Raw genomic sequence first — 56,309 nt, 5'->3', positions numbered from 1 at the left:
AATTGCCATGAAAAAGCGTATGAAATCACTGCAGCAAGAATGGCACAACCAAGGCATTAAAAAACCGTTACAAATTCGCATGGGCATCAATACCGGATATTGCACCGTGGGCACCTTTGGTACATCCAGCCATCTTGATTACACAGTGCTGGGCACCCACGTTAACTTAGCCAGCCGTTTAGAATCGGCCGCAGATCCGGACGAGGTATTGATATCCCACGAGACCTGGTCGCTGGTGAAAGACTCGGTATTGTGCCGCGATAAAGGCGAAATTACGGTAAAAGGCTTTAGTGCGCCGGTTAAAGTGTACCAAGTAGCCGGATTGCGCAAAGATTTAGGCCGTAATCAGACCTACTTTGAGGATCGCGCCGAAGGCTTTTCGATGTACCTTGATCTGGAAAAAGTACGTAATTACGACAAAGAGCAAGTGTTAACGGCGCTAAACAAAGCCGCCGAAAAACTCAAAGACAAAGTTATTATGTAACGCCGCGTTTAAACTATTGGCGCAACAACCGCACCGAGCCAGGCAAACTGCCAGCAACGCTGCTACGGTAAGGGTTAATATCCAATCCACCGCGGCGCGTATAACGGGCATACACCTCTAACGTAAGCGGCGCACAGCGCGCCGTTATGTCACAAAATATTCTCTCTACGCAGTGCTCATGAAAATCTTGATGCTCACGAAACGACACGAGATAACGCAATAGACCGGCCGGGTCTATCTCTGCCCCCTCATAAGCAATAAACACACTCGCCCAATCTGGCTGCCCCGTTACCGGGCAATTGGTTTTTAATAAATCGCTGTGCCACGCACGCGTCACAACCGCTCCCGCCGCTACGGTTAAATACTCGGGTCGCGGGTGATAGCAATCAACCGCAATATCTTGCTGATCCAAGCTTTTAGCCAAAAAAGGCGCGGCGGCAAAGCTTGCTTGTAAGGCAGTATCCATACGATCGGCAAGTGGTGTTATCACCACATCGACCAAGCTGCCCGCAGCGGCACTTAAATCTTGAGCAATAATCGCCTGAACGGCTCCAGCGCTAGCCACCCGGTGCTGATTAAACGAATTAAGATAAAGCTTAATAGACTTGGACTCGACGATATTGGGGCTATCGCACGGCAGCGTGAACTCGATCATGGCGACTTGAGGCAAACCGTTATCGTTTAACCAGGACAACTCGTAACCCGTCCATACGTCCACGCCATGAAATGGCAACGTATCGCCTGACAGACCCAGCACACGGCGCGAATCACCCCTTGCAATGGCGTACAGCAGGCTCGGGGCGTACTGGCTAATATAGGCCGATGTCTTACCCAGCGGGCTGTCGGCTATCGTGTGCTGCATGTCAGCTCCTCTCGGCTACGCGCGCAAACGCGAGCCGTTTTTCAATAAATACAAACTCACCGCAAATAACACGGCGGCAAACAATAATATGCCAGCAAAGGCGTAACCAATATGCTCGCCACCGGTACCCAGTAGTCCATAGCGAAAAGCACCCACCATGTGCAAGATGGGGTTTAACTGTGACACCCACTGCCAAAATTCGGGCAATACACTCACCGAATAAAATACACCACCCAAATAGGTCAGCGGCGTTAGCACAAAGGTTGGGACAATAGAAATATCATCGTAAGAATTCGCGTACACGGCATTAATAAACCCTGCCAGCGAGAAAATCAATGAGGTTAATACCACGATAATAATCGTAAGCGGCCAGCTGTGCACATGGATATCGGTAAACAGCAGTGATACGGCGGTAACCAACGCCCCAACACATAAACCACGCGCCATACCGCCCAGACAATAGCCGATTAAAATAATTACATTGGGCGTTGGGCTGACCAAAATCTCTTCTATCGAGCGTTGAAACTTGGCGCTAAAGAAAGATGAGGTTACGTTGGAATAAGAGTTGGTTAACACCGCCATCATAATCAAACCCGGCACCACAAACTGCATATAGGGAATACCATCCATGGTGCCCACACGGCTGCCTATCAGCTTGCCAAAAATCACAAAATACAGTGACATGGTAATAACCGGCGGCAACAATGTTTGCAACCAAATGCGTGAAAAGCGTCTAATCTCTTTTCGGACGATAGTGGACAGAGCCACCCACTGCTGTGCTAAACGCATTACTCTGCCTCCTTCCCATCGAGCTGACCATTAATTAACGACACAAACAGCTCCTCTAGCCGGTTAGCCTTATTGCGCATACTAACCACCTGTACACCTTGAGCGGTAAGCTGTGCAAACAATTGGTTAAGCGACTGACCTTTTTCAACTTCGACCTCAAAGCAGTGCTCATCGTCTTCGACAAGCCCAACCACGTGCCCGGCAATAACCGGAGCAGCTGTGAGTGTGTTGGCGCAATCAAACACAAACACCTCTTTGTTTAAGCGTTGCAACAAAGCGCGCATGCTGGTGTTTTGCACGATCTCGCCGCGATCAATAATCGCCACGTTGCGGCACAGACTCTCGGCCTCCTCTAAATAGTGAGTGGTTAAAATAATCGTGGTGCCCTGTGCGTTAATTTCGCGCAAAAACTCCCACATAGAGCGGCGCAGCTCGATGTCCACTCCCGCCGTTGGCTCATCTAAAATCAGTACCCGCGGTTCGTGCACCAGTGCGCGGGCAATCATTAAGCGGCGCTTCATACCGCCCGATAAGGTTCGCGCGGGCTCGCTGCGCTTATCCCACAAACCTAGTTTTTTAAGGTACTTATCGGCCTGCACCTCGGCGCGAGCACGGGGCAACCCGTAATAGCCCGCCTGCTGTAGTATAATATCGCGCACTTTTTCAAACTGACTAAAGTTAAACTCTTGCGGCACAATGCCTAACTCTTGCTTGGCCTCAGAAAAGTGCGTATCGATGTTGTGGCCAAACACGCTCACCTCACCGGCACTTTTACGCACCAACGAGCTAATAATACCGATGGTGGTCGATTTGCCAGCGCCGTTGGGGCCCAGCACCGCAAAAAAATCGCCGGCCTGAACTTCAAGCGAGATGCCTTTGAGCGCTTCAAATTGGTTGCCGTATACTTTGCGTAAATTTTTAATTGAGAGTGCAGCTGTCATAATTGCCTACTTTCGCCGGCTCTAAGAGCCATCCGATCAATGTATTGAGGAGTTTGCCGTGAGCCAGCCCAGTGCCGATGCACAGTATCTTGCGTTCATCCATAAGCTGATTGTTCAGTTTACGTTTGCCATTCAACAACAATTGCCATTTATTGCCGATGATTGCGACGACCAGCATCTGCAGTTTTTACAGCGCTTAGAGGCGCTACCAAAGCACCAGGGGCTTCATTACGCGGAAGAGGGCCAAGCCCTAATGTGTCAGAGTATCGCCGCCTATCCACACCTAACGCCCCTGCTACCGCGAGATTTACTCTGGCACTTTGGTGGCGACTGCTTGCACTTTATGCCCGACGAAGAGATCGAACGCTTTCAGCGGCTAGAGGAGCAACGCTACGACGCCGAGCAGGCGGGACAAGAGTTTGACTACGAGGGCGAACGTGCAAGAGCATTCGGGCTCCATTAGATGCGCGTATTGTAACAGAGCGGCGCCTAGCGCGGGTATTAGCTGAGGTTATGGCTTTAGAAATCTTAACCTCAGTGCCACCCAACTCGTAGGCGAAAACAAACACCACGGCAAAACAGTGTCCACAGCATGAGACTAGCTTACTCACTAAGGGCAACAGAGCGCCCGCTGGGACAATCACAAATCTAACAGGCACAAAAAAAGCCAGCAAGGCTGACTTTTTTTGTTAAATATGGAGCGGGAAAGGAGGCTCGAACTCCCGACCCCAACCTTGGCAAGGTTGTGCTCTACCACTGAGCTATTCCCGCATGTGGCGTCCCCAAGGGGAGTCGAACCCCTGTTACCGCCGTGAAAGGGCGGTGTCCTAGGCCTCTAGACGATGGGGACCCAGTATCTTTTAGCTTTGATGCGCCATCCCTAAAAGAAGGAAATGGAGCGGGAAAGGAGGCTCGAACTCCCGACCCCAACCTTGGCAAGGTTGTGCTCTACCACTGAGCTATTCCCGCATGGCGTCCCCAAGGGGAGTCGAACCCCTGTTACCGCCGTGAAAGGGCGGTGTCCTAGGCCTCTAGACGATGGGGACATACGTCTTCGCTAAAAGAGGGGCGCATTCTATGTACAGCTCGGTCCGCTGTCAACTGTTTAAAGCGGCTTTTTTTTAATGAAGTTAAACAACGACTTAGCTTCACCCAAAAGCTGAGCATAAAGCGATCAAATGAGCAGCAGATGAGTAGAAAATGTTATACTTAGCGCCAATCGCCCAAATCGCGTGGGCACACTAAAAAAACAGGGAAACACCAAACAGGCACCCTAATGTCGTCCATTTATATCATGATTGCGTTTGCAGCACTGCTAACCGCGCTGGTGTGTTACGCGTTTATCAACCAGCAGCTGGCCAAAAAACGTAAGCAGCGTTTACGCTTAATGCATGCGTTAAATCAACGCCTCGATCTGTTTAAACATATCGCCGGGGGAATGCCGGCCGGCTATTTGCCGCCCGAACTTAATGCGTTCACACACCAAATACTGATCAACACGTTAGAGCAACTCGCTAAACTCGCCCCAAAAAAGAACCACAGCGCCGAAGCGACAGAGTACCAGCAACGATTTGAGGCCAGCAAAGAAGTATCTGAGCGCGCACGCTTAAATGCCACACAAGCTGCCCAAGTGCAGCCGTTATTGCAAGAACTGTCACGCTATATCAGCACCCAAGCCGAGAGCGGCCGGCTCGCCAAACCACAAGCAAGCCGTTTGCTCGGTTTATGCCGCAAACTATTGCTGCAAAGCACGATCGAGGGCTACGTTCAGCAAGCCAAGCAGGCACAAACTGACAACAAACTGCGCCTAGCAATCCACCACTACAGCACCGCACGTAAGCTGCTTTTAAAAGAGGCCGGCCAGCAAGATGTCAGCAAGCAAGTTGCGCAACTGAGCGCTGTGATTACCAAACTGGAGCATGAACACGCCGCCCAAAATCAATCCACTGCCGATGACACCGATGACGCGGAGGCAAACAAAAAATGGAATGAGTTTGAAGACAACGGTGACGACTGGAAAAAGAAACAAATATACGATTAACCGATTAGGGTGCGGACCCACCCTAACATTGCACAGTCAGCGTTTTATTCAGTTAATTTGATTGATGCGGAATTAATACAATAGCGCAATCCACTAGGCGCAGGACCATCGGGGAATACATGACCAAGGTGGCTGCCACAATTGTGACATAACACCTCAGTACGTCTCATACCCAGGCTACCATCAAACTCCTCAGCAATTGCAGCGCTATTGGCCGGGGCCGAAAAGCTTGGCCAGCCGCAACCGGCATCGAATTTTGTTGCCGATTCAAACAATAACTCGCCACAGCCACGACAATGATAACTGCCATCGGCAAACACATCCCAATACTCGCCGGTAAAAGGCGCTTCGGTACCCTTTTCGCGGCACACACGGTATTGCTCCGGCGTTAACGTCGCACGCCAGTACTGCTCGGTGAACTTTTCTGGATCTGCCATAACGATCTCCTTGACACGCAGGGCTGTGAAACCGGATCATTGATGACCGGCACACAGAAGACTTAAGGCATTTTAACGCAAATGGATACGATTCAGAAATCCGCCAAACTCAATGGCGTTTGCTACGATATTCGCGGCCCCGTTCTCGAGCATGCTTATCGGCTCGAAGAAGAAGGCCATCGCATCATGAAACTCAACATCGGCAACCCGGCGTCGTTTGGCTTTGCCGCGCCCGATGAAATTATTCAAGATGTAATCTACAACCTACCCAATGCCGAGGGTTATGTTGCCTCGCGCGGTCTGTTTGCCGCGCGCAAAGCGATTATGCAAGAGTGCCAAAAACTACGTATCCCCAATATCGATATCGACGATATCTACCTGGGCAACGGCGTTAGCGAGCTGATTGTTATGTCAATGCAGGCACTGCTAAACAACGGCGATGAAATGCTGATTCCGGCACCCGATTACCCGTTATGGACCGCTGCGGTAAATCTGGCGGGGGGGAATGCCGTGCATTACTTGTGCGACGAGCAGGCCGATTGGTATCCAGATATTGACGACATCAAGGCAAAAATTACCGATAAAACGCGCGGCATTGTGGTGATCAACCCCAACAATCCGACGGGCGCGGTATACAGCCAAGAGCTACTAGAGCAAATTGTTGCGCTCGCCGAAGAAAAAAACCTGATTATTTTTGCCGATGAGATCTACAGCAAAATTCTCTACGATGATGCCGAATTCGTACCTCTGGGACGATTGGTAAACGACACGTTATGCATCAGTTTTAACGGCCTGTCTAAGTCCTATCGTTTAGCTGGATTTCGCTCGGGCTGGATGATCGTCAGCGGCGCCAAACACAGAGCTAAAAATTACCTAGAGGGCATCGAGATGCTGGCCTCTATGCGCCTGTGCGCCAATGTCCCGGCGATGTACGCTGTGCAAACCGCACTGGGGGGCTATCAGAGCATCAACGAGCTGATTCTGCCCGGCGGCCGACTGTGTGATCAGCGCGACGCGGCATTAACCGCGCTAAACGATATTCCCGGTGTCAGCTGCGTAAAACCCAAAGGCGCGCTTTACCTGTTCCCCAAGATCGACTTAGATATGCATAAGATCCAAGACGACCAGCAAATGGTGCTGGATTTTTTGATTCAAGAAAAAGTTCTTTTGGTGCAGGGCACCGCGTTTAATTGGCCCGAACGCGACCACTTACGGATTGTGTTTTTACCGCGTGAAGATGAGCTCACCAACGCTATTGGACGCTTTGGTCAATTTATTCAACGCTACCGCCAGTAACCGTTATGGCCGATTTACATATTACTGATTTTTATCGCGACGCGGCCAAGGCTCTCAACCTAATTTACGGGAGCTTTCCACGCTTGGTGACGGTGTTTATTGAGGATATTGCAGGGCCAGATTCGCCCGATGAATTTGGCCTGCACAGCCCACGGCATCAAGCGTGCTTTGCCACGTTATTATGGCTCGCCGCCGAAGGCTATATTCGCTACCAAGACACCATTCGCCAAGAGGCCATCGATCAGGTCACCCTAACCCACAAAGGTTTCACCTTGCTTAGCGCGCAGCTTAGTTGCCACTCGGCCTTAAGCGAGAAGATCACTCACATTAACACTCGGCTCGGCGGCCAAGAACCACCCAGCGCCTTAGTGGGTGACTTTAGCCCTGCCATCGACTTACTGCGCGCGGCGCTACAAACTCGCGCCTCCAGTGCCATCGACACCATCATGCAGATTTTACTTAACCGCTAGGTTAAAGTTTCATCTGTATTAACGCGCGGAAACTCAAAATGCAGCAGCTTAAGCCGCTGCTCGGGATTGGCATCTGGGAATTCCGGTGCGCTGGCCAGTCGCGCGACAAACTGCGCTGTCGGACAGTGTTCGGCAAAACACTCGAGTAAAAAATCGGTGGCCAGTTCTGGGGCGTTTAAACAGGCGAGTACACGGCCGCCCTCCGGCATTAACTCGGGCAAGCGACGCACCAGTTTGGCGTAATCTTTACTGGCCACAAAACTGCCGCGCTGAAAACTCGGCGGATCGAAAATAACAATATCGTAAGGCCCCTGACGCCGGATCCGGCTCCAAGATTTTAAAATTTGCTCGGGCAAAAACGCACTGCGTTGTTTATCTAGGCCATTAATATGGTGATTCTCACGGCCCTGAGCCAGTGCTTTTTTGCTCATATCGACATTCACCACTCGCTCGGCGCCGGCCGCTACCGCCACCACCGAAAACGCACAAGTATAGGCAAATAAATTTAGCACTCGCTTGCCCGGCGCTACCGCCTCTAGCCACTGACGACCGGGCTCCATATCCAAAAAATAGCCAACGTTTTGCTGGGTTAACGGATTAAGTAAAAACCGCAGAGGCCCGCGCGCGGCAAGCCAGCGCTCGGGCATATTACCCTCTACCACCTCAGATGGCGCCCCCTCTAAATAACGTCGCTGCACCACTATCGTCCAGCCAACTTTTACCGCCACTGGGGTTAACTCAGCAATTAACTCTGCCAACCAAGTATTTGGCGGTTCGGCAAATAGCGTTATCAATAATACCGGCTGGAAAAAATCTAAGCAGACAAACTCAAGCCCGGGATAGCACTGCCCTCGCCCATGAAACAAGCGGCAACTGTCTTGTATTTGTGCGGGGTTTTTTAAGCACTCGCGCGCTAAAGAATGGAGTGACTGCAGGTCTATTTTTGCCAAATTGGTGGAGTGCATAGTGACGCTCAAAATGTTATCTCATTACCCGAGACGGTGCCCACGGGATACAATAATTGTTGCTGATAGCCGGTAATAACAGGGAAAAAACCCGCCAATTGTCGATCCAGCTGCGGATCGTTGGTGTCGAGCTGTAATGCCCGACCATTAAGAGCCTGCAGCTTTTCAGTGGTGGCAATCACCATGATCCCCTCGCGCCCAACACGGCGAATAATGTCGGCGGCCAGCTGTTGATTACCGCGACCAAAAATATGTCCTTGGCCACCAATCGCGGTGACAATAATACTCGCCGGCCCATCGTGCTCACCCATGACGTGACGAATATCATCGGCGCTAACATCGCGGTTAATTAGCTCACCCGCGCGCAATAAATCCACCCCCAAAAGTGTACCCGTCAGGCCTAATTGCTCGAGCAAAACTTGGGTGGTAGAGCCTGGCCCCACAAGATACAGCGTGTTCTCGTCTAACTTTTCGATCACACTCGCCGCCACCTCCAGCTGCATCAATTCATCCACCACAGCACCGGCGTTTTTTACCTCTTGCAGCCACTGCGGCTCCTCGGGCACGAGTAATTCGCTATAGTGTTTGGCCCGTACGAAACCTGCGCGAAACGCTTGTTCGTCAATGTCGCGCACCTCACGCTCCACCAGTGGGGCCCATTGCTGCTGCGCCAAACGGCGCAGAATTTGCCCCGCCGCTTCTGGCGTATTGGCATATACGCCAGAATGAATTTTAACCCCGGCGGGCACCCCCACTACGGGTACAGTAAGGCCTATGGCATCGGCGATATTACGAGCAGTACCATCACCGCCGGCAAACACAATCACATCGACACCAGCTGCCACAATAAGCTGTGCCGCACGCTGTGTGTCTGCATCGTCACTCAAAGCCGCCAACGGTGCGCCCACAGATTCAAACGGTAAACCCAATGCTCGCGCAGTATCGCCCCCCATTGCGCCCGCAAAACCGACTAGCTTTAGCGCCGCAGGCTCGGCGTCAGCGACAAGGCTAGCCAACGCACGGGCCATGCGCTCGGCCGCCCGTAACGGCGCACCACGGGCCAGCGCAAGCGAGCGAGTCGCTATACCATCGCTGCCTTTTAACGCCACGCTACCGCCAATACCGGCGTATGGGTTGATGATGATTCCGAGTTTGAGCATTTACCACCATACGGTTTGATTAACAGGTAATCATATTTGCTTAAAAAAATTTACTGAACGATAAAACCCATGGCCTTTAGGGTAATAGCCAGCGGCGTATTAGCGGCTACGCCAGTCACTTGGTAATTGTTAAACTCGCGTCGCACTGGATAGTCTTTGCGCAGCTGATCAAAACCCTGCGATAGCGCCTCGCCCTGCCCACCGGCATCAGACGCCACGGTCCTCAAACGCTTATCATCGGCGGCAATAGCGTACACCTGGTCTATCAACTCGCGTACGGCTTGCCAATCATCCGCCCCTAGTGGCGCCTCAATACGATTGTGCTCGACCGCTGGCAGTACGTCTGTGAGCGTTACACTCGGCGCCAAGCCAAAGCTCTCACAAAAAGCGTCGTAAATCATCGCGGTGCCTTTTAGCTTGCCATCAAAGCTGTAACCGGCAATATGCGGTGAGCCAAGCGCTACCCGCGCCAGTAACGACAAGTCGATATTGGGTTCCCACTCCCAGACATCCAGTACAACTTGTAAATCGCTGCGCTCATGCATCACTTGCAACAACGCTTTGTTGTCGATAACCGCACCGCGGCCACAATTTAATAAAATACCTCCGCGGGGCAGCTGTAACAGTTGCTGTTCCGTCAGTAGATGGCGGCTGGGGTGCATTCCGGTGGTGGTTAACGGCGTATGCAAACTTACGATATCGCATTGCAGTACGTCTTCCAGCTCGCACAAGTCTGGGTTTTGCTCAAGCGACAATAGCGGGTCATAGCAGCGGCAATTAACGCCTTGTGCCGTTAAGGCGCGATAAAGCGCCCCGCCTACATTGCCGCAGCCAATAATGCCCACTGTTTTACCGCGCCAATCGATATTTAAGTGCGCCAGCGCTGCGTACACATACTCCACCACCGAGTTGGCGTTACAACCCGGGGCGTTAATGTAGCGAATACCTTGCTGGTCGAGCCAAGGTTGATCGAGGTGATCCATACCTATGGTGCAGGTACCGACAAATTTAACTTGGCTACCGCCTAACAACGCTTCATCCACACGGGTTACCGATCGCACCAATAATGCATCGGCATCGGCTACATCGGCAGCGCTCAATTGCCGTCCGGGTAAGCGCACGATCTCGCCGTGTGCGCTAAAAAAATCTTCCGCTAATGGAATATTCTCATCTATTACTATTTTCATTTAGCGTTAATCCTGTTGAGGGTTTATTTTACGCGCTCGCTGAGCCAGCGCATCGGTCCAGCCCATAGCACGGCTAAACGCGGAAAATTGATCCAACTTTACGGCACTGCGCTGCAATTGTTTCGGATGCTCAAGCAATGGAATATCTTGCACGATAGTCGCCAACTGCTGCGCTAGTTTAATTTGTTCTTGCGCGGCCAATATTTTGGCCGCAAGCGTACGAGCACCGCGCACCGGCACTTGTGCCACCTCGTCCAGCCGCGCAAACAGCGCATCAAGCGAGCCAAAGTAACGCAGCAAAGCAATCGCCGTCTTAGCGCCAATACCCGGCACACCGGGAATATCATCGCCAGCATCGCCCACCAACGCGAGGTAATCGACTATCTGCGCCGGCATCACGCCGTATTTAATGGTTATATCGTCGTGCTGATAGCGCACATCGGCACTGTAATCCCAAAAGCAGTCCTGCTCGCGCGCCAGTAACTGAGCTAAATCTTTATCGCGACTCAATATGGCAATAGCCGTGGGCTCGGCGCAACAACTTAAATACAAACTGCCAATTAAGTCATCGGCCTCGTAGCGGGTACTGGCAAAAGTCGCCAAGCCCAAGAGCTGCGCCGCCTCAGCACAGGCTTTTAATTGAAACTCCAGCGCCGCGTCGGGCAGAGCCCGAGAGCTTTTGTAGAGTGGGTACAGCTGGTGGCGAAACCCCGTTTCTAGGCTTTCATCAAAACACACGGCTAAACGTTCGGGGCGATGACGTTCTAGTAATTGCAGTAAAAAACCGGTAAAGCCATACACCGCATCAGTCGAATGCCCTTCCCGCTCGCTAAAGCGGCTTTCGGGCAACGCAAAATAGTAACGGAATATATAAATCGACGCATCGATAAGACAAACAGCAGGTGCGGTCAAAGACTGGACCTCACAAAATGACGGTCATCCAAAAGCGCCTCAAGGGTCATATCAGGGTGGTAAAAACTCAGTAAACCACGGCAAAAACTCGCAACTCGGTCGCTCACACCCGCGCGGCAAAGGCGTACGACCTCGGTATGTACTGCGTTTTTAAAGGTCTCGGACGGCCCCAGCCCTTGGTCGAGGTTATCGGCACTGACGCGAAAGTGAACACCGGCTGCGACCGAAAACAACCATTCCAGCGCCTGAGGTTTTACCTCAACCCGTTCAAATTCGGCCTGTTGCTCGCGGCTGCGGCCGTCGGGTGCATACCAATAACCGTAATCCTCCTGTAAGCGTCGCTCGGGGCCAGCCACACACCAATGGGCTACCTCGTGCAAAGCGCTGGAGACGTAGTCGTGACTAAACTCAATCATATGGAGATCGTACTCATCACTGGCGGGCCGGTAGAGCGGCTCTTGGGCGCCAGCCACCAAGCAGGTGCGCTCAGCAAGACGAAAACAACGGTCAAAAATAGCAACCAACTGCTGGCAATTGGGCGAGGTATTTACCGTGGCGATATTAAAAGATGGTGCAATCAAAGTTGTCGGCTCGTGTTAAATCTGGGCATTTACTGCGTGCATCAACATTAAAACTAAGCCAACGACTGTTAGGCTATAGCGGTGAGCAAACAAGGCAGTATTTACGAAGCGGGTATTGTACTAAAGCTGTTAAGCATATACCTTGTACTGTGATGACCCTGTTATCGTATATATCGGTGTCGCAATTGTGTTTTCGCACCGTATTTTGGCATTGTACCTCGACATTGTACTTCAGAGCCTCATCCGGCCCCCGGCCTCATCTAGGAGGTGTGTATTATGAAGACCCCCGTCAAAAGCGACAACTCAGATAACGTTGTTGATTTCTTTTCTGGCAAATCTTTCAACGAACTCCACGATCAGCGCTTTATACGCCTATCGGCCGAGCTCGACGGACTGGAGATGCTGTATTCCAACGAAACTAATCCCGACAAGCTGTTTAGCCTAAAGATATTATGCTGGGGCCTTAGGGCCAATGGCGATGTGGTAGGTTTAGTGCCATGGCTTAATGACATTGTTGCCTGCGAGGATGTATTTGACCCCTTAAACGGGCAGTGGGAAGGTTATTACGATGTGGGTATCGACGAAGTGTTTTTTGACGCGCCTATGCACAAAATCATCGAGTTGGAAACGGCCGCCGAATACTACGAGCTTGAGTGCGAAAACGATGACGATGTCGTTCAAGAGCTACCCGACACCATTGGCACTCACGCAGTATTGGCCAACCCAGCCAACCACCAGCTAACACTGGTAGAAGTGGTGAGCTGGCGATTGCTACACGATGGCAGTATTTTTGGCATGCTTACCGACGCCGACAAAGTCAGCAGCACACCCGTATTGCCTGGTGATGAGTGCCTGTACTCTGCGCAATTGCACGATGAATTTCGCTACTTTTTTCAGCACCAAATTGCCAATAAAATTAAAGCCGAAGATCCAGAGGCACTGGCTGCGATTTCGATGTTAGTAGAAGAACAACCCTAGCTGCGCGGTAACGCTACTCACGCTCCAATAAACGGATGGTGTAATAAAAGACACCATCCGTTTCAGTATGACTCAACAGCTCGTGTCCCAAAAACAAACAAAACTTAGGGATATCACGGCTCGTCGATGGGTCTGTCGCTTGCACTTCGACCACATCACCCGCCGCCATTTTTTTTACCATTTGATGCAACATCATCACCGGCTCTGGGCACAACAAGCCTTTTACATCCAAAACATTATCAATTCTCTTATTCATAGCGTTATATCATCTTAAAACCGCCGCACAGCGGCTTGGGTAGTTGCTAAACTTGATATTAGTAACCCACCTGCTTAAAGCATTAGCAGCAACTTTAAGCAATGGGCCTGTCCATAATCGTTGCATATAGACTTTTCCATTTAAGCGTTTACGCATTGTTTTTTGCACTATTTTTTATGCATAGCATATAAAAACAGCAAAAGCCTGCCACGTAAGCCTTACTTAACCATCCCACAACGGGAGTTTGTTGTTATGGCGTTTTTGTATCGCGGCGTTTCTATTCTCGACAACCCCACACCCGCCTCATCGCACATGTTCAGCTGCCATAATTTACGGCTTACGCAAAACTTACTGCACGATAAAGACCCAGCTCTGGCAGAGCAGCTGGTCTTTTTATTACACAAGTACTGTAGCGAAAAACCAGCTAATGAGCGTCGTCAAATTGAGTTTTTACTGTTGATCAAGGAGTTGGGTGCGGCATCAGTTGCTCGCATTATTGCGGATCTTACCGCTATAGGCGCCCAACGACTCGAACAGCCAACAGCACAGCCCAGCGGCACACGACCTTTTAAACAGCTACTAGACGACTGGATTGCCCTTGGCGACTGGTTAGTTCACGCCGCGGTGGTAGATGGACTGTCCAATCATTAAAAATTTGCGTTACAATAAAACAAAAGTGCTACCGGCGACAAAAAGCAAAATAAACCAGCTATTTAATTTATCGTCGGTTGCCAACCAAAAGGCTGAAAAGCCGCGCAGAAAAGGCAAACCATGATTTACGTTTTAGTCGAAAGGCACATCGCCGACGCAATGGAAACCACCTACGATGTGATCGCCCAAACAGCACTTGAGGCAGCACATCGAGCACCAGGATTTATTTCTGGTGAAACACTGAACGACATCCAGCGCAGTAACCATCGCTACTTGCTGTCTAAATGGCGCTCTTTACACGACTGGCAACTGTGGTATTACAGCGATGAGCGCCATCAGGTGATTAATCAGCTCAACCCGACGCTGGCCGATTTTGAAAAAATCACACTGCTAGAGCGTTAGCGAATACGAATGTGCCCTGTGACCTCTTCGCGATCGTGATACAACTGCTTAAATGCAATATCTGCCTTAATCCCTGCTGCAGCCATAGTTTCGGCCAATCGATCAGCTAATTTGGTAACCTCGGCGTAGCGCTGTTTCATTGGTAGTTTTAAGTTAAACACCGCTTCGCGAAATAAACGCCGTTCGGCCCAGCGCCCCATTAAGCTGGCGGTTCGTGCAGGCTTATCAGCAATATCACACACCAGCCAATCTACCGCTTTTTTCGGCTCGTAAACAAAACCGTCCATTTGGTGATGCGTCACCTGCCCGGTGTCCATCAGCGATTCGGCCATAGGGCCGTTATCCACCGCATCGACAAACATGCCGCGCTTGACCAGCTGCCAGGTCCAACCGCCGGGGGCAGCCCCTAAATCGACCCCTCGCATACCACCGGCTAAACGCTCCTCCCATTCATCTGCGGGAATAAAGTGATGCCAGGCCTCTTCTAGCTTTAACGTCGCACGACTAGGGGCCGCCGATGGCTGACGCAAACGCGGAATCCCCATAGCAAAACGTGCACTATTATTAGGGGGCGTGACCCCTACCACGGCACTGCTGCCGGATAAAAACAATAAATGCATACGCCACTTGCCCGACGACTGCGCTAGCCTCTGGTGCTTTTTTAGCGCCTGAATAAAGGGCTTACTAAATTTACGAGCCAATGCCGTTAACGACTTTCCCTCATTGGTATCGGTAGTTTCAGGCCACAGATCGCACACCACAGGTAATTCTTGAGCAACTGCCAGCAGCGGCGTCAAACGATCATCGGTAGGTAAGTTTTGCAGGATTGGGCCGCCGGCAAACCACTGCCGAGTGAACATCAAACTCATAAAGTCCAACTGCTGCATAAGTCGTAAAGCACCATCTGACTCGTGCGTTACGTACATCACCAGCGCGGTGGTAGCCTCGGTTTTACTGTAACCGTAAATGCCTTTAGCCGCCGCTAAATCGTTTATCTCGGCGGCACACTCTTTTTCAAAGCCACTGCGACAGTGTAAGTAAAGGTGGTTCACGTTAATCTCCAGCGTTAATAATAAAGCCCGCCGCCGCTTGTGCTGCCGTGACGATGTGTTGATCTTGGGTATAGCCCGAGCGCACTCGGGGCTTAAAGTCGTGATCGCCGTCGGCCAGCCAGTGCAGAGCAATATTGGCCGGTAAATCATAGCTTTCTACGTCGTGCCGATCTCCCAGCTTGTCGCGAGTACCTTGAACAATCAAAGTTTGAACGCGCAGCTGCTGCAATGTATCAACCCGTAATTTATCGGGTTTGCCCGGCGGGTGAAAAGGATAACCAAAACAAATTAAACCACGCACCTCGACGCTGGCCGCCACAACCGCCGCCATTCGCCCCCCCATCGATTTACCGCCAATAAACACTGGGCCGTCAAATCTCTGGGTGACTTGCTCTAACGCTAGCATCCAGGATTCAATCAGTTCAGGCTGGCGGTTTGGCGGACGCTTTTTACCGTTTAGGCGGCGCTCAGCCATATAGGGAAACTCAAAACGACACACCGTAACACCGCATGCCACCAATTGCGCGCTCAGGTGCTGTAAAAAATCACTGTCCATTGGTGCACCTGCGCCGTGGGCCAAAACTAGTGTTGGACCATCGCCCACTGCTCGGTCAACCAGTAACTCCACAGCTAGCTTCCAGCAGAGTCATAGTCGGCAAAGCCCTGATCTGTTTGATCGTAATCCTCAGGTTCACGATCGGTTGATGCATAGCCCGCCGTTATACTGTCTGCCGGCATTAACGAGGTGCTGGCAATAGCGGGATCAAACACGATCACGACTTTACCGCGCTCCAATTGCCGACGCACCTGCTCGACTTTAACGTCAAGCGATATATCTTGTTCACCGTATTCGGTGCCCTCGCGGGTTACAAATTCTTCGATCAACGCATCGAGAGTCTCGCGCGCCAACTGTTGATGAGGAATAATCATGTTTGCCTGTGTTATCTTAGGGTAAGTCGCGATCGAGTCCCGAAGGGCCCGCACTGTAACCAACTCACAACTATAAAAGGACATCCCGTGAACCAGCACCTTGTACTCACTGTTATCAGCGCCGACCGTCCTGGGGTTGTGCAATTGTTAGCCAAAACCATTCACGCCCATCAAGGCAGCTGGTTAGAAAGCCGAATGGCTCACCTGGCCGGTAAGTTTGCAGGCATTCTACAGGTAGCTGTGCCGGATGAAAATCACTCAAATTTGCTCAATGCTCTAAAAGCATTGGCAGACGAAGGGCTGCAGGTGGTCGCAGAGCTTGCCGATAGCAATATCGATAGCGGTGATAATCATTTTTCATTTAGCGTAGTCGGCCCAGATCGCACAGGTATTGTCGCCGAAATCGCAGAAGCGTTTGCCGGACGCGGCATTAGCGTAGAAGAGTTAGAAACCGATTGCTCGAGCATGCCTTGGTCGGGTGACCCAATGTTTGAAGCAACCGGATTTATACGAGTGCCCACGGAGGTCAATATGGATGACTTATACGATCAACTGGATGTAATCGCCGATGAGTTAGCCGTAGATATTCGCATAGAGCAACCAGAGGCGCCCGAGCTGACACATTAAGCATTAAAACCTGTAGGCAGAATATCTCGGTGTTCTGAGACGAACCTCTAGAGAATAAACACACCCAGCTACGCGACCAGTCCGTTTAGCGCGTAGCCAATACCATAGGCCAATAGCGCGGCGGCGCCGCCCATTAAAAGCGTCTCAAGCGCCGCCATCGAGCGCGAGCTGCCCACTTGTGCCCCCTTGGCAGCTCCCACCAAGATAAAGCTTACCGCAGTTAGCGCACAACTCACCATATACGGTTGAGCCACCGCATCAACACTGGCAGCATTAATTAAAAACGGCAGCAACGGCAGCGCCCCCAAACTGATAAAAGCCACAAACGTCACAGCGGCCGCGGCGATTGCATTGGCCGACTCCAGCGTTAGTCCGTGCTCATCTTGTAGCATGGTGTCCACCCAAAGTCGTTCATCACCGGTAATGGTTTCGACAATCGTCGAAAGCGCCACGCCCTCAAAGCCTTTGGCTCTAAATATTTGTCGTATCTCTTCGCGCTCGCCCTCGGGATATAGTGCAATTTCACGAACTTCTTGACGGCGAGTTTTATCGCGCAACTGATTTTCTGCGCGCACCCCTAAATAATTACTGACCGCCATACTAAAACCATCGGCGAGTAAATTGGCAAGCCCAAGTATCACGACAACTGTGGCGGACAAGCCCGCGCCGGCAACCCCCGCAACAATAGCAAAGGTCGTAATCGCACCATCAATAGCGCCATAAATAAAATCACGTAAAAAATTTTGTGAGGGGCCTCGAGCCAATCGGGCGGCGATTCGAGCCGGTGCGTGGCAAGCAATGATCTGCTCGCGTTCGGCCTGTACTCTATGTGGAGGCATAGTTTAAATCCTTAACAAATGGGCCATTAAAAGCCGGCTCAATATTGTCGAGCCACCCCCATGGGCCGCAATTATTCTAAAACTTCGCGCCAATAAATAATGCGATCGTGACCACGGTAAGAGCCAAATTGGTACTCACCCGTAATTATTCCATCGTCAACGCCGTCAACATCCCAATCAAAAGTCAGCCACGGGTAAAGACTCATAGCAATATTAACTTCAAACGTACCCGCATTACCTGCTCCGGGGGCCGAGAAATAATGCTCTAATTGACCTTGCGAAAAAATAATATCACCGGCATCAATACCACCGTTAGGATACTCACCGCGAGCGATGCCCGCAGCTACTGTTACATCTCGATTGGCATCTACAGTAATGCTGCCATCAGGATAGCCAACCTCGCTACGGGCAATACGCGTACAACTATCGTCTTGGTTGCGCTGCCAGCGCGTGCCATTGTAGTACTCGGTGACAAACTTTACTGGTAAGTCCAGAATTTCTGGGCCGTAAGCACTGCCCAAAAAGAGGCGGCCATAACGTAAGTTAAGTGGCCCACCCAGTGCCACCGCCGAGCAACTATTATCGGCGGTGCAGTCCCCTGTCGTCATAGGGTTCACACTCTTTCCATTAAGCGGTCTACCATCCAAGTTATCGTTTAGGTTGAGCGCTAATTGCAACTGCATTAATGGCGCCTCGGGGACAGAGTCGCGCAAAAAACTCACATCTGTTAACGAGACATCCATTCTCCCCGCTTGCCATGGCTCTACGCCAGCAATTAGCCGACCATAACTACAATTGCCGGAGCTGCGTAAGCACTCGTCATTGTTTTCATAAACATATTCAACGCTAGCAGCACCTAAATAGTTTAACGACTGATCGTAATTAGTGACTACACTTCCACCCAGATTATTAGCCTGCAGCTGATAATCTAAGGCAATAGCCGGCTCACTCATGTAGCTAAATGACAGAGCCCCTGCCCCGCAAGCATTATTCGAGGACGACGAGTTAAGCACGTACTCGTAAGGGTAAAAGCGCCCAATTGTTGCACTGCTAGTTAACGCAATAATATCACCGGCATTCAAGTAATCATCCCCATTGAGTCGCGGCTCAATCGTAAAACTACCCACTTCACTCCAGCTCAGCGAAGTATTGTTAAACTGACCACTATTGCCACTCACCTTGGTAAAAGCACTGGTGCCACTTAAAGTGCCGAGTGAACCACCTAAAGGATACTGCAAGGTTAAACTTGATGGGTCTAACCGCGGCCTCTGGGGCGTAGATTCATTGCCAAAGTTGGGCGTGATATTACCCGCACTATTACGTGCCTCGACCGTCACAGTAAACGCCTCACCGGCCGCCACAAAGCCTGCACCGGCCGATTGTGTCTCGGGGTTTGCCGTTGCATCGGCTCGGTTTACGCTGCTAACGGCCAAAGTGTACGGCTTAACCACAAACGAATTGCTCGCGCCGGTCACGGTGATCGCAGGGTTATTGCCTTCCTCGGGCAGTGTTAATGCGCCATGCAAACGCACTGCGCCAACATCCGTATACATCAATGGAATAGCAGCAAAACCGTTCGCATTAAAATTAAGATTAACCGCTGTTAAGTTACTACTAGCACCTTGGTTGTTAGCACCAACACTCGTGTCAGCAAGGGTAAGCGTTTGTCCGGCGACACAATTAACAGGGTTAATACATTCAAACCCCAAAGCGACATCCAAGGAGGGATTTTGTACCCGGGCAACACAAGCGCCAGTCTCATCATCAGCCTGTACTATGCGCAACACTGGGCTCGAATCTTCAGTTCCGGCCACTTGATTGGCAATAGGCTCTAGCGTTTGGCTTTGATAAAACTTTAAGCCCACATCGGCAAATACAATACTAGGGTCTGCTGTTGCTGACTCACTGACCTGACCATCATAAACATTAATATTTAACGTCGCCGGTTGGCTCTGACGTAAATAACGATCAATTTGCGACTCGGTACCGGTAAAGGTATAGACACTACCTTCAGGCCAAACACCAGTCGCTGGAGACGTCCCCAAGCTTAAATTTGTGCCGGCCGGTGGCGCGATCGGCATACCGGTACTATCGAACGCCGTAATTCTTATAGGCTCTGCCTCGCAGGTAAGGCCAGCGCCAGCATGGCTGATTTCATAATAAGCCACCTGATCGGTACCACAGTAATAAAGGCCTGAGGTTAGATTGGGACCATCCGTACCTGCGGGTATCGCCACATAATTAGCAGATGACGGAGTACGCCAACGCAAACGTATTTCTGCCAAGCCGCCATTTTCATAAAATTGCATTCGCACTGGATACACATTGCCGGCCTCAAGGCTCACCGAAGTACTGGTATCAGTAGTCACTGCGTGATCGTTCCAGCGATTAATCAGCAATTGATTATCGACCCACAATCTAACCCCATCATCTGAGGCGGTTTGAAAACGATAAGTACCCGTTTCTGTGGCTCGAATAAAACCATTCCACTCCACCGAAAACTGGTTTTGTGTCACACCATTTATACCTGGAGCTCCACTTGCCCAATTAAAATTTATCGGCCCATCCACTCGACGCCCAGCCACTGCACCAGAAAGATCACGGGTATTATAATAGTCACCCCATATCCCCCCTCGTGGCTCACCGGCATCAGTCGGACAAATTTCACCGGGACACGGATGCGTGCGATTTTTTAAATCACTCACCTCAGTATCGGTAAGCACGCCACTGTATAAATACACCTCGTCCAGTTGACCGGAAAAATCTTCCGGCGTCCCCCCAGTATCTTCAATACGCCCCAACCGATTGTAAACTGCACCTACAACACCAGCAGGACCTGTCCCACTAGCATCTAATACACCATCGATATAAATTTTATAATCACCCGATACCGCGTTACGCGTCAGGGCGACATGACGCCAAGTACCGCTACTGATCGACTGGCTTGATTTGGTTGTATAGACATCGCCGACCGATATTCCAATATGACCGGATCCATCTAACCAACCCCAGAAAATATCATCATCATCACCAGAAATTTCCATCCCTGTTATTCCTGGCGCCCGCCAACCAACATTGTCACCGGTCTGAAGCGTTTTGATCCAAAATGCCAAACTAGCGGTATCATTTAGAATACCTGATAAACCTGTCACCGTGAGATAATCACCAGAACCGTCTAACTCGCCATAACGGCAGGTCCCTGGATCACCACTGATGGCGCGATCATCCTGTAATGTCGTTGCATCACCCGAGCTAGTGCCATGGCGATTATTACCACTGCTGTCTAGCACCTCACCGGCATTACCTTGCCAACTAAACTCATCAAATCGCCAGTTTGCCTCAAGTACGGCCGCAGGGTTTGAATCGCCACAGAAAGGGGAGAAATCAACACTATTTAACACGCCCCCAGCAAAATCCACCCGATGCTCTTGGCCTACAACTAAAGTTGAGCCCGACATGGCACCTGTTATTAACCCTTGATAACTATTGGTTTGTACCGCGCCAACGGCATAAACAAATGCTGGAACATTTAAACGTGTTTGAAGGCTAATGTTTCCCGTTGCGTATATCAGTAAATCACCTGCCGAGAAATTCGAAAAGTTGGCAAGATGATTAATAACAACATTGCCATTAACAAACAAAAGAACTGGACCCGACCCACCTTGACGATTAATCGTAACCTCATTAGCGAACGATAGATTACCGTCGACCCAATAACTTCCCGGTGCAAAATTAACTGTTGATTGGTAATTGGCTAAGAAGGTTTTAGTCAAGTAAGTGCCATTATCGGTACTCAATGTTAACTCGGATTCATTAGCCAAGATAACATTGCCATAGTCGCCCGCTGCGCGTGAATCACTACCTTGATAACCCAGAATAATATCGCCATTACTGCTAGCCCCAGTTATAAAGCTCACAGGCGCTGCGGCTGCTGGACTACCGCTGACGGCGCAAGCCGAGCCGCCACAACTCGCAGGGCCAGATGGGAGCTCTATTATTGTGTTAACCGAGTCGATAACATTACTGCCGCCGGTAACCAGTGCCTGATAACCCGCGCTAATTTGGCCGCTATTGGTATTAGTTTGCCAGCCATTGGTAAAAACCGCAGAGCAAGAGACTGCCCAACCAGGCAACGACACTAACGACAAAAACAAAGTGCAAAACAACAAGTAGGTTGAACGACAAGAAAAGATCATATTTATTCCTCCTCGCTCAAAAAAGCATCAACCCGCACTGTGCGCTCGGCGGTTACACTGGTGCCGCAGCTGCCCACACTATCGATTATGTATACGCTACTCGTATCATCCGGGCTTGTAGTAACACTACAACTCACCTGTGCCGAGCACTGCTGTAAACCTGTAACAGAATAATTTAACGTTAGATTTAATACATCGCATTGAGTATTAACGGCAGCGCGATCGATGCCGGTAAATATTTGCCCCACCCCAGCTTGCGCACCACTTTCGGCGGCGTATAACGCTTGAGTACTAATAAGCTCTTGGACGATAGAGTGACTGGACTGAATGGTCGAGCGCCACATAGCAATTGCCGCAACGCTCATGACCACTAAAATAAAAACCGCCACCGGCAATAAAAAACCACGCTGGGCGTTAGGCAATGAATGATAGCGATTAAGGAACATTACGTAATGCGACCTCTTGCTTTAACGCGACTGACTCACCGCGCAACGAAAACCTAACGCTAAGTGTTACCAACGAGCGGTTAGTAACGGTATCTAGCCCGACATTAAAACCCGTGCCCTCGCTCACGACGTTTTGAGCAATTAACGTAGAGCTGCCAGCAGGTGGCACGGTTTGTTCATCAACGCCCACATTATTAAAATACCTAAGCTCGCCAGCCAGCAGGCAAAAAGCTCGCGGGGCATCGAGTAAATAAAAACGTTGGTTAGCAGAGTTTCTAAGCCACGCATGTGTGCCAGCCAAAGCTAATTCACCACTACCACTCGCCGCGGATGGCGTCATAGTCACCGCTAATGCCGCAAGAGACGACGATGCACTTAAGGTTAACTCTGTGCTATTTAATGCCGCGATTGATATATAACGCGCGTGATTGGCGTCAGTTCGATAATAACTGGTATCAATTTTTGCTTCGCCAACACCAGCGACAATAGGAGTTTGATAGTGCCCATCACCCGCAATAGGCATAAATTTAATACACTCAGAAGTGCCACTGGTTAAATGTACCAAGCTATACGGCAACGCAACGCGCAGCTCGCGCGACACTCGCTCTAACGCTTGGCGACCAGTATTTACCAACAGTGCGCGCTTTTGGGTGGTGTCGTAAGATTCGGCACTACTAACAATAAACTGCGTACCAATAACCGCCAATATGCCCACAATGACAATAACGGTTATCAACTCGATAAGAGTAAAGCCTTTTGCCACCGGTGAATGTCGCATTAAAAATTCACCCGGTAACCGGCTAACGTTAGTGATTCGCCATCGGTGGTGGTAACCGTTACTTGTATTAATTTAGCCGGCAAGCCATTTAAGCTGGTTAACTCTACCGCTACGGTACGACTATAAAATGTTGAGTTTGTGTCAGGCGAATCTGTTACACCATCGTAATCGTCAACATCGTCATAATCGGTTTCGGTTGTATTATTGCAAGGCAGTGCACCCGCCGAATCGCAGGCAGGCACGCCACCGGCAGGCGTGTTCTCGTCGTATCGCAAAGCCATAACAGCGTCTAGCCGCGCTTGGGCGTATTGCAGCATACGTAAACGCTTTACTGGGTCGGCACTGTTAACCACCGAAAACTGATACACACCCAGTAAGCCGCCTAAGGCGAGAGAGATAACAACAATAAAAACAATTAACTCAACAAGCGATATGCCACGACTAGCGCGCCGGCTAAGTGAATCAAATGATGAGAGGTTAGTACGCATAGCCACTAGGCTCGATGGTAACCACCGCCGAGGCTCCGGCTTTTTGGACGGTTAACTGGGCGGTTGCCGCCAAGTTGGTAATTTGGCCAAGTTTATTGTAAGTATAGCTTTGACTTGGAGAGACACTCACACCATTAACAAACGTTAGTGGGTAGGCATCTTGGTGTAATCTAATTGAACTACCATTTTTAAGCACATTAACACTATTGGCGTTAATCACTAAGGTGATACCCGATTGCGCCATGGCTTTTTGTTGAGCAAAAAATAAAGCCGCGACTAGATCGTCGCGGCTTGTTTGTACCGAGGCAACTGCGCTATCGGTAAAGCGCGAGCCAACAGTAATCCCGATCACGCCAAGAATAACGATAACGGCGATCAGCTCGATTAACGTGAAGCCCTTCGAGCGCTGATTCATACCAATTATGGTGCGGTAACACCGTAAGCCGTAAAGGTTTGTGTCGCTTCTGCAGTGCCATCAGAATTAGTATCTAACGTAAGGGTACACGTTGAAGATCCACCCTCAGTGCCAACACCACCGCCATCGAGCGCGGTACCAGTACCTGCAGTTATTGTGTAATTAGCGGGTAAACCGCCATCGAGTAAACCAGCAACCGCAGGACAAGTAGCAACCGTAGTAATGGTTGTTGTCGTCGCTAAACCTGCATCATTCGCAATATTATTTGCATGATTCAAAGCTGATGCACTAGATAAACCGCCTGCAACGCCCCTTGCTGCTGCCTGCTCTGCTGCTGTAGACAGATCCACAAAACGTGGAACTGCCACGGCCGCCAAAATACCCAAAATAACAATAACGGCAATCAGCTCGATCAGGGTAAAACCACTTTGTTGGTTTTTCATAATGTCTCTCCAGTTATGCTAACCGACTTGAGGCCGGTTGTTTAAATTTAGTCCGTTTGGGGGCTTCCCGCGTCAAACGCACCAAGAGTATTAGGGTCTTCCGTGCTTATTTTTAAGCCGCCAAACTATTGACAGAGTGGAACATAGTTATAACAGTACTCAAGTATCATGCCAATCACTTCAACTCCCTATTAGCCGAGCGGTAACACTTCACTCACAAATGGTATCGACTAATCTACAGCGACTGCTGTCACACGACCGTCGCGAGCGTGATAATCAAAGTATAGAGCGCTACCTGTGTCTGTGCCATAAAAGCGACAGCCGCCATCAGCAAGAGCTTTAGGTTTTGCATTACGCTTAGTCGTTGTATTTACTGTCGCAGATACTGGCGCAATAATCAACGAAAATAACAACCTTTCACAACGTTTATCACTATTACGTATTACCACGCCTGCGGCGATAGGCTCGCCATCCAACGGCCAGCCGCCGCTATTAACTCGGTATACAAACCCGTTTAACTCTAGACTATCGGCAGGCTTGGCTCGCAACTGCCAAAAGGCTCGTATTACCGTGGCAGCTTGACTAAAATTGCGCGCCTGTAGCTGTAACGCAAAACGCTGCGAGTCGTGAACTAAGCGTTGATAATAGCCAAGAGCAAACACCAACAGTAACGACAGTACAATGCTTACCCACAGAAGCCTGTAGTGCGCGAAACCTCGCTGACCAGTAGACTCTGGGGGGCGGGATATCCTCATTTTTGGATGTTGTACATTTCCCACATGGGAAGAAAAATACCAAGCGCTAGTATCAATACAAAACCGGCCATAATGACAATCAATAATGGCTCGATTTTATCCGACAGTTTTTTCACATCGTAATCGACTTCGCGCTCGTAAAAGCCGGCCACCTCGGCCAGCAAGGTATCGACCTGGCCACTCTCCTCACCTACGGCTATCATTTGCAGCACTAGCGGGGTGAACATACCGCTCATTAAGTGGGTTTGATACAAAGTCTCGCCGCGCTCGACACCGCTGCGAATATTGTAAATTTTTTCAGCTAGATAAGCGTTATCAATTACTTTGCCACACAAGTCGAGTGCAGTACTCAATGGCATCCCAGCATCCAGCATTAGCGCAAACGAGCGTGAGTAACGCGCCATAGAGGCGCGCTCGATGACATCGCCAATAATGGGCAAACTTAACTTCTTCTTGCCCCACAACTTAGCGCCCGCCGGTGTTTTTACATAATGCCAAACGGCAATCGCACTACCAATAGCGGCAATCAGCATAAGCGGCCAATAAGCAACAAAGAAATCTGAAACACCGATAAGGATACGGGTGGGTAATGGTAACTGGGCACCAAATTTACTGAACATACCGGCAAACGCGGGAATGACTTTAATGTTAATCACGGCCATGGCCAACACTAACGCGATAATAACAAACGTCGGGTAGCGCAGTGCCTGACGAATATTACGCGAGGTGAGTAAGTCTCGCTCCATATATTCGGCCAATTGCATAAAGGTCAAGTCGAGCCGGCCACTGTTCTCCCCCACCGACACCAGTGAAATAAATAACGGACTAAAAACCTTGGGGTGCGAACGCATTGCCACAGACAACTCTAAGCCCGTCTCTAATCTATCGGCGACATCATTTAACGTTGCTTGTAATGTGTAATGTTTAAGCGAGGCCGCAAGACTGCGAATACCCTTAACCAGCGGAATGCCAGCTTTGGTAATCGTGTGCATTTGTCGGCAAAAAACAATAAGATCGGACAGCTGTACTTTGGTTTTTTGGTTGAGCACACCGAGCCATTCTAAGGTATCTTTTTTGGCTTGGTACTCGGCAATATGGATAGGGGTAACACCACGCCCCGCCAGAGTGCCCGCCGCTAGCTCGGGCGAACCCGATTCTAGCTGGCCACTTACCGCACGGCCTTGGCTGTCTCGCCCCTTGTATTCAAATACCGCCATGTTCAGGCTCACCTTGTGCCGTAACGCCGCCGGCAATCATTACCCCTGGAATCTCGTCATCAATTTGCGCACTAATGCGCATCACTTCTTCGAGTGTTGTTAACCCATCTATCGCGTAGCCAAACGCAGCTTCACTTAACGGCGAAAACCGTGCACTGCTACTGGCAGCGCGAGCAAATGCACTAATGTCACTAATCCGTAGAGCCTCGGCCATAGCGGTGTTTACTTCTAGCATTTCAAACACACCAATACGCCCACGGTAACCGGTATTATGACAGTGCGGACAACCTGTGCCCGCCTTAAACTGAGCAGCACTTGCCTTGCGTCGTGCACTTAACGAGGCTATCAACTGCCGCTCATTCGCATTAGGCTGATAATCTTGACTACAACTTCCACAAATCTTGCGTACCAAACGCTGTGCCACAATTGCTTTTAATGCGGTGGCAACTAAATAGCCATCGGCACCGATATCAATTAAACGCATAGCTGAGGTGATAGCGTCATTAGTGTGCAATGTTGATAACACCATGTGGCCGGTCATAGCCGCACGCAGCGCAATCTCGGCCGATTCGGCATCGCGAATCTCGCCGACCAGCAAAATGTCGGGATCTTGTCGCAGCGCCGCTCGCAGCACACTGTTAAAAGTAAGGCCGATTCGCTCGTGTAATTGCACCTGGTTAATACGCGGCAGCCGATACTCTACAGGGTCTTCTACGGTAATAATTTTACTCTCGGGCTCATTAAGCTCCGAAAGAGCGCCGTACAAGGTGGTTGTTTTGCCCGAACCGGTGGGGCCGGTTACCAAGACCAAACCGTGCGGGCGGGAAATAATATGCCGAAACCGCGCCATCATCTCAGGTGGCATGCCTACTTTTTCCAGAGGCAACACCCCGTCGGTATGATCGAGTAATCGCATCACTACCGACTCGCCAAACTGTACCGGCATGGTTGATAAGCGCACATCAATATTGCGCCCAGACACTTTCAAATTAAAGCGCCCATCTTGCGGGATACGCTTTTCTGAAATATCCAAACCCGACATCAACTTTAACCGTACCACCAATGCCGTGGCGATCCGTTTTTCGTTCATCACCTGCTCTAGCAACACCCCGTCAATACGGTTGCGGATCCGCAGCACGACTTCATCGGGCTCGATGTGTACATCCGAGGCTCGCGCCTTAATGGCTTCCTCAAAGATCTTTTGCAGCAATTTAACGACCGGGGCATCCGAGTCACCTACCGAATCGGCGACCTCGGCCAAATCCATGGCACTTTCTTGTAGCTCATCATCCAGCTCACCGGCGAGCGATGCGATCTCGCTCGCGCGGGTGTAAACCAGATCCAATACATCCAGCAAATCTTCTTCACGCACTACCGCTGGCTTTAACGGCTTATCGACTTGACGCTGAATATCGTCTAAACCAAAAATATCGGTGGGGTCGGCCATACCCAACAAAAAACCGTCGGCATCATCACGCAGCAATATGACCCGATAACGTCGCGCTGTCATCTCGGGTAAACGCCTCACTAGCTCAGGCTCAAACCGAAACTGTTTTAAATCAATAAACGGAATATCGAGTTGATCGGACAACAGCGTTAACAACTCTGTTTCGTCAACAAAGCCTAACTCGATTAACATTTGGCCCAGCTTGCGCCCGCTAAGTTTTTGCTCTTGCAGGGTGTGATCAAGCTGCGCTTGGCTGATCATGTTCTGATTGACCAGCAGATCGCCTAAGCGAATTTTTTTAGGGGCAGTTTGGCTCATAGCAGCTCTCACATTCCAATTTGAATCAGGCGCTGATCGGAAAAATCAACAATGACTTGGGTTGTATCACTCGCCTCGCGCGCGCGGCGGTAAGCAACACTGGCCAACGGGTAACGCTGTTGTTGATCAAGTGACAACGCCAAACCTAACCAATAACGCGCCCGCGGACCAAAAACTTCCAGCAAGCGTCGATAATGGTTTTCGGCGGCACTGTAGTTTTTAGTCATTTGATACAGTGATGCGGCCAAGGCACGATACGCCTCGTCGGCTTCGGCGCTGGCATAACCTTGCTCCAGTACTTGCAGCGCTTTTATTAGCTCGCCTTGGTACTCATGCAGGCGCGCCTGCATATAATGCTTATCGGCCAAATCAAGCTCAGGTGCAATCAGCTGTTCGGCGGCAGCAAACTCCGACGCCTGCAACAATAACGACTGCAAATAACGTCGTGAATAGGGCACCATAAAAGCGGTTTTACTCGCATCAGCGACAAACGCTTCAAGCAATCGCCGCGCTCGCTCAGGTTGTCCGCGCGCCACCAAACGTTCGGCTTCGCCACGGGCTTGCTGGTCACGGCTAGTCCAGCTTAAGTTAACCCCATCACTTTGTTCTTCAGGGTAGTCAACATCACTGACAGCTCTAATATTAACGTTAGAGCTGTCCTTAGGCTTAACGCTGTTTAGCCCCAGAGACGATGCCACCGAGGGCGATGTCACTGAATTATTTGGCCCTGCAGTATTATCACTCATAGGCTCGACAACATAATCGGCCGTAGCTTGTTGCACGGAAGGTGTTACTGGCAAGCTTTGCAATTTAGCAAGCATTGTTTGTGCGCTCGGGTGATCTGGGGTTATCGCCAACACCCGCTCCAATAACGCCAGCGCTTGCATGTCATCACCGCTGCTCTCGGCACGTTGGGCTTGGCTAAAATAATGCGTGGCGATTTGGGTAATGCCGGCACGAGCCTCACTATTATTAGGGTCGAATCGCAACGCCTGCTGATAATACCAATACGCACTGGCATCAAGCGGTGTGGTTAACTGCCCCGCCACCCATGCCGCCTTTGCCAAACGTAAATTTTTAAGCAACTCGCGGCTTGGCATACTGTGGGGCTGTACAACAGATTCCTGCGAACTGACGGTTTGAGCGTTAAGAGATGATGGCGATATTGCTGTAGTGCGCTCAACCACGTCGGTAGCGACAAGATTTGTATCCGATAAGTTTTTTAACGCTGAGCTAGTAGCAGGCTTTATAATCGATGTGGCAACATACCAATACCCCAGTGCACTAATAGCCAATACAACCACAAAGCCCATCAACACAAAACGCCAAGCCCCCGCCGATGCTCGACGGCTTAAACCGCTAGGCAGATGGTCGCGAGGGTTAGATGTGTGGGGTTGCCGCGCATCTAAATCGTGCAACATATCGTTGACCAAGCTCACAGGCGCAATCCCCAAAAAATAGCGCTCGCCACGAGTAACGCAGCCACACCGCCAAGCGCGATCCACAGCCAAATATGACGTGCAGCTCGACGGCCCGCCGCGCGCGATTCGGAGGTGTCAAGCACCGCGCGTGCCATATGAGTGCGAGTCACCTGTCTTGCGCCTTCACCGTAAGTGGCCATCAAAGCTTTATGACTAATAACATTTAATAAACGTGGTACGCCGCCGGTGGCTTTGGCCAATAAGCGCAGCGCGGCACGAGTAAACAATGGCGCGCCAGTGTAGCCTGCTACCGCTAGGCGGGAGTCAACATAAGCGGCCACATTGGCCGACGGTATGGCATGCAAATACTCAGCAAACACAATACGCTGCTTAAGTTGGCGTAAGTCGGCTCGCTCAAGCATTTCATCTAACTCGGGCTGACCCAGCAACACCACCTGTAATAGTTTGCGTTTGCGAGTTTCTAGATTGGTTAATAGTCGCAGTGATTCCAGTGTCTCGCGCGGCATTGCTTGCGCTTCATCGACAATCAACACTACTTGGCGCTTAGCCGTGGCCAACTCAATTAAGCGCTGATTGATATCCGCCAATAATTTATGCGCGGGCTTATCATCCGTCGCTACGCCGATTTCTTCGGCCAAAAACCACTTGAGCTCTTCGGGGGTTAAATAAGGGTTGGGGATATAAGCGGTCAGGTATTGTGCATCAAGCGCATCAAGCAATTTACGACTAAGCAGCGTTTTACCTGTACCCACCTCGCCCACTACTTTTACAAAGCCCTCGGCGTGACGCAAAGCCAACAATATGGTGCCCAACACCTCGCGATGGCTTTTGTGGTTAAAATAAAACTCGGTATCCGGCGTGAGTGAAAACGGCTGCTCACGCAGGCCAAAATGCTGTCGGTACACGCACGGTGCTCCTGTTATTTATTGTGACTCAATACTATTTTTAAACATTTCTCGATAATCGTTACCTAGCTTATCTACACCTCGTACCGATTGTTCGATTTGCTCTTTCCAAGTGTTGTCACCTACCACAATGGGGCGCAATAAAATCACTAATTCGGTTTTTTCGGTTAATCGACTGGTAGTGCGAAACATTGACCCCAACAAAGGAATGTCGCTTAACCCTGGGTTTTTACCGTCTTGATTAACTTTAGTCTCTTGCATCAAGCCGCCCAGCACAATCACTTGGCCCGATTGTGCCCGCACGATGCTATCGGATTCACGCACACCTCGATTAGCCAAGGGTAAAGAGAAGTTCTCGTCACCAATGGTAAAGTTTTTCAGCTGATCTGTAACATCGCTCACCACCGGGTGAATATGTAAAATCACACTGTCATCTTCTGATATTTGCGGTGTTACATCTAACGAAATACCGCTAAAAAAGGGTGACAACTCGATATTCGGTGTACTGGTCACAGCCGATGCGTTGGCGGTGGTATTACTGGAGATGCCGGTAATAAAGTATTCATCGGCGCCCACCCGGATAACTGCTTTTTGATTATTAACAGTTGAAATACGTGGGCTCGATAATACTTGTACATTGCCTTGGGTTTGTAACAGTGACACCAGCTCACTGATGTCGGGCACACCAAGCACCGAGGTAAACAACTGCGAAGAGCTTTCGATCACACCATCAACAAAATTTTGTTCGCCACTCGCGCCACCCGGTACAAAGTCAGTAAACGACACGGTATCACTGGTGTTTTGATCGCGTCCGGCCTGGTAACCATAATTTAATTGACCGTTAATTTTGCTCCAATCTATACCCGTGTTGTAACCTTCACTTAAACGAACTTCTAAAATTTTAGTTTCTAAAATAACTTGCCGCTTAACACTTAACTCTGAGCGCTCTAAAAATTCGCGCACTGAGTTAAGCTCGTGCGGTAGCGCCTTAACCACCAGCATCCCAGCCTGGGGCGACACCATAACCATACGATCTTCATTCTCACCACCAATAATGGCTGACACCGCTAATTTTATGGAAGCCCAAAAATCTGTTCGGTTAAGGGTTTGAATACGCGACCCCGGTGTTAAGGAGGCTGAATTGTTGCCCGACTCACCAGACAGCATACTCAACAAGTTAGCGGTATCACCTTGACTGGTGCTCTGGTTGCCGGCACTGCCGCTCACTTGACCACTTTGCGACTCACCGCGACCGATCATAACGCTGGTATCCGACACACCTACACGCTGTACATCCAAATAATTTAGATGGAATACCTCGGTGCGCAAATGGTTAGGGTAGATAGTATAAATACCGCCGCGCTGTTTATATTCATAACCATAAATATCGCGCGCCACCGCTAATACTTCAGCGACAGTTACATCGTGTAAATTAAGCGAGATAGTGCCATTAACTTCTGGATGCACCACTATATTAGTATCAGTGCCATCAACCAAACTTAAAAAGAAAGCCCGTGCTGGCACTTCGTTAACGGTTACATCAAAACGTTCAAGCTCGGTAACGTTAGAGTCGGGGAGCGCCGATAATTCGGCATTAATATGTGCAGGCACCTCAACGGGAACAGGTTGTTGTGCGGTTTGGGCAACATTAGCCATCTCGGTTTCGATGCTAAGCGTACGTGCCTGTTGTTGACTGCAACCGCTTAGCCATAGTAATAGCCCCATCGCGGTGAGCTGCGCGGCAGTAGGAAGGCTGCAATTCATTGTTTCACCTCGGTACAGGTACTGTTATGGCACCTTTGCTTTTGTATAATGTGCTCTTGTGTATCAGCCGCCGATTTATCTGCAACACTGACAACGCCACTTATATGACCGGCCAACTCTAAACGTCGGCGTTGTTGTCGATTGCTAATCACCACCGCGCTCGACTCTATTTTTTGTAACTGCCAACCTCCTGGTAAGCTCTCGCCCTCACGCACGGTGATACCATTAATAACGGCGATCTTTCGACTGGCGCTAATCAGTACCGAGTGCAAGGCAAGCTCGTCGACTGCACCGGCAGATTTTACCCATAATGGTTGAGTGGGGTCACGCAGCGGAGTTTGCGCCAACGCAGTATTGATCGCAAGAATACACACCAATAACAACGGTAACTTAAACACCTAGACGTCCCTCCTCGGCACTTAAAGTATAGACCCGTATTGTTACTTCGGCTGCGGGGTAACTCTGTACATGGTAGTGCAATGATTTCCAGTAAAACTTCCACGGTTTAGCTTCAAGTTGATCCAGTAAATCTAACACTTCGAAGTAACGCCCACGCACTGTCAGCTCGACGCCATGGCGATAGACATTAACGCTTTCGCCGGTCCATTCATTGCTGTCTTGTTCTTCCAATGGCTTTAAGCTGATAGGCTCGACATTCATCATTTGCAGCGAGATCAATGCTAACGCGTTGCTCTCTCGCAACATGTCTTGTAGCACCTGCGCTAATTGATCAGCGCTCACCAGCGCGGATGTCGAGCGTGACAATCGCTTATTGGTCTCGACAAGTTCATGCTTGGCCAAACTAAGCTCGGCTTTTAATACCTCGGCCGTACCGCCGCCAGCTTGTTGAAACTGTACAATCTGATTCTCAATTTTTTGTTGCTCGGCCGCTATCGCGCCAATACGTTGCGCGGTGGCTTCGCGCTTATTGCTTGCGCCGCTATACCACAGCACAAACCACAAACCATAAATCACCAATATTGCCGCCAGCAACACAATGACACGTTCGCGCAAGGTTAGTCCGTCAAGATAGGCTTTGAGTTTTTCAAGGCTCTCCATGTTCGCCCTCCTTAACCGTCGGTACAGCTACCGCGAACGGGAATCCTGCGCCTTCGTTTTGCGCGACGGTTAACACACCAAAGCTAGTGCGCGAAAAAGCGGCTGAGTTATGCAGTAGAGCCAAATAGCGCGGCACGGCTTCGGGCTCTGAAGCGCGGCCGGCCAAGCCAACCTGGGCGCCCCCATCAAGTAACATGAATGACTCTAAACTCACCGCTGGCAATGACAAAGAAGCTAAAGCCCGCAGCTGTTGTGAGAAGCCTTCCGTGTTGCCCATATCTTGGGTTTCGATCACATCAAGCGCCCGCTTGCGCTGCTTAATTTCAGCGCGAGATCTCGTAAGCTCAGAGCGCAACGCATTAATGTTGAGCGACTTTTGGCCTTCTAATACCTCTAATAATGCACTCTTGGATGCGTCCATTTGCGTTTGTAACGCGACTTGCTGTTGCGCCATACGCACAGATTGCGAGTGATACCACAGCGAATAAACCACCAACAACACCAGCGTTAACAAAAGCGCCCAAACAATGTGTGATGCTCGCAGCGCGGAGCGATCGGGTTGAAACTCGGCAATATAAAAATTAACGACCTGCATTACCGCACCCCGCCTTCAGCCAAAGCCGCACCAATGGCGTGTAAACACAGCGGTAAAGTATGCGGCTCTATATCATCGGCTATGCTCAACCCCTGACTTAACGGCAATAATTCTACTCGCGCCGCCAACCCGCCTTTAAGTGACGGTGTGATTTTATCGTCGGTTATATTTTCACCACATAAATAAATATTTGCCGGCGGCACCTGACGCATTTGCCGCTCAAAGTAATCGAGCGAGCGCTGCAGCTCTAATACTAGGGCGTCGGCCGGCAAATCATCCAGCAGCCCACCGTTAAAATCTAAAGTAAAGTTGCGCGCTAAGTACAGCTCACCTTCACGTATCAGCAGCAAAGTGCCACCACCAGGGATAAGGTGAACCAAACCCACTGCCCGCGAGGTATCTAAACAGGCGAGTGCCAACTGACTTAATGCTAACTCGGGGATATCGATGGCCTGTAACGCTAATCCGCCTTCGTGTGCCAGAGCTACCTGCTCGGACACCACGCTACGCTTAGCTACCGCAGCATAAGCCAACCGAGTACCGCCACGAGTACAGGACTCGGGCAATAAAAAAGCCTGCACAATGGCGTCGACCACAGGGAAGCTCACCAAATCTTTAACTCGCCAACGCAACGCTTCGCTCAGCTCATTAATCGGGACATCGGGGGCATCCCCCAATAATAGCTGGTATCCCGCCGCTGGCATCACCAAGTTACAGGGGGCCGAACGCCCGTCTAATTTAGCCAGACGTTCGCGCAGTGCGACAACGGGGGTTTCGGTATCGGGGATAAACTCTGCTGTTATTAAGCGCGGTAATTGACCCGCAATGCGTTCCAGCAGTGCAAAAGCGACTCCTTGGGGAGTAAATTCCACCCCTAAAGTCTCGTACTTACGTGACTTGGTGCGAATAAACTTCAAGCCAACATTCTCCAAACCTTTTTATAGATTGCCTCACTACACCAGTGTGGCACGTATTTCTTTATAATGTATAACAGTATTCTTTATCAAGCCTGTCTATAATCGTAACCTGTTATTACCGCTCACCTTGACTATAGCCTTTTAAGGCTGGATTGCGCCATGCTCAATATCGTTTTATTTGAACCTGAAATCCCACCGAACACCGGCAATATCATTCGTTTAGCCGCCAATACCGGTTGTCAATTGCACCTAATTGAACCACTCGGGTTTGTTCTAGACGATAAACGCCTACGCCGAGCAGGACTTGATTACGGTGAATGGAAAGATCTTGTCACCTATAAACACTGGGATGATTTTTTGACCCGCGCGGCACCTGAGCGAATATTCGCCCTCAGCACTAAAGGCACGCAGTGCCACAGTGACGCCCAATTTAAACCCAACGATTACCTATTGTTTGGCCCAGAGACTCGGGGCTTACCCGCTGAAATTCGCACATCATTACCGCCCGAGCAAGTGCTGCGCATCCCAATGCGCGAGGGCAGCCGCAGCATGAACTTATCCAATGCAGTCTCAGTGATAGTCTACGAAGCTTGGCGACAACTAGACTATCGCTAAGCTCGCCATAGCCCGTGCGATTTAAAAGCCACCACTAACACCGTACAATAAGCACCTTTTGTAGCGCAGGTAAACACTATGACACGAGTGCAAATTTTAGTCGGCTCCGAAATGGGCACTGCCGAGACAGTCGCCGGCGACATTAAAGATCGGCTCGACAGCCAAGGCATTAACACCGCTGTAAACCCGTTGCCCGAAATCGACGACCTGCTCGACAATCCTAATGACACGCTGCTTATTTGCACCTCCAATACCGGTGCCGGCGAACTGCCAAGCAACATACAACCTTTGTATTTAGCGCTTGTGCGAGATTTTCCAAACATCGCAATGCGTCGCTACGGCGTCATTAACTTGGGCGACAGTAGCTACACCACTTTTGGCGAGGCCGGCCGTGCGATCGACCACGCCATGAGCGAGCTGGGTGCCGTGCGCATCGGCGAGCCACTTATCCTCGATGCCACTAGCGGCGATGATCCATCAGAGCTAGCGCTTGCCTGGCTTGATGATTGGACTAAACAGCTATGAGTCGAGCTCCCATTGGCCTCTTTTATGGCAGCTCTACCTGTTACACCGAGATTGTTGCCGAGAAAATTCGCAGCCAAATGGGCGACGGCTTAGTCGATGTGTTTAATATCGCCGACACGCCGATTATCGAAGCCGAATTTTACCCCTACGTGATTCTCGGCATTCCCACTTGGGATTACGGCGAACTGCAAGAAGATTGGGATGAGATCTGGGATGAGATCGACCAGGTAAACTGGCAAAACAAACCCGTAGCGCACTTTGGTTTGGGCGATCAAATTGGTTACCCCGAGTGGTTTTTAGACGCCTTAGGTTACCTCCACGCCAAGACCGCTAAGCTGGGCGCGGTACCCTGCGGTTACTGGCCTGTTGCGGGTTACCAGTTTGAAGCCTCCAAAGCGTTAATCGCCAACAACACTTTATTTGTTGGCCTAGCGCTGGACGATGAAAATGAATTTGGCCTAACCGATGAACGCATCGCAGTTTGGTGCGAGCAACTTAAGACCGAATTCAAGCTGTGAGCGACTCGTCTATTACAAGCCCTGCGCAACTGCTCTGGAATGAGCGCGGGCAACCGCTATCAAACACCTATGGCGACTTTTATTTTTCTTTGCACGATGGCCTAGCAGAGACTCGGTACGTTTTTATCGAGGGCAACCACTTGCCCGAGCGTTTTGCCGCACTTAAAAGTAACACCAGCCAAAATCTATTTACCATTGCCGAGACTGGCTTTGGAACTGGCTTAAATTTTTTAGCTAGCTGGCAATTGTGGCGCGAACAGCCCCACGGCAATAACCGACTGCATTTTATCTCGGTCGAAAAACACCCCATTACACTGCCGGATCTAATCCGTGCGCTGGCGCTGTGGCCCGAACTCGCGCCTTTAGCCACACAACTTACCCAGCAGTACCCAGCGTTTGTCGGACGCGGCATTCAACGTTTGCATTTTAGCGACAATGTCAGCCTAACCTTAATCATTGATGAAGCCACAAGCGGCTTGCAATCACTGCTGTGGCCCAGCACTGACAAGGTTCGAGACACCGCCACTCAAGCCAGTGTCGACGCTTGGTTTTTAGATGGGTTCTCACCCAATAAAAACCCCGATATGTGGAGTGACACACTATTTAACACCATCGCTGCGCTATCTGGCCCCACCACAACCGCCGCGACCTTTAGCGCCGCTTCTAGTGTAAAGCGCGGTTTAAAAGCGGTGGGTTTTAACATTGTCAACCTGCCAGGCTTTAAAAAAAAGCGCGAAATGGTAAGCGCTACAATGACAACACTTACCGCCGCCAATACACCCAAACCCAGCATGGCGACAGGAATTTATCGCCAGCAAGCTACCCATAGCACAAACGATTTGACGGCCCTGGTGATTGGCGCGGGCCTTGCCGGTTGCCATACCGCGCGTGCGCTGGCCGACACCGGCTGGCAAGTTACTGTAATAGAGCAAGATGCTCCGGCCAGTGGCGGCTCTGGCAATCCACAAGGATTACTGTATGCGCGTCTAAGTCACCGGCGCGAAACTTTACCGCTGTTTAATCTGCACACACTGATGTATGCCCAGCGACACTACCGACAATTTTGGGACAATAACCCCGATGCCGGCTCACGCTGCGGACTATTGCAGTTAGCCAATACTGCTGCGCAAACAACGGCGCAACAACAAGTCGTGGCTGCATTAGGCCACCCAAACACCTTAGTGCAACTAACCGATGCAGACACCGCAAGCCGTATCAGCAACGCCCCCCTCAAAAAAGGCGGGCTGTATTTTCCGGATTGTGGCTGGCTCGACCCTCGCATTGTGTGTAAAACACTGCTCGATCACCCCAATATTAACGTGCGCTGCGGTTACTCAATAAACGAATTAAAACAAAGCCAAGGACGCTGGTATGCACTTAGCAACCACACAGACAACGTGGATAAAAGCGTTGCCCATGCATCTATCGCTATTGTGGCTTGCGCCGAGCGCAGCGCGAAACTTGCGCAATTAACACCACTACCGCTCAAACCTATTCGCGGCCAAATCAGCACTCTCGCCGCCACTGGCTCCAGTACAAAAATCACCACCGCCCTCTGCGCCCAGGGCTATTTAGCGCCAGCACACAAAGGCGAACACAGCTTAGGGGCGACCTTTAATTTAGGCGAGAGAGATCTTGCGTTAAATCCGCAGGATCATCAGAGCAACCTTAATCACTTAAGCGAGCTTGGGGAAAATCTGAATGAGGTATTTAATAACCCAAAGGTGGCGGACATAGCCCACGGGCGAGCTGCATTTCGCTGCACTACGCCCGACTACCTACCCATTGTTGGCCCCGTGCCCGACTATCAAGCACTGAAACGTGACTGCGCAGTACTAAGCCGCAATGCCAAAGCCGTGATCGATACTACGCCGAGCTATCATAGCGGCCTGTACGTCAATTGTGGGCACGGATCACGCGGGCTGGCCTATACACCACTGTGTGCACAACTACTTAGCGACATTATTAACCGCGAATGCGCCCCTTTAGTGGCACCGTTGGCACAAGCACTGCACCCCGCACGCTTTGCCTTGCGCGATATTATTCGTGGTCGTTAATCGGGGCCGAATTATGGGCAACAGCTGGGGGCATAATGATTTGCGAGCCACTACCGCAGGCAATCACGGTACGCATAGCAGCCTCGACACTCACCTCGGGTAACAACACAACGCAATCGGCTGGCAGGTGATACACAAACCCCGAGGTGGGAATAGGTGCGGTGGGCACATACACGGTGTAATCACCCGACTCGTGCTCGGCGGTCACAATACCGGTAACCGACACCGGACTTGTGGCTCCCATAATATAGGCGCGACACACTTTGCCGTTTAATAATGAGGCATTGCCCTCGCCACCCATAACCTGTGTCACCATTTCGCGGATCGTGCTGTAACCCGGAGCCAAACGTGAAAACAAGCTATCCAACTTGCTGTGCAACCAGCGACCGATACCGGTTTTTACCAACAACCCAACGACAAAGCACACCCCCAGCACCAGCGCCAGACTAAGCACATCGGCACCGTGTTCACCGACAGTGATATAGTTAGCCAACCAGCGGCTAAGTGGGGCAATCAGATTGTCCAACACACCCACCAACCACTGCAGCAAAAATACAAAAATGGTCATGGGCAACACTACTGCCAAACCACCTAGTAACGTCAGTACCAAAAATGAACGAATACGAGACATAAACGAGCCTTAGTGAAATGTTAACAAGAGCATGCCGAACTATTATGGCTAATTGCCGCCAATCAAACAATTTAACCTCGACTTGGGGGCCTAACCGGCGCTGGCAACGATACGCCATTTACACACTAATAACACTGGCAGGTTTAAGTGCAACAAGTACAGGTTTAAGCAACAACGCACCACTAAAACTTAGCTATCAATTACTTCAAAGCCGACCACTCGACTCGCTTTTGTTTACTCAGGGGTTGGAGATACACCGAGGACAGTTACTGCAAAGCAGTGGTTTATACGGTAAATCGAAACTGATTAGCCGAGCACTGAATACTACCGCCACGACCAATACGCCATGGCAACACATTTTGCCTAAACGTTATTTTGCCGAGGGGCTTACCGTTTTTAATAATACGGTATACCTACTTAGCTGGCGCGAGAACACCTTGTGGCGCTTTGCCGCCGACACCGGCAAGCCGCTTGGACGCAACACTTACCAAGGTGAAGGCTGGGGACTAACCCACAACTCACAACACATTATTCGCTCTGATGGCAGCGCTACGCTATTTTTTCATGACCCTGAAACGTTTGAAGTAAGCCACCACTTAAGCGTTACACGCAGCGGCATAGCGGTTAAAAACATCAATGAATTAGAGTTTGCTCACGGATTTATTTGGGCCAACATTTGGCATAGCAATGAGATTCTGGTGATTAATCCAGCCAGTGGCAACGTGCAGGCGGTAGTCGATATCACAGAGTTTGCCCAGCGCGAACGAGCGCACAACCCCGACCCCAACGCCGTCGCCAACGGTATCGCTTTTGATGCACAAGACAACAGTTTTTGGGTGACCGGAAAACATTGGCAACAGCTGTATCAGCTGCGTATCAATATCGAGCCCCTCACCAAACCATAACAAGCGTTAACAACGCTTCGATCATTCAACCACAGAGAACTCCGTATGAATAACGCTACAGGCGATCTGAACGCCACACTACAAGCTTTTGATGATATTAACAGCCAAGACCCAAACCTTGACGTCGATCAGGCAGGCAAACAGCGCCCCAAAGAGCTGCTATACGCCGAGCGAATGAGTGCAGAGCTAGCCGACTTCACTGTATCCCCCAGCGATGAGCTGCAATTAGCAGCGCGTGCGCAGCACATTGAGCGCTGGGCAATCCCTCGCAGCGACTACCCTATGGACCGGGCTGGCTACAAGCGCTGGCGAGTCACCCTAGGGCAGCATCACGCCCAGCGAGCTTGCGATATTATGCGCGAGCACGGCTATAGCGAGGAGAGTTGCGAGCGGGTGGCCACCATGCTGCAAAAAAAGCAACTCAAACGCGATGCTGAAGTACAAATGCTAGAGGATGTAATCTGTTTGGTTTTTATCCGTTACCACTTAGAGAGCTTTGCCACGAAACACCCCGAGACCAAACTCATAACGATTATCAACAAAACCTGGCACAAGATGTCTACCGCAGGCCAAGCCCGTGCGCTAACGATTCAACTACCCACACACTTACAATCACTAATAAAGAAAGCATTACAGGCCGGGTAAGATTATTTAGAGCTAAAAGATGTAAATACTTAAAATATCAGCCAACAAAGCAATAAGAATATGATTTTTTCTATACACGACTTGACCTTAGAAGCAATATCCTTTATACCAAAAGTGTGATTGTCATAACAAAAGCGATAAACAAAAAGGCCGTCTTATGAAAAACTTACTCTTTCCGATGATACTGATGTTTCTGGCCCTTGCCAGCAGTCAGGTCAATGCGTGTGACGAGGAGTGTAAACGCAAACAAGCTATGGAGCAGCATAACGTAGAATTTCCGAGCTATATGACCGCGAAATTCTGTGAAACCACCAGTGTCGATTTTTTACTGCGTGATTACGCCAGCCTGCAGAAGTACCGCACCGAGCGCTTGCCTACAGGCCACAAAGGCGGAATGAACAATATCCGTAAAATGCTTGATCAGCGCAAAGAGTGGCTAGTCGAGTGTGACGATTATCTGCGTTTAACCGGCCAAGGTCGGGTATTTTATAACGCCGAGACAACCAAAACTGTCTTTGATGCCATGGATAAAGTGACCAAAGAGCTGAATGCCTTGGTGTATAACGGCAGCCAAGAGGTGATCGTCACCAATGGTATCGATATAATCGAGCAGGATTTTGATAAAATGCTTAGCGAGATGGATCAACACAAAACCAATTTGCAGCTACGCGGCCAATTGGTGATTCGTTAACACAAAGGCGTTATAGCCCGTTAAATATACGGGCTTAACTGCTGGCCTTCTCACGCTTTTTTAACGATAAAACCGCACGTTTAGGTTTGTCGGGATTTTCGGCAAACATCTTAGCCTTCTGCTCTAGATCCAGCACCGTGCGGCTTTTTATTTTCACACTGACGCCGTCATCATCTTGCCCCGCAGGCGCTCCGCCTTGCTCGGCGGCCAATGCTAACGCTTCGATACCGCAACGCAACAAGCGCGCCTGATCAATAAAATTCATACTTTTAGGGAAATGGCTCGGATCAACTGCCGATGGATTTCGCGGGTTTCCTTCGATACGAATAATACAACCGCAACTATGTCGCGCTTCGCCCGCTGCCAGATTTACATCCCAAGCTTCAAAGTTCATGACTTTAACCTTTTGCTATTACCAACAAACCCACAAGCTGCGAATTAACCGCTCAATGGATCAAAAGAGTACCGGAAAACTGTGACGTTTTCACGACATAATAGTAAGAAAAGGCTCATTAGCCTGTAGTTCTGCGAAGTTTTTGACGAGCAGGTGGCTCCGCCCCCAAATGCACTTCATTGCGCGCGCGCGACAGCTCAATTTGTTTTTGTCGCTCGGCAAAGCGGGTTTTCTGCTCATCACTCAAGCTGTGATGACAGCGCGGGCAACATACACCTTTCAGGTATAGCTCAGAGGCCATTTCGGCTTCGGTAATAGGATGACGACAACCGTAGCATTGCTCAAACGAGCCGCGCTCTAAATCGTGATTAACCGCCACGCGATTATCAAACACAAAACACTCACCGCGCCACAAGCTCTCGGCAGCTGGGACCTCTTCGAGGTACTTTAAGATACCACCCTCTAAGTGATACACCTCGTCAAACCCCTGCTCTTTCATATAAGCCGTGGCTTTTTCACAGCGGATGCCGCCGGTACAAAACATGGCGACTTTTTTATGCTGCGCGGGATCTAAATTATCTTTCACATAGGCGGGAAATTCACGAAACGTCTCGGTGGCCGGGTCCACTGCACGCTCAAAGCTACCAATAGCGTATTCGTAATGATTGCGGGTATCCACCACCAGCACATCTGGGTCGCTGATCAATGCGTTCCAGTCCTGTGGTTTTACGTAGGTACCGACGATCTGCTTGGGATCAATGCCTTCGACCCCCATAGTGACGATCTCTTTTTTCAGCTTTACCTTCATGCGGTAAAACGGCTGGTCGTCGTAGAGCGATTCTTTATGCTCGATATCGGCAAAACGATCATCACGGGTTAAATAATTCAGCAGTGCATCGATGCCCTCGCGTGAACCCGAAACCGTGCCATTAATGCCCTCAGCGGCCAGCAACAGAGTGCCTTTAATTCCTAAGCGGTCACACTCGGCTTTAAGCGGAACACTCAATGCCTCGTAATCGGGAAGCTCAACAAATTTGTACAGCGCAGCGACAACATACTGATTCATAGTAAAAACAATTACCTAAAAGCTGCCCAGAACGGGCCGATTAAAATCGCGGGCATTATAACCGCTTGTTTTTTGTACAGCCAGTATTTTTACCCGGCTTTGAGTTTGTTAAACCCAAATTTTGGCGAGATGGTGCCTGCACAGCTAATGCTTGCCACCGCCAAGGCAGTGCGGAGAGTCGGGCACCTGTTGCTCTTCGGCCCACTCGTCGGGGCTAAAAGTGTGCAACGCCAAAGCATGCACCGGACCTTTGAGCTGCTCGGTTAGCGCTCCATACACCAACTGATGACGCTGTACCTGCCGTTTACCCAACAGCGCTTCACTCACCAAGGTCACCTTAAAGTGGGTTTCCGAGTTTGGCGGCACACTGTGCTTATGGCTTTCGTTAACCACGCGCAAATACATAGGGGTAAATTGCTCGGTTAATGCTTGTTCAATACTGGCTTGTACGGGCTGCATTTTAACTCCAGTTAGGCCATATGACGGTGGCTATTCTATCGCAGGCTTGCGCTACTTTTGCCGGTATCATTGTACCGCAAGCGCAACACTTCTAGCGATATTCACCGTGATCGTCGGGAATACTCTCCGCCGCTGCAAGCTCAGACTGCAAACGCTGGCCTTCGGCGGCACGCACTTTAGACAGACGAGCCACTAACAAATAAATCACCGGCGTTAAAAACAGAGTGAAAACAGCCGCTATGCCCAGCCCACCAAACACGACCCAACCGATGGCGCGACGCGCCTCTGCACCAGGGCCGGCACTTAAAATAAGTGGTAGACCGCCCAATACGGTGGACATCATCGTCATTACAATCGGACGCAAGCGCACGGCGGCAGCGGTTTGCACGGCCTGCAGTACCGAACGCCCCTGATCGCGGAGCTGATCGGCAAATTCCACCAATAAAATGCCGTTTTTGGCCATCAAGCCAATCAGCATTACCAAACCAATTTGCGAATAGACATTAATACTCGTGCCGGTCAGCAACAGAGCGACAATCGCCGCAGCAATTCCAAAAGGCACTGTCAGCATCACAATTAGTGCACTGCTAAAACTCTCAAATTGGGCGCAGAGCACTAAAAACACCACAACTAAAGCAATGATGTAAGTCACCATCACCTCGCGCGCGGTTTCATTGAGCGTTTCAGCTTCGCCTAGAAAGATCAAACCAACACCCAGTGGCAACTCGCGTTCGGCCAGTGCACGCAAATCGTTTACCGCCGTTTGCAATGGGTAACCACTGGCGATGTTCATGCCAATTTCTATCGCGCGGCGCTGCTTATGACGATCCAACTCTGCCGCAACCGCGTGCTCAGTCAAGGTCACCACCGATGACAACGGCAACAAACGACCATCGCGGGTACTGACAAACAAATTCACCAAATCGCCAGGGTCATTAATCTGATTGCTGGAGGATTCAAGGATGATAGGGATTGCCTCATCATCAATGCTTAAATCCACAAGATCGTAACCATCCACCATCGCCCGTAACGTTGTCGATATATTCTCCAACGGAATATTTAAATCGGATGCTCGGCGGCGATCGATAGTGACTGACAGCTGCGGCTGAGTCGGCTGAAACTGAATGTCGGGCTGAGTAAGCTGCGGCAGCTGGGCTTCAATTTCTCGCGCAAAATGCTCGGCGGCAATAAAAATCTCGGCGTAATCGCTGCCCACCAAGGCGATATCTACACCACCTCCACCATCGCGCAAACCTAGGCTATTGGTACTGGACACTCGCACGAAGGCACCGGGAATTTTACTCATAGGGCCACGCAGCTCATCCATCATCGCTTGCTGGGTGCGGCTGCGCGCTTCCCAATCCGCTAACGGTAAAATCACCCGACCTCGGTTAGGGTCATAGCGGCCGACAATCGAGAACAGTTGAGTCGCCTCACCCGAATCCAGCAGTGGCTGTACCCGCGCCTCTATAGCGTCTACCTGACGCTCGGTATACTCAAGGCCGGTGCCATCGGGGCCAGTGGCGTCGACATAGATAACGCCGCGATCTTCCTCCGGCAACAACTCTTGAGGGATGTACTGATACAGCAATGCACTGCCGACAATAGCCAGCACCGCGACAATCACCGTGATAACACTATGTCCCAAAACAAACGCCAGTGCGCGCGAGTAGGCTGTGGCCATACGGTTGCCAAAGTGCTGCAACCGATCACGCACCGGATGCGCTTTGTTATCGCGCTCTGGAATCATTCGCGCGGCCATTGCCGGCACCAACGACAAAGCCACAAACGATGAAATAGCCACCGCAAACGCCAAGACAAAACCAAACTCACGAAACAGGCGTCCAGCCGTACTCGGCAGCATGGCGACGGGAACAAATACCGAAATCAATACCGCCGTGGTAGCAATTACAGCAAAAAACACCTGCCGGGTTCCCAGCACCGCTGCCGCCCGCGCGCCGAGCCCTTGATGGCGACGACGCTGAATATTTTCCAGCACCACAATAGCATCATCGACCACGAGCCCCGTCGCCAGCACCAATGCCAGTAACGTCAGAATATTAAGAGAAAAGCCCATCGCCCAAATGGCTGCAACCGTACCGATTAAGGCCACGGGGATTGCCACACTGGGAATCAAGGTCACCCGAAAAGAGCCGATAAACAGCCAGATGGTGATAATCACAATCGTCACTGTCAGTAATAAACTAAACAGCACCTCGGTCATCGAGCCTTTAATAAATTTAGAGCTGTCCTCTGTCACCACTAACTCAAAATCGTTAAAGCGTTCATTCAAGCGTTCCACAGTTTGATGCACCCGCTCGGCGATATCCAAGGTATTGGATTGCGACTGGCGCACCACCCCCATCCCCACCACGGGCAAACCATCAAGCCGCACATAAGACTCGGCATCTTCCGGGGCAAAAAACACCTGGGCAACATCGGCGACACGGGTTGTGCCGGTAATAATAATGCTCTGCAGCTCACGTTCTGTTACCGCCGAGGCATCGGCGCGCACTAAGAGCTCTAAGTCGCCCGAGCGAAAGCTACCCGAGGGCACATCAAATGGTGCTTGGCGCAGTGCATCGGCCACATCCGTCACCCCGAGGCCAAAACTTGCTAGGCGAATAGGGTCCATCACCACCCGCAGAATTTTTTGTCTTTGACCAAACAATACGACGTCTGCCACACCATCGATGGAGACAAACTCGGGGATCAAATCTTTCTCGGCGCGACGAGTTAGCTCCAGCTCGCCTATCTGCTCGCTGACTAACGCTAAGTTGATAATCGGGTTGGCGTTCGGATCAGCCTTAACCACCGTCAACGATTCCATATCCGGCGGCAAATCCCGCTCGACTCGGCTGACCGCTTCGCGAACATCGGAGGCGGCACTGTTTAAGTCGACATCCGGCGAGAACTCGACATGCAGACGAAAATTGTTTTCCTCGCTAGATGAGCGAATATTGCGAATACCCGACACCCGCGATACAGCGCCCTCAACGATGCTGGTAACTTCGGCGTCCATGGTTTCGGGGGAGGCGCCGGGGTAAACGCCGCGCACCGAGACAAACGGCCGGTCGACATCGGGCAGCTCGCGCACCTCAACCGCCGTTACGGCGGCAAGGCCGGCAATAGCAATCAAGAGATTTAAGACCAAAATTAGGATCGGTCGCCGAATACTTAAGCTCGCCAGATCCTCTTTGTGTAGCGATTCGGGGGCATCACTCACCGTTCACCTCATGCGACTTTTCGCTCTCATCAAGGTGCATGCTGGGGTTTAAAGCATTTTTTGCAGCTGTGTTAGAAGCAAAGTCACGTACCTCGGCAACCGTAACCGGCTGACCTTCTCGCACCATTTGAATCCCCTCTAACACCACCAACGCGCCTTCTTGTAACTCGCTGTTCACCAGCACCTGTCCAGCTCGACGCTGGACGATAGTGGCCAACTTACGTTCGGCAAGACCGTTTTCAATCAACCAAACAAATGAGCCACGTGCGCCCCACTGGAGCGACACCTCGGGAACCAAAGCATAGGTGTTGCCCATAAGCGATAGGGCAATACGAAAGCTCATACCTGGGCGCAATATATCTGCGCTGTTATCTACATGAGCGCGTACTTTAAAGGTTCGCTCGTCCTCATCTACTCGGCTATCAATACTGGTCACCTCGCCGCTGGCCACTACCGAGCCTTTACGCCAAGTTGATAATTCGATGGCTTGCCCCGGTTTAATTTGCCCCAACAATAACTCGGGTAAAGCGAACGTCACCAACAACACGCTGCGATCATCAATGGTGGTAATTACCGTATTAGTATCAACCCATGCGCCCTGATCAATATCGCTCAAGCCAATGTAGCCGGTAAATGGGGCCACAACCTTTTGATACTCTAAATCTACCCGCGCACGCTCTACGGCAATTTGCGCTCGCGCCACGGCGCTCTCGGCATCGTCCAACGCCGACTCTGTTACCGCCCCACTGCCTTGGGTTTGGCGGTATCGCGCCAACAACCGCTCGGCATCGGCCAGCTCGACCTCGGCGTTGCGCAATGCCAGTCTCTCGTCGCGATCATCAAGGCGCAGCAATACCTGCCCTTCGGTTACTTTTTGGCCTGCAGCAATATTAACCTCTGTCACCTGCCCCGCAGCACGCGAGCGCATTGCCACCGATTGCAGTGCGCGCGAGGTGCCAACCGCCTCAACCTCTACCCGCTCAGCACTTAAAGCGACTTTGGCGGCAATCACCGGCCGCGCCTTGGCGCCACCGGCACCCGGCTTCAGCACCGCATCATCGCTGCACGCGGTTACTCCAAGCAGCACGACACTCAGTAACAATCGAGCGACATTACTGGATATGCCACACCGGAAACCCGTTTTTATAGTAGACACACAAACACTCCAAAATCGCGCTCGCACTATCGAACACTATTAATAACGAATCTATTTTACGGCTGAGAATGAGAATTTACATGCAAAACAGGTAATGAACTGTAAATATCGAACATTATCCAAAGAGCAGTCCGCGTGAATCAGCACCTTCGCTCAATCACGCGCAAGAGAGGTCAACTACATAAAGCGGTGCCAAGCAATTACCAGCCAGACAAACACACACAAACTCAGGCTCACCATCACCACCGCCGAGGCAATGTCTTTAGCTCGTCCCGATAGCTCGTGATGTTCTGAGCCGGTGCGATCGACTACCGCCTCAACGGCCGAATTAACCAGCTCAGCCACCAGTACCCAAAATAAACTGGCTACCAGTAAAATCAGTTCAACATGAGTCCGTGCCAACCACCATGCCAACGGCAACCCTAAAAGAGTCAGGATCACCTCAAGGCGAAATGCAGCTTCATAGCGCCAAGCCGCCGCTAGGCCTTGCATAGAATATACGGTGGCATGTTTTAGGCGGCTCCAGCCGCTCTTACCTGGTTTGCTCATTAAGTAAAGCTCCTTCGCTGTGTCACACGAACGTCACAGTCCGGTGGTATTTCTTAGCCAACCCAAACCGAGTGGCAAAAACGGGTGAAACTATGAATGCTTTTTTACAAAGAGTCCACCAGATAGACACCTGGGCGTTTATCTGGTTACACGTTACCAAGCAATTTCCCTATCGGCGCACCGTGCGTTGGGTCTCCCGCTGCGGCGACGGACCACTGTACACACTTATTGCCCTCGGCTTAATGGCCTTCAATGTGCCACACAGCCACACATTTCTATACCTAGGGCTTATCTGTTACGCGTTGGATGTCAGCCTTTACTTGTTACTTAAAAATGGCATAAAACGCAACCGACCGGCAGCAGCTATCGATATCTATGAAGGCTGGTTTACACCCTCCGATCAATTTAGCTTTCCTTCGGGTCATACCGCTGCGGCCTTTGTCTTTGCCTTTTTAATACTGAGCTTCTACCCGTTATTTGCCATTCCAGCGTATTTAATGGCGACTTTAATTGGTATCTCGCGGGTGTTACTGGGCGTGCACTTCCCCACCGACATCATAGCCGGCGCCGTGTTAGGCACGGGCTGTGCCGTTGTCGGCAGTTTTATCTACACAGGAATCATCGGGTGAAAATTTTGTACGGCGTACAAGGCACAGGCAACGGCCACTTAACACGGGCACGCTCTATGGCGCGCGCGTTTGCATATCACGGCATCCAAGTAGATTGGGTGTTTTCTGGCCGTGCTCGCAGCGATTTTTTTGACATGGAAGCGTTTGGTGACTTTCGTCTGTTTAAAGGTGTCACTCTGCAAACCTTTAAGGGCAAGGTCAATATGACGAAAACCCTGTTAAAAAGTGATCTTTTTCAATTGTCTCGCGACATCCGCGCACTCGACTGTCAGCCGTATGATTTAGTAATTAGTGACTTTGAGCCCGTCAGTGCTTGGGCGGCAAAACGCGCGGGGCTGCGCAGCTTGGGGATATCGCATCAGAGTGCTTTTTTATATCCAATTACGAAGTGCGCTAACAACATTATTACCGATTTATTTATGCGCTGGTTCGCTCCCTGCGACACACCTATTGGCGTGCACTGGAATCATTTCAACCAGCCTTTGTTACCCCCTATTTTAGAGCCCTCAAACCATCCAGTGAGTGTCACCTCTGGGCGGATCTTAGTGTATTTACCCTTTGCGGAACTAGACGATATTGTGGCGCTCCTGAAGCCCCTAACAAACGTCGATTTTTATATTTATCACAAGCTTGAGCAAAACCTTGATCACGGCCACTTACACTTCCGCCCATTTTCTCGCAGCGGTTTTCAAAAAATTTTACACAGCTGCGAAGGGGTAATTTGCAGCGCCGGGTTTGAGTTGCCAAGCGAGGCCATCAAGCTAGGCAAAAAGATACTCGCCGAGCCGGTCGTGGGACAAATGGAGCAACAATCTAACGCTCTCGCTTTAGCGCAGTTAGGCTACGCGACCATTGCATCGCCAATAAATCGAGACACGATAGAAGCATGGCTTAACCTACCAATACCAGGGCCGACCTTTTACCCCGATGTATCGGAGGCGATTGTAGAGTGGATAATAAATCAAGACGCCCAAGACTTAACGACATTAAGTACCAAGCTTTGGCGGCAAGTGACGGGACAAGCATCATCAAGTCAGCTAATTGCCAATCAATACAAGACCGTAAATACCGATCTAGAGAGTCAGTATCAGTAGACTAAAAGCAAAATTATAAACTCAACGGACTTAGCTGAAGTAATAGGACTGGTCGAGAGAGAAAAAGTAAACGGAGCAAGTAGATCCAGCTCATCCCGCCACAGCTAAGCAGCCATTAAACGAGCTGAACCACTTGCTGATCATCAACCAACACCGGCTGTAAACGGCTGTCGTGGCGAGTGGCATGCGCACGCCAGCGTACCAGCGCACCGCCCAGCACAAGTCCAACAATAGCCGCCAGTGCGGTTAGGCCTTCGCTGCCCACGCTGTAATGAGCAACCAGCGTTGCCATTAACAGTGTGAGCAACGGTAAAAAATACACAAATAACGAACCATTGGCGACCACAGCCTCGGGTACCCCCAGCTGTATTTCATCGCCAATCTTATAATCACCCGAGGCACGCCCCGCTAACGACACCCACAAGTAACTCGTGTGCCCGGTAAGTTTAGCCAGCAAGCTTTGGCCACAGCCTTTTTGCGCCGCACAGCTACCACAGGTAGAACGCTGAATCGTTTCAACCCATAAACCATCTGACTCAACCGCAACAACACTACCGGTTTCGAGTAACATAATTAACCTCGCGGCTGCTCAGAAGTAGCGTCTACTCGACTAATAAACTGCGCCATTTTTTCGGCAACGGCCAAAGGTATCTCGCCCACAACAGTGACCTGATAAGTTTGCCCTGCGCGGGTAAGCCCCTGCATATAAAAATTTGTTGCACCACGCTGAGCACGCCCCTCTATCACCAATTGACCTTCAACCGGGTCAAGAAATATAGAAAAAGTGGATAGCCCATCGGTGTACATAAGCATCTGGGTGTCGGTTTGCACTATGCGCTGACCAGAAAAAGCAAAACCTGCCGGCAGCCAATTTAGCTGCCATTGCGATGGTGCTACAGCAAGCGGTTTATTGCAGCCAGACAGCTTATCAGCATCGACTCTATGAGTGATGGTCGCATCACGCTCGGCGACAAAGTCAGACGGGGCAAGGTCGGTCTGCAACTCGACAAACTGAAACTGCTCGACGACGCGCTGATTATCATCGACCAATAACGTTTTTAATAACAGTCCAGTTTCGCGGTCAACACTAAAAAAATAACCAAACCGAAAAGAATCTCGCGGAATCACCTGTAACACGGTCGCCATGCGGCCGGCGACTCGCTCCAGCCCACGCACAGAAAAGCTGTACAACCGATCTAGACTGGTGAAATTATCCGCTAAGCCATCAAGCTTGCCAGCAATTAATTGCTCGGCCAGCGTCTGGCACTGAGTAGTATGGCGCATAATCGCCTCACGCTCAGGACCATTAAGGTAATACAAACGTTGATTTTCAGTATCGCCTTCGACCCAGTGCTGCAGCTGAAAACTTTCAGTGCCGGTATTGTTTTGATAGGTAAATGTACCCTGATAATTTAGGTTTTTCTGGCGCTGCGACATGCGCTCTAATAGCTCGCGCACCGAAGGCAACTTGTGAGCGTTCGAGTCCAGCCCCGTATCAGCCATAGCCTCGGTGGCCGGCGAGATGGCGTTCTCGGTAGGCGCTGGCCGGCTTGTTGCCTCCAGCGCTGGTTGGTTAGTAGGCGCCGCGTTAAGCGGCTCGGAAGGGGTGCTCTCGTTCTGAATCTGGGCAAGCCCCAAAGGGCTTAACAGTAACAGCACGAAGCCGGCGAACCGACAGTGCGACATACATTACTCTTCTTCGATTAAAGGAACCCGTGCGTAAGGCAACATACCCTGCGCGCTATTAACGGCGGCGTGATCGGTGTGTTCCTCGACCAGCTGATTTAAATAAGCACGAATCTGCTCGTTGGATACTTTAACATCCGCGCGACGTGGCTCAAACACCACTTGGCGAGCTCGTTGCGGTTGATAATTACCCATTTCGGCGCTGACTTGCTGCGCCGAAAGTGCTGGCGCCCCATAACCAATGGGCAGTGAGTTGTCTGGAGCACTGATGGTTTTTGGGCTGTTATCGGCAGATAAAACATTAGTATCGGGTACCGTGCCTCCCGCCCGATAAAGCTGCGCACCAACCACAATCGCGCCGGTGACCGATGCGGCTACTGCCACTCGGCCCAAGCCCAGCCACCAGCGTGATAAGCCTGCCGCTGCGCCGTTAGAGGCTGCTTTAGAGATATTGGTGTCGAGTATTGGCGATGGCTCATCGGCCAGCTCTGCACTTAAGCGCTCGGCAAAAGTTGACGGCGCCAAACTGGCAGGTAAATCGCCCCGCATGGCTGAGCGCGCTATCTGATAACGCGCCCATTTAGCTTTGACTGCATCGCTTGAGCCGGCTTTAAGGACTCGTGCTAACTCTAGCTCGGATGCCTCATTATCGGACAGAGCCGATAGCGATTCTGCCAACTGGGTATCTAAAGACTGCTCTGTCATGCTCGCGTTTACCTATATGTAGGTCCATTAAGGACTCATTGGGTTGCCACTAAGCTCGCCGAATACTGCGCTAGCCTATCTTAGGCCGCGTTAAGCAATGCGTAAATAGCACGTATTTAGGGCGATCAAACATACCCTGTGCCGGTCGAGATTACAAAGATTTACATCTTCCTTGCCCTGTCTGACCCAGCTTTTCGCAAAAGGTTCAGCCAATATTCAGGTTGTCAGCTTTTTTTAATCGCCGCGATCAAGCAACGGCGCAATACGTTTATCAATTGCCTCGCGGGCCCGAAAAATCCGCGAGCGCACGGTACCTACCGGGCAATCCATAATCGCGGCGATATCCTCGTAGCTCAAGCCTTCCATCTCACGCAGCGTAACAGCCGAGCGCAGATCCTCTGGCAGGGCCGATATCGCCTCATCGACAGCCGCCTTGATCTCATCACACAAAAGATTACTCTCTGGCGTATCCGAATCTTTTAATAAATCGGAACCGGAGTAATATTCGGCATCATCGACTTCTACATCGGATGACGGTGGACGGCGCGAACGCGAAACCAAATGGTTTTTTGCCGTGTTGATCGCGATACGATACAGCCATGTATAAAAGGCGCTATCACCACGAAAGTTACCCAACGCACGATACGCCTTAATGAATGCATCCTGAGCTACATCCTGCACCTCGGCGTGATCACGAACATACCGACCAATAATAGAAAATATTTTATGTTGGTACTTTACAACCAATAGGTCGAACGCGCGCTTATCACCTTTTTGCACACGCTCGACTAACTGCTGATCAGTATCCGGCGCAGATTGCGCTGTCATCGTTTAACCCCCAAAACACCTCGCTGATACGAGGTGACTTACTTACTGTGTGCAAAATCACCTAGCCTGAAGGCCAAACGAGCCTGAGGCATCATTTTATATTGACGCCAATAGCGCCTATTACGTTGTGACTAAGCACTGCATTGAAACACAATGCCAAAAATAGCGCCCAATAGACTAGCCAGCGCTATAAGAAGTTCCGTGCAGATTATACGTGTTTATAACAACCTACACTAACGCCTTGCCCGTCAAGTCTTGTGAGTCGCCCGAGAATCTCAATTGCAGTGCAAGCGATCTGGCCGTTGAGCACCACAAACTACCGCCCACGGCGACTACTGATGGCTCAAAAAAATTTGAGCAACTTGCCACAACCAAGATTAATCAACCGGTTTTAGTGCCGGCAAGACATTACTGTATTGTTTGCCACGAGCCTTGATATAATACCCGCCCTCTTGGATCACCGAGCTACGCTATGAACCAACACTACAATCATGATGTCCTCATTATCGGCTCGGGCGCAGCGGGGCTTACCTTGGCATTAAAGCTGGCCGATCACGCTCGTGTCGCCGTACTCAGTAAAAACGCAATCAATGAAGGCTCCACTTGGTTTGCCCAAGGTGGTATTGCCGCAGTCCTCGATGACCAAGACTCTGTCGATGCGCACGTTGCCGACACGTTGGTAGCAGGTTCGGGACTATGCCACGAAGATGCCGTACGTTTTACTGTTGAACGCTCGCGCGGTGCAATCAAGTGGCTGATCAACCAAGGAGTTAACTTTACCCGCGAACAACACTCCAACGACTACCACCTCACGCAAGAGGGCGGCCACAGTCACCGACGCATTATCCATAGCGCCGATGCCACCGGCCAAGCGGTACACAGCACCTTGATTGAGCGGGTAAACGCCCACCCAACCATCGAAATCTTCGAGCACCACGTCGCGGTCAATCTAATCAGCCAAGCTGACGCCGACTCACGCAAACTGCGCTGCAGCGGAGCTTATGCGCTATCGCGCAATGCCGATCACGTGCATGTATTTCAGGCCAAAGTGGTCGTTTTAGCCACCGGTGGCGCCAGCAAGGTGTATCTTTATAGCAGCAACCCCGACAGCGCCAGTGGTGACGGTATCGCCATGGCGTGGCGAGCCGGCTGCCGAGTGGCAAACATGGAGTTTAATCAATTCCACCCCACCTGCTTATATCACCCCAAAGCCAAAACGTTTCTTATTACCGAAGCGCTGCGTGGTGAAGGCGCTTACTTAAGATTGCCCAACGGTGAACGGTTTATGCCTCGCTTTGACGAGCGCGCCGAGCTAGCGCCACGAGACATTGTCGCCCGCGCCATTGATCACGAAATAAAGCGCTTGGGGTGTGATTGTGTTTATTTGGATATCTCACACAAATCTGAAGAGTTTATAACGGAACACTTCCCAACGGTGAAAGCGCGTTGCTTAGAGTACGGCATTGACATCACCCGCGATCCGATTCCGGTGGTGCCAGCGGCCCATTACACCTGCGGCGGAGTAGTGGTCGATCGCGATGGCCAGACAGACCTGCAAAACTTATACGCTATTGGTGAAACATCGTTTACCGGCTTACACGGTGCCAATCGCATGGCCTCAAACTCACTGCTCGAGTGCATTGTCTACGCACAGTCGGCCGCCGAACATATTCTGTTAAAAATGAATAACTTAAACGAGCCAGATCAATCCCCCAACTGGGATGAGAGCAGGGTAACTAACTCAGACGAAGATGTCGTGATTTCACATAACTGGGATGAGCTGCGCCGTTTTATGTGGGATTACGTGGGTATTGTACGAACCCACAAGCGGCTGGAACGAGCCACCCATCGTATTAAACTACTGCAAAAAGAAATTGCCGAGTACTACAGCAATTACAAAGTCAGTGGCGATTTAATCGAGCTGCGCAATTTAGCCACCGTTGCCGAGCTGATTATCCGCTCGGCCATGGAGCGCAAAGAAAGCCGAGGCCTGCATTACTCGCTAGATCACCCAGAGCAAAGCCTGATCGCGCGCGATACAATGCTCGTGCCTACTAATTTTGCAGGACAAGATATTATTGTCAGCAAGCGCTCCGATGGCTAACCAACCAAACCCGCAAGCGGCGCAGGTCATCGGGTGCTGCGCTGTCAGCCAACAGCAACAACGGGTGTTTGCCGCGCTCATCCACCAAGGTTAAAAAAGTAAATGCTTGCCACAGCCTAACTTCGCCGGCAAGTTGCGCGGGCTTAAGCCCACAAGTGGCGCGCCCCAGCCACCAACCATCACTATCGCACTGGACTCGCCAGTGCTGCTTCGCCTGCCACAATAACCGACACCTAAGTTGTAGACCAAGAGCCAACCCTAAGACGATAGCCAAGAGTGCAAAGCTCCCCCCTAAAGCCGTTAAACTAAAGGCAAGCAACATTAGCGCAACGTATACAGCAAGGTAAAAAAAACGTAGGTAACGCGAGGGGCAGAGCACTATATCAAGCGGTTCACACTGCAAGACTGTCCGTGTATCGCCCCGTAAAGAGGGGCGCTTGGGATTATTCGTCGTTTGGCATTCCGGTGTTGTCTCGAACAATTTTCACAATCCTCTGCAACTCAACGTCCTCTGGATCGTGGCGATGCAGCAGCCAAGCAAACATATCTTGATCTTCACACTCTAGTAACTGCTGGTAGCGTAATTTATCTTCTTCGCCGAGTGTCGGATAAACGTTATCCAAAAAAGGCAACAGAATCAGATCCAGCTCCAGCATACCGCGCCGGCTACCCCAAAATAAGCGATTTCGCTCCACGTACACACTCCGTTAAGACTATAGCAGCTCGTAGTATAACCTACCCAAGCCATTAGCCGCACGACGCGCGAGCAAAGCAACAGACA

At 50.7% G+C, this 56,309-nt stretch carries 62 protein-coding genes and 4 tRNA genes (1 of these 66 cut by a window edge); 19 read left to right on the top strand and 47 right to left on the bottom strand.

The annotated features are described in order from the left end of the window. Positions 1–484 carry the final stretch of an adenylate/guanylate cyclase domain-containing protein gene (locus GILYN3_RS15400; RefSeq protein ID WP_049723820.1) on the top strand. 899 nt of this gene lie to the left of the window's left edge, so 484 of the gene's 1,383 nt are visible here — the last part of the coding sequence; its start codon lies off the left edge, out of view; the stop codon is at positions 482–484. 13 nt (positions 485–497) lie between these two features. On the opposite strand, the gene queF is transcribed toward GILYN3_RS15400, so the two are convergent. The 3 genes from queF to GILYN3_RS15385 are packed head-to-tail and all read right to left on the bottom strand — an operon-like array spanning position 498 to position 3,076. Next, positions 498–1,346: an NADPH-dependent 7-cyano-7-deazaguanine reductase QueF gene (queF, locus tag GILYN3_RS15395; RefSeq protein WP_049723819.1), complete on the bottom strand. Its 849-nt coding sequence runs from the start codon at positions 1,344–1,346 to the stop codon at positions 498–500. Between the two features lie 15 nt (positions 1,347–1,361). Beyond that, on the bottom strand, positions 1,362–2,135 hold the full coding sequence (locus GILYN3_RS15390) for an ABC transporter permease (RefSeq protein WP_049723818.1): 774 nt from the start codon (positions 2,133–2,135) through the stop codon (positions 1,362–1,364). Beyond that, a complete protein-coding gene (locus GILYN3_RS15385) occupies positions 2,135–3,076 on the bottom strand; it encodes an ABC transporter ATP-binding protein (protein WP_049723817.1) in 942 nt (313 codons plus the stop codon). The genes GILYN3_RS15390 and GILYN3_RS15385 overlap by 1 nt, the downstream gene beginning before the upstream one ends. Before the next feature lie 58 nt (positions 3,077–3,134). On the opposite strand from GILYN3_RS15385, the gene GILYN3_RS15380 reads away from it, so the two are divergent. Then, positions 3,135–3,539: a PA2817 family protein gene (locus GILYN3_RS15380; RefSeq protein ID WP_157484952.1), complete on the top strand. Its 405-nt coding sequence runs from the start codon at positions 3,135–3,137 to the stop codon at positions 3,537–3,539. Between the two features lie 233 nt (positions 3,540–3,772). Here the strand turns inward: GILYN3_RS15380 and GILYN3_RS15375 are convergent. The 4 genes from GILYN3_RS15375 to GILYN3_RS15360 all read right to left on the bottom strand — a co-directional run bounded on the left by GILYN3_RS15375 (position 3,773) and on the right by GILYN3_RS15360 (position 4,122). Next, positions 3,773–3,847, bottom strand: a tRNA-Gly gene (locus GILYN3_RS15375). Positions 3,848–3,850: 3 nt separating this feature from the next. Continuing rightward, positions 3,851–3,926 (bottom strand) — tRNA-Glu (locus tag GILYN3_RS15370). Between the two features lie 44 nt (positions 3,927–3,970). After that, positions 3,971–4,045: transfer RNA gene (locus GILYN3_RS15365), tRNA-Gly, on the bottom strand. Position 4,046: 1 nt separating this feature from the next. Then, positions 4,047–4,122, bottom strand: a tRNA-Glu gene (locus GILYN3_RS15360). A 230-nt stretch (positions 4,123–4,352) separates the two neighbouring features. On the opposite strand from GILYN3_RS15360, the gene GILYN3_RS15355 reads away from it, so the two are divergent. After that, positions 4,353–5,117 (top strand): hypothetical protein, encoded by a 765-nt coding sequence (locus GILYN3_RS15355; protein ID WP_049723816.1) that lies wholly within the window; start codon positions 4,353–4,355, stop codon positions 5,115–5,117. A 44-nt stretch (positions 5,118–5,161) separates the two neighbouring features. On the opposite strand, the gene msrB is transcribed toward GILYN3_RS15355, so the two are convergent. After that, a complete protein-coding gene (gene msrB / locus GILYN3_RS15350) occupies positions 5,162–5,554 on the bottom strand; it encodes a peptide-methionine (R)-S-oxide reductase MsrB (RefSeq protein WP_049723815.1) in 393 nt (130 codons plus the stop codon). 81 nt (positions 5,555–5,635) lie between these two features. Here msrB and GILYN3_RS15345 point away from each other — a divergent pair, with 81 nt between their 5' ends. Further along, positions 5,636–6,850, top strand: a complete 1,215-nt coding sequence (locus tag GILYN3_RS15345) for a pyridoxal phosphate-dependent aminotransferase (RefSeq protein WP_049723814.1) — start codon at positions 5,636–5,638, stop codon at positions 6,848–6,850. Between the two features lie 5 nt (positions 6,851–6,855). Beyond that, entirely contained in the window at positions 6,856–7,320 is a 465-nt protein-coding gene (locus GILYN3_RS15340; protein WP_049723813.1) for a hypothetical protein, read from the top strand. Here GILYN3_RS15340 and GILYN3_RS15335 read toward each other — a convergent pair. Genes GILYN3_RS15335 through GILYN3_RS15315 form a run of 5 tightly spaced genes read right to left on the bottom strand, consistent with a single transcriptional unit; the run spans position 7,317 to position 12,125 of the window. Further along, the gene (locus GILYN3_RS15335; protein ID WP_084005495.1) at positions 7,317–8,285 is read right to left on the bottom strand and encodes a class I SAM-dependent methyltransferase; all 969 of its coding nucleotides are present in this window, start codon (positions 8,283–8,285) and stop codon (positions 7,317–7,319) included. The two genes, GILYN3_RS15340 and GILYN3_RS15335, sit on opposite strands and share 4 nt — an antisense overlap. Positions 8,286–8,293: 8 nt before the next feature. Further along, positions 8,294–9,445, bottom strand: coding sequence for an ATP-NAD kinase family protein (locus GILYN3_RS15330; RefSeq protein WP_049723812.1), 1,152 nt, complete (start codon positions 9,443–9,445; stop codon positions 8,294–8,296). Between the two features lie 50 nt (positions 9,446–9,495). After that, positions 9,496–10,632, bottom strand: coding sequence for a 4-phosphoerythronate dehydrogenase (locus GILYN3_RS15325; RefSeq protein ID WP_049723811.1), 1,137 nt, complete (start codon positions 10,630–10,632; stop codon positions 9,496–9,498). A 6-nt stretch (positions 10,633–10,638) separates the two neighbouring features. After that, positions 10,639–11,544: a 5'-3' exonuclease gene (locus tag GILYN3_RS15320; RefSeq protein ID WP_049723810.1), complete on the bottom strand. Its 906-nt coding sequence runs from the start codon at positions 11,542–11,544 to the stop codon at positions 10,639–10,641. After that, a complete protein-coding gene (locus GILYN3_RS15315) occupies positions 11,541–12,125 on the bottom strand; it encodes an elongation factor P hydroxylase (RefSeq protein WP_232305613.1) in 585 nt (194 codons plus the stop codon). The genes GILYN3_RS15320 and GILYN3_RS15315 overlap by 4 nt, the downstream gene beginning before the upstream one ends. A 276-nt stretch (positions 12,126–12,401) precedes the next feature. Between GILYN3_RS15315 and GILYN3_RS15310 the strand changes: the two genes are divergently transcribed. Then, positions 12,402–13,103, top strand: a complete 702-nt coding sequence (locus tag GILYN3_RS15310; protein ID WP_049723809.1) for a hypothetical protein — start codon at positions 12,402–12,404, stop codon at positions 13,101–13,103. 13 nt (positions 13,104–13,116) lie between these two features. Here the strand turns inward: GILYN3_RS15310 and tusA are convergent, their stop codons facing one another. Beyond that, positions 13,117–13,359, bottom strand: a complete 243-nt coding sequence (gene tusA, locus GILYN3_RS15305; RefSeq protein WP_049723808.1) for a sulfurtransferase TusA — start codon at positions 13,357–13,359, stop codon at positions 13,117–13,119. Positions 13,360–13,611: 252 nt separating this feature from the next. On the opposite strand from tusA, the gene GILYN3_RS15300 reads away from it, so the two are divergent. After that, a complete protein-coding gene (locus GILYN3_RS15300; protein ID WP_049723807.1) occupies positions 13,612–14,010 on the top strand; it encodes a hypothetical protein in 399 nt (132 codons plus the stop codon). Between the two features lie 120 nt (positions 14,011–14,130). Further along, positions 14,131–14,412: an antibiotic biosynthesis monooxygenase family protein gene (locus GILYN3_RS15295; RefSeq protein WP_049723806.1), complete on the top strand. Its 282-nt coding sequence runs from the start codon at positions 14,131–14,133 to the stop codon at positions 14,410–14,412. Here the strand turns inward: GILYN3_RS15295 and rlmM are convergent. The 3 genes from rlmM to GILYN3_RS16930 are packed head-to-tail and all read right to left on the bottom strand — an operon-like array spanning position 14,409 to position 16,394. Continuing rightward, on the bottom strand, positions 14,409–15,464 hold the full coding sequence (gene rlmM / locus GILYN3_RS15290) for a 23S rRNA (cytidine(2498)-2'-O)-methyltransferase RlmM (RefSeq protein ID WP_049723805.1): 1,056 nt from the start codon (positions 15,462–15,464) through the stop codon (positions 14,409–14,411). The genes GILYN3_RS15295 and rlmM overlap by 4 nt on opposite strands. 1 nt (position 15,465) lies before the next feature. Next, positions 15,466–16,092 (bottom strand): alpha/beta family hydrolase, encoded by a 627-nt coding sequence (locus tag GILYN3_RS15285; RefSeq protein WP_049723804.1) that lies wholly within the window; start codon positions 16,090–16,092, stop codon positions 15,466–15,468. Between the two features lie 2 nt (positions 16,093–16,094). After that, a complete protein-coding gene (locus GILYN3_RS16930) occupies positions 16,095–16,394 on the bottom strand; it encodes a YheU family protein (protein ID WP_084005493.1) in 300 nt (99 codons plus the stop codon). An 87-nt stretch (positions 16,395–16,481) separates the two neighbouring features. Here GILYN3_RS16930 and GILYN3_RS15275 point away from each other — a divergent pair, with 87 nt between their 5' ends. Beyond that, positions 16,482–17,021: a glycine cleavage system protein R gene (locus GILYN3_RS15275; RefSeq protein WP_049723803.1), complete on the top strand. Its 540-nt coding sequence runs from the start codon at positions 16,482–16,484 to the stop codon at positions 17,019–17,021. 68 nt (positions 17,022–17,089) lie between these two features. Here GILYN3_RS15275 and GILYN3_RS15270 read toward each other — a convergent pair whose 3' ends face one another. The 17 genes from GILYN3_RS15270 to GILYN3_RS15190 all read right to left on the bottom strand — a co-directional run bounded on the left by GILYN3_RS15270 (position 17,090) and on the right by GILYN3_RS15190 (position 35,045). Beyond that, a complete protein-coding gene (locus tag GILYN3_RS15270) occupies positions 17,090–17,860 on the bottom strand; it encodes a VIT1/CCC1 transporter family protein (protein ID WP_049723802.1) in 771 nt (256 codons plus the stop codon). A 71-nt stretch (positions 17,861–17,931) separates the two neighbouring features. Beyond that, a complete protein-coding gene (locus GILYN3_RS15265) occupies positions 17,932–22,056 on the bottom strand; it encodes a DUF6701 domain-containing protein (RefSeq protein ID WP_049723801.1) in 4,125 nt (1,374 codons plus the stop codon). A gap of 2 nt (positions 22,057–22,058) precedes the next feature. Next, positions 22,059–22,502, bottom strand: coding sequence for a pilus assembly PilX family protein (locus GILYN3_RS15260; RefSeq protein ID WP_049723800.1), 444 nt, complete (start codon positions 22,500–22,502; stop codon positions 22,059–22,061). Beyond that, positions 22,492–23,280 carry a PulJ/GspJ family protein gene (locus tag GILYN3_RS15255; RefSeq protein ID WP_049723799.1) on the bottom strand — a complete coding sequence of 263 codons (789 nt, stop codon included), beginning with the start codon at positions 23,278–23,280 and terminating at the stop codon, positions 22,492–22,494. The genes GILYN3_RS15260 and GILYN3_RS15255 overlap by 11 nt, the downstream gene beginning before the upstream one ends. Beyond that, entirely contained in the window at positions 23,280–23,768 is a 489-nt protein-coding gene (locus GILYN3_RS15250) for a hypothetical protein (RefSeq protein ID WP_049723798.1), read from the bottom strand. Before GILYN3_RS15250 ends, GILYN3_RS15255 begins: the two co-directional genes overlap by 1 nt. Beyond that, entirely contained in the window at positions 23,758–24,183 is a 426-nt protein-coding gene (locus GILYN3_RS15245; protein WP_049723797.1) for a type II secretion system protein, read from the bottom strand. The genes GILYN3_RS15250 and GILYN3_RS15245 overlap by 11 nt, the downstream gene beginning before the upstream one ends. Positions 24,184–24,188: 5 nt before the next feature. Continuing rightward, positions 24,189–24,626, bottom strand: coding sequence for a type II secretion system protein (locus GILYN3_RS15240; protein WP_049723796.1), 438 nt, complete (start codon positions 24,624–24,626; stop codon positions 24,189–24,191). Positions 24,627–24,856: 230 nt separating this feature from the next. Continuing rightward, entirely contained in the window at positions 24,857–25,381 is a 525-nt protein-coding gene (locus GILYN3_RS15235) for a hypothetical protein (RefSeq protein WP_157484950.1), read from the bottom strand. Next, positions 25,378–26,598 (bottom strand): type II secretion system F family protein, encoded by a 1,221-nt coding sequence (locus tag GILYN3_RS15230; protein ID WP_049723794.1) that lies wholly within the window; start codon positions 26,596–26,598, stop codon positions 25,378–25,380. Before GILYN3_RS15230 ends, GILYN3_RS15235 begins: the two co-directional genes overlap by 4 nt. Further along, positions 26,585–28,363 (bottom strand): GspE/PulE family protein, encoded by a 1,779-nt coding sequence (locus tag GILYN3_RS15225; RefSeq protein WP_049723793.1) that lies wholly within the window; start codon positions 28,361–28,363, stop codon positions 26,585–26,587. Before GILYN3_RS15225 ends, GILYN3_RS15230 begins: the two co-directional genes overlap by 14 nt. A gap of 8 nt (positions 28,364–28,371) precedes the next feature. Continuing rightward, positions 28,372–29,802 (bottom strand): tetratricopeptide repeat protein, encoded by a 1,431-nt coding sequence (locus GILYN3_RS15220; RefSeq protein ID WP_049723792.1) that lies wholly within the window; start codon positions 29,800–29,802, stop codon positions 28,372–28,374. Further along, positions 29,799–30,710, bottom strand: coding sequence for an ExeA family protein (locus GILYN3_RS15215; protein WP_049723791.1), 912 nt, complete (start codon positions 30,708–30,710; stop codon positions 29,799–29,801). The genes GILYN3_RS15220 and GILYN3_RS15215 overlap by 4 nt, the downstream gene beginning before the upstream one ends. 18 nt (positions 30,711–30,728) lie before the next feature. Continuing rightward, positions 30,729–32,474, bottom strand: coding sequence for a pilus (MSHA type) biogenesis protein MshL (mshL, locus tag GILYN3_RS15210; protein ID WP_049723790.1), 1,746 nt, complete (start codon positions 32,472–32,474; stop codon positions 30,729–30,731). Then, positions 32,471–32,872: a hypothetical protein gene (locus GILYN3_RS15205; protein ID WP_049723789.1), complete on the bottom strand. Its 402-nt coding sequence runs from the start codon at positions 32,870–32,872 to the stop codon at positions 32,471–32,473. Before GILYN3_RS15205 ends, mshL begins: the two co-directional genes overlap by 4 nt. Further along, a complete protein-coding gene (gene gspM / locus GILYN3_RS15200; RefSeq protein ID WP_049723788.1) occupies positions 32,865–33,533 on the bottom strand; it encodes a type II secretion system protein GspM in 669 nt (222 codons plus the stop codon). Before gspM ends, GILYN3_RS15205 begins: the two co-directional genes overlap by 8 nt. Then, complete coding sequence (locus tag GILYN3_RS15195) at positions 33,520–34,128, bottom strand: hypothetical protein (protein WP_049723787.1); 609 nt, start codon at positions 34,126–34,128, stop codon at positions 33,520–33,522. Before GILYN3_RS15195 ends, gspM begins: the two co-directional genes overlap by 14 nt. Next, complete coding sequence (locus GILYN3_RS15190) at positions 34,128–35,045, bottom strand: MSHA biogenesis protein MshI (protein ID WP_232305612.1); 918 nt, start codon at positions 35,043–35,045, stop codon at positions 34,128–34,130. The genes GILYN3_RS15195 and GILYN3_RS15190 overlap by 1 nt, the downstream gene beginning before the upstream one ends. Positions 35,046–35,204: 159 nt before the next feature. On the opposite strand from GILYN3_RS15190, the gene trmL reads away from it, so the two are divergent. The 4 genes from trmL (at position 35,205) to mnmC (ending at position 38,760) form a co-directional block, all read left to right on the top strand. After that, positions 35,205–35,660 carry a tRNA (uridine(34)/cytosine(34)/5-carboxymethylaminomethyluridine(34)-2'-O)-methyltransferase TrmL gene (gene trmL / locus GILYN3_RS15185; RefSeq protein ID WP_049723785.1) on the top strand — a complete coding sequence of 152 codons (456 nt, stop codon included), beginning with the start codon at positions 35,205–35,207 and terminating at the stop codon, positions 35,658–35,660. A 78-nt stretch (positions 35,661–35,738) separates the two neighbouring features. Then, the gene (locus tag GILYN3_RS15180) at positions 35,739–36,185 is read left to right on the top strand and encodes a flavodoxin domain-containing protein (protein WP_049723784.1); all 447 of its coding nucleotides are present in this window, start codon (positions 35,739–35,741) and stop codon (positions 36,183–36,185) included. Beyond that, positions 36,182–36,703 (top strand): flavodoxin FldB, encoded by a 522-nt coding sequence (fldB, locus tag GILYN3_RS15175; protein WP_049723783.1) that lies wholly within the window; start codon positions 36,182–36,184, stop codon positions 36,701–36,703. Before GILYN3_RS15180 ends, fldB begins: the two co-directional genes overlap by 4 nt. After that, a complete protein-coding gene (mnmC, locus tag GILYN3_RS15170) occupies positions 36,700–38,760 on the top strand; it encodes a bifunctional tRNA (5-methylaminomethyl-2-thiouridine)(34)-methyltransferase MnmD/FAD-dependent 5-carboxymethylaminomethyl-2-thiouridine(34) oxidoreductase MnmC (RefSeq protein ID WP_232305611.1) in 2,061 nt (686 codons plus the stop codon). Before fldB ends, mnmC begins: the two co-directional genes overlap by 4 nt. On the opposite strand, the gene GILYN3_RS15165 is transcribed toward mnmC, so the two are convergent. Further along, positions 38,744–39,391: a DUF502 domain-containing protein gene (locus GILYN3_RS15165; protein WP_049723781.1), complete on the bottom strand. Its 648-nt coding sequence runs from the start codon at positions 39,389–39,391 to the stop codon at positions 38,744–38,746. The genes mnmC and GILYN3_RS15165 overlap by 17 nt on opposite strands. A gap of 44 nt (positions 39,392–39,435) precedes the next feature. Here GILYN3_RS15165 and GILYN3_RS15160 point away from each other — a divergent pair, with 44 nt between their 5' ends. The 3 genes from GILYN3_RS15160 to GILYN3_RS15150 all read left to right on the top strand — a co-directional run bounded on the left by GILYN3_RS15160 (position 39,436) and on the right by GILYN3_RS15150 (position 41,632). After that, positions 39,436–40,296 (top strand): glutaminyl-peptide cyclotransferase, encoded by an 861-nt coding sequence (locus tag GILYN3_RS15160; protein WP_049723780.1) that lies wholly within the window; start codon positions 39,436–39,438, stop codon positions 40,294–40,296. 45 nt (positions 40,297–40,341) lie between these two features. Then, on the top strand, positions 40,342–40,941 hold the full coding sequence (locus GILYN3_RS15155; RefSeq protein WP_049723779.1) for a DUF4202 domain-containing protein: 600 nt from the start codon (positions 40,342–40,344) through the stop codon (positions 40,939–40,941). A gap of 157 nt (positions 40,942–41,098) precedes the next feature. Next, on the top strand, positions 41,099–41,632 hold the full coding sequence (locus GILYN3_RS15150) for a hypothetical protein (RefSeq protein ID WP_049723778.1): 534 nt from the start codon (positions 41,099–41,101) through the stop codon (positions 41,630–41,632). 34 nt (positions 41,633–41,666) lie between these two features. Here GILYN3_RS15150 and GILYN3_RS15145 read toward each other — a convergent pair whose 3' ends face one another. The 6 genes from GILYN3_RS15145 to GILYN3_RS15120 all read right to left on the bottom strand — a co-directional run bounded on the left by GILYN3_RS15145 (position 41,667) and on the right by GILYN3_RS15120 (position 48,482). Next, the gene (locus GILYN3_RS15145; protein WP_049723777.1) at positions 41,667–42,026 is read right to left on the bottom strand and encodes a hypothetical protein; all 360 of its coding nucleotides are present in this window, start codon (positions 42,024–42,026) and stop codon (positions 41,667–41,669) included. A 118-nt stretch (positions 42,027–42,144) separates the two neighbouring features. Continuing rightward, the gene (gene trhO / locus GILYN3_RS15140) at positions 42,145–43,092 is read right to left on the bottom strand and encodes an oxygen-dependent tRNA uridine(34) hydroxylase TrhO (RefSeq protein ID WP_049723776.1); all 948 of its coding nucleotides are present in this window, start codon (positions 43,090–43,092) and stop codon (positions 42,145–42,147) included. A 144-nt stretch (positions 43,093–43,236) separates the two neighbouring features. Further along, positions 43,237–43,551 carry a BolA family protein gene (locus GILYN3_RS15135; RefSeq protein ID WP_049723775.1) on the bottom strand — a complete coding sequence of 105 codons (315 nt, stop codon included), beginning with the start codon at positions 43,549–43,551 and terminating at the stop codon, positions 43,237–43,239. A gap of 91 nt (positions 43,552–43,642) precedes the next feature. Beyond that, positions 43,643–46,777, bottom strand: coding sequence for an efflux RND transporter permease subunit (locus GILYN3_RS15130; protein WP_049723774.1), 3,135 nt, complete (start codon positions 46,775–46,777; stop codon positions 43,643–43,645). Beyond that, positions 46,770–47,933, bottom strand: a complete 1,164-nt coding sequence (locus GILYN3_RS15125; RefSeq protein WP_198147373.1) for an efflux RND transporter periplasmic adaptor subunit — start codon at positions 47,931–47,933, stop codon at positions 46,770–46,772. Before GILYN3_RS15125 ends, GILYN3_RS15130 begins: the two co-directional genes overlap by 8 nt. Before the next feature lie 177 nt (positions 47,934–48,110). After that, a complete protein-coding gene (locus tag GILYN3_RS15120) occupies positions 48,111–48,482 on the bottom strand; it encodes a diacylglycerol kinase (protein ID WP_049723772.1) in 372 nt (123 codons plus the stop codon). Positions 48,483–48,574: 92 nt separating this feature from the next. On the opposite strand from GILYN3_RS15120, the gene GILYN3_RS15115 reads away from it, so the two are divergent. Both GILYN3_RS15115 and GILYN3_RS15110 read left to right on the top strand, forming a co-directional pair. Continuing rightward, positions 48,575–49,111 (top strand): phosphatase PAP2 family protein, encoded by a 537-nt coding sequence (locus GILYN3_RS15115; RefSeq protein ID WP_049723771.1) that lies wholly within the window; start codon positions 48,575–48,577, stop codon positions 49,109–49,111. After that, positions 49,108–50,205 carry an MJ1255/VC2487 family glycosyltransferase gene (locus GILYN3_RS15110; RefSeq protein ID WP_049723770.1) on the top strand — a complete coding sequence of 366 codons (1,098 nt, stop codon included), beginning with the start codon at positions 49,108–49,110 and terminating at the stop codon, positions 50,203–50,205. The genes GILYN3_RS15115 and GILYN3_RS15110 overlap by 4 nt, the downstream gene beginning before the upstream one ends. Before the next feature lie 115 nt (positions 50,206–50,320). Here the strand turns inward: GILYN3_RS15110 and GILYN3_RS15105 are convergent, their stop codons facing one another. From GILYN3_RS15105 to rpoE, 4 genes are all read right to left on the bottom strand, one after another. Continuing rightward, positions 50,321–50,776, bottom strand: a complete 456-nt coding sequence (locus GILYN3_RS15105; RefSeq protein ID WP_049723769.1) for a SoxR reducing system RseC family protein — start codon at positions 50,774–50,776, stop codon at positions 50,321–50,323. A gap of 2 nt (positions 50,777–50,778) precedes the next feature. Further along, positions 50,779–51,891: a MucB/RseB C-terminal domain-containing protein gene (locus GILYN3_RS15100; protein WP_049723768.1), complete on the bottom strand. Its 1,113-nt coding sequence runs from the start codon at positions 51,889–51,891 to the stop codon at positions 50,779–50,781. 3 nt (positions 51,892–51,894) lie between these two features. Further along, positions 51,895–52,596: a sigma-E factor negative regulatory protein gene (locus GILYN3_RS15095; protein ID WP_049723767.1), complete on the bottom strand. Its 702-nt coding sequence runs from the start codon at positions 52,594–52,596 to the stop codon at positions 51,895–51,897. Between the two features lie 234 nt (positions 52,597–52,830). Then, positions 52,831–53,424, bottom strand: a complete 594-nt coding sequence (rpoE, locus tag GILYN3_RS15090; protein ID WP_049723766.1) for an RNA polymerase sigma factor RpoE — start codon at positions 53,422–53,424, stop codon at positions 52,831–52,833. A 472-nt stretch (positions 53,425–53,896) separates the two neighbouring features. Here rpoE and nadB point away from each other — a divergent pair, with 472 nt between their 5' ends. Beyond that, positions 53,897–55,528 (top strand): L-aspartate oxidase, encoded by a 1,632-nt coding sequence (gene nadB, locus GILYN3_RS15080; protein ID WP_049723764.1) that lies wholly within the window; start codon positions 53,897–53,899, stop codon positions 55,526–55,528. Here nadB and GILYN3_RS15075 read toward each other — a convergent pair. After that, the gene (locus GILYN3_RS15075) at positions 55,506–55,907 is read right to left on the bottom strand and encodes a protein YgfX (RefSeq protein ID WP_332307878.1); all 402 of its coding nucleotides are present in this window, start codon (positions 55,905–55,907) and stop codon (positions 55,506–55,508) included. The two genes, nadB and GILYN3_RS15075, sit on opposite strands and share 23 nt — an antisense overlap. A gap of 64 nt (positions 55,908–55,971) precedes the next feature. Then, entirely contained in the window at positions 55,972–56,223 is a 252-nt protein-coding gene (locus tag GILYN3_RS15070; protein WP_084005487.1) for an FAD assembly factor SdhE, read from the bottom strand. Between the last annotated feature and the right edge of the window lie 86 nt (positions 56,224–56,309).

Origin of the sequence: Gilvimarinus polysaccharolyticus (assembly GCF_001187555.1) — a bacterium.
In the GTDB taxonomy this organism is placed as follows: Bacteria; Pseudomonadota; Gammaproteobacteria; order Pseudomonadales; family Cellvibrionaceae; genus Gilvimarinus; species Gilvimarinus polysaccharolyticus.
The sequence above is the reverse complement of the archived record's forward strand: the minus strand, read 5'-3'. Positions and strand labels throughout refer to the sequence as shown.

Bases quoted from the DNA above. Each gene is read 5' to 3' on its own strand.
- GILYN3_RS15385 (WP_049723817.1), bottom strand. From the start codon at position 3,076: ATGACAGCTGCACTCTCAATTAAAAATTTACGCAAAGTATACGGCAAC.
- GILYN3_RS15250 (WP_049723798.1), bottom strand. From the start codon at position 23,768: ATGCGTACTAACCTCTCATCATTTGATTCACTTAGCCGGCGCGCTAGT.
- fldB (WP_049723783.1), top strand. From the start codon at position 36,182: ATGAGTCGAGCTCCCATTGGCCTCTTTTATGGCAGCTCTACCTGTTAC.
- GILYN3_RS15300 (WP_049723807.1), top strand. From the start codon at position 13,612: ATGGCGTTTTTGTATCGCGGCGTTTCTATTCTCGACAACCCCACACCC.
- GILYN3_RS15260 (WP_049723800.1), bottom strand. From the start codon at position 22,502: ATGTTCCTTAATCGCTATCATTCATTGCCTAACGCCCAGCGTGGTTTT.
- GILYN3_RS15195 (WP_049723787.1), bottom strand. From the start codon at position 34,128: ATGCAGGTCGTTAATTTTTATATTGCCGAGTTTCAACCCGATCGCTCC.
- GILYN3_RS15105 (WP_049723769.1), bottom strand. From the start codon at position 50,776: ATGTTACTCGAAACCGGTAGTGTTGTTGCGGTTGAGTCAGATGGTTTA.
- rpoE (WP_049723766.1), bottom strand. From the start codon at position 53,424: ATGACAGCGCAATCTGCGCCGGATACTGATCAGCAGTTAGTCGAGCGT.
- GILYN3_RS15340 (WP_049723813.1), top strand. From the start codon at position 6,856: ATGGCCGATTTACATATTACTGATTTTTATCGCGACGCGGCCAAGGCT.
- GILYN3_RS15330 (WP_049723812.1), bottom strand. From the start codon at position 9,445: ATGCTCAAACTCGGAATCATCATCAACCCATACGCCGGTATTGGCGGT.
- GILYN3_RS15095 (WP_049723767.1), bottom strand. From the start codon at position 52,596: ATGACAGAGCAGTCTTTAGATACCCAGTTGGCAGAATCGCTATCGGCT.
- GILYN3_RS16930 (WP_084005493.1), bottom strand. From the start codon at position 16,394: ATGATTATTCCTCATCAACAGTTGGCGCGCGAGACTCTCGATGCGTTG.
- GILYN3_RS15390 (WP_049723818.1), bottom strand. From the start codon at position 2,135: ATGCGTTTAGCACAGCAGTGGGTGGCTCTGTCCACTATCGTCCGAAAA.
- mshL (WP_049723790.1), bottom strand. From the start codon at position 32,474: ATGAATTGCAGCCTTCCTACTGCCGCGCAGCTCACCGCGATGGGGCTA.
- gspM (WP_049723788.1), bottom strand. From the start codon at position 33,533: ATGGAGAGCCTTGAAAAACTCAAAGCCTATCTTGACGGACTAACCTTG.
- GILYN3_RS15235 (WP_157484950.1), bottom strand. From the start codon at position 25,381: ATGAGGATATCCCGCCCCCCAGAGTCTACTGGTCAGCGAGGTTTCGCG.
- msrB (WP_049723815.1), bottom strand. From the start codon at position 5,554: ATGGCAGATCCAGAAAAGTTCACCGAGCAGTACTGGCGTGCGACGTTA.
- GILYN3_RS15120 (WP_049723772.1), bottom strand. From the start codon at position 48,482: ATGAGCAAACCAGGTAAGAGCGGCTGGAGCCGCCTAAAACATGCCACC.
- GILYN3_RS15345 (WP_049723814.1), top strand. From the start codon at position 5,636: ATGGATACGATTCAGAAATCCGCCAAACTCAATGGCGTTTGCTACGAT.
- GILYN3_RS15295 (WP_049723806.1), top strand. From the start codon at position 14,131: ATGATTTACGTTTTAGTCGAAAGGCACATCGCCGACGCAATGGAAACC.
- GILYN3_RS15255 (WP_049723799.1), bottom strand. From the start codon at position 23,280: ATGCGACATTCACCGGTGGCAAAAGGCTTTACTCTTATCGAGTTGATA.
- GILYN3_RS15115 (WP_049723771.1), top strand. From the start codon at position 48,575: ATGAATGCTTTTTTACAAAGAGTCCACCAGATAGACACCTGGGCGTTT.
- GILYN3_RS15335 (WP_084005495.1), bottom strand. From the start codon at position 8,285: ATGCACTCCACCAATTTGGCAAAAATAGACCTGCAGTCACTCCATTCT.
- GILYN3_RS15325 (WP_049723811.1), bottom strand. From the start codon at position 10,632: ATGAAAATAGTAATAGATGAGAATATTCCATTAGCGGAAGATTTTTTT.
- GILYN3_RS15165 (WP_049723781.1), bottom strand. From the start codon at position 39,391: ATGTCTCGTATTCGTTCATTTTTGGTACTGACGTTACTAGGTGGTTTG.
- nadB (WP_049723764.1), top strand. From the start codon at position 53,897: ATGAACCAACACTACAATCATGATGTCCTCATTATCGGCTCGGGCGCA.
- GILYN3_RS15240 (WP_049723796.1), bottom strand. From the start codon at position 24,626: ATGAAAAACCAACAAAGTGGTTTTACCCTGATCGAGCTGATTGCCGTT.
- GILYN3_RS15310 (WP_049723809.1), top strand. From the start codon at position 12,402: ATGAAGACCCCCGTCAAAAGCGACAACTCAGATAACGTTGTTGATTTC.
- GILYN3_RS15155 (WP_049723779.1), top strand. From the start codon at position 40,342: ATGAATAACGCTACAGGCGATCTGAACGCCACACTACAAGCTTTTGAT.
- GILYN3_RS15230 (WP_049723794.1), bottom strand. From the start codon at position 26,598: ATGGCGGTATTTGAATACAAGGGGCGAGACAGCCAAGGCCGTGCGGTA.
- GILYN3_RS15245 (WP_049723797.1), bottom strand. From the start codon at position 24,183: ATGAATCAGCGCTCGAAGGGCTTCACGTTAATCGAGCTGATCGCCGTT.
- GILYN3_RS15100 (WP_049723768.1), bottom strand. From the start codon at position 51,891: ATGTCGCACTGTCGGTTCGCCGGCTTCGTGCTGTTACTGTTAAGCCCT.
- GILYN3_RS15355 (WP_049723816.1), top strand. From the start codon at position 4,353: ATGTCGTCCATTTATATCATGATTGCGTTTGCAGCACTGCTAACCGCG.
- GILYN3_RS15180 (WP_049723784.1), top strand. From the start codon at position 35,739: ATGACACGAGTGCAAATTTTAGTCGGCTCCGAAATGGGCACTGCCGAG.
- GILYN3_RS15160 (WP_049723780.1), top strand. From the start codon at position 39,436: ATGGCTAATTGCCGCCAATCAAACAATTTAACCTCGACTTGGGGGCCT.
- GILYN3_RS15270 (WP_049723802.1), bottom strand. From the start codon at position 17,860: ATGCCTCCACATAGAGTACAGGCCGAACGCGAGCAGATCATTGCTTGC.
- GILYN3_RS15265 (WP_049723801.1), bottom strand. From the start codon at position 22,056: ATGATCTTTTCTTGTCGTTCAACCTACTTGTTGTTTTGCACTTTGTTT.
- GILYN3_RS15145 (WP_049723777.1), bottom strand. From the start codon at position 42,026: ATGAACTTTGAAGCTTGGGATGTAAATCTGGCAGCGGGCGAAGCGCGA.
- queF (WP_049723819.1), bottom strand. From the start codon at position 1,346: ATGCAGCACACGATAGCCGACAGCCCGCTGGGTAAGACATCGGCCTAT.
- tusA (WP_049723808.1), bottom strand. From the start codon at position 13,359: ATGAATAAGAGAATTGATAATGTTTTGGATGTAAAAGGCTTGTTGTGC.
- GILYN3_RS15225 (WP_049723793.1), bottom strand. From the start codon at position 28,363: ATGAGCCAAACTGCCCCTAAAAAAATTCGCTTAGGCGATCTGCTGGTC.
- trmL (WP_049723785.1), top strand. From the start codon at position 35,205: ATGCTCAATATCGTTTTATTTGAACCTGAAATCCCACCGAACACCGGC.
- GILYN3_RS15135 (WP_049723775.1), bottom strand. From the start codon at position 43,551: ATGCAGCCCGTACAAGCCAGTATTGAACAAGCATTAACCGAGCAATTT.
- trhO (WP_049723776.1), bottom strand. From the start codon at position 43,092: ATGAATCAGTATGTTGTCGCTGCGCTGTACAAATTTGTTGAGCTTCCC.
- GILYN3_RS15150 (WP_049723778.1), top strand. From the start codon at position 41,099: ATGAAAAACTTACTCTTTCCGATGATACTGATGTTTCTGGCCCTTGCC.